Source organism: Clostridium sp. C8-1-8 (genome assembly GCF_009928445.1).
GTDB lineage: Bacteria > Bacillota > Clostridia > Clostridiales > Clostridiaceae > Clostridium_AR.
The window spans coordinates 115,344-173,014 of sequence record NZ_JAABNO010000009.1; the positions used below are offsets into that span (position 1 = coordinate 115,344).

Genomic DNA, 57,671 nt, shown 5'->3' on the forward strand with positions numbered 1-57,671 from the left:
GTTACTGGGAGAAGCAGTACTAAAAGGACAGGATTACTTGATAAGGCTTTAGAACTTCTAAAAGTAGAAGGTGTTGAAGGAATTGTATTTGATAAAGTTGACCAAAACCCATTAACAACTACAGCACAAGCTGGAGCGGATATGGCAGTAGAAGCAGGATGCGATGTTGTAGTTGGAATTGGTGGTGGAAGCATAATGGATGCAGCAAAGGCCATTGCTTTCAGTGTAAAAAATCCTTGGGATATTTCTGAATATATTTTTGGAAGGAAGGTTGGTGTAGAGGCATTCCCTATAATACTTGTCCCTACAACTGCTGGTACAGGAAGTGAGGGAAATAATTTTGCGGTGTTAACCAATCCGGAAAATGGAGATAAGAAATCCTTAAGGACTAATGCAATTTATGCAAAGGCTTCTATTATAGATCCACAGCTTATGGTTACTATGCCTAAGCAGACTATAGCTGCAGTAGGCTTTGATGCACTTACTCATAGTATGGAAGCTTATGTATCAAAGGCTAGTCAGCCAATAACAGATATGCAAGCTATTTATGCTATGAAGCTTATAACAGAAAACTTAAAAAAGGTGTATGATGAGCCAGCAGATTTGGAGGCCTTTGAAAAGGTCACTTTTGCATCAACCTTAGGAGGAATGGTAATAGGAGCAGCTGGAGTTGCAGGAGCTCATGCCTTAGAGCACCCTGTCAGTGGACTTAAAGATGTGGTGCATGGAAAGGGGTTAGCGGCTCTAATGCCAGAGATAATAGAAAGGTCATATGCATATTTACCTATGAAATACGCTGATATATCGAGGATTTTAGGTGGAACTGATGAGAAGGATTGCTCAAAGGTTATTCGTAAATTTCTTGGAGATATAAACTTAAATGTAACTCTTGGACAAATGGGAGTAACTCATGAAGATGTAGATTGGATGGCGGAAAACTGTATGAAGGTATCTTTGGTATCCGTTAAAAATAATCCTAAGGAATTTACTATTGATGAGATTAAAGAGATTTATCATGCTTGCATATAGAAATAGATGATAGATATATGTATAACTTAACTCTTTAAAATTACGTGTTATTAAAGCATGTTATTGAAATTAAGTTACTAATAATTCGATTTTTAAATACTAACTGCTTGAAGCTATTAATTAACTAAATAATTAAGTTCAAATTTATGTAATAAGGAGATTTTTTGTATGAGATTAAAAGAATCAGACCTAACTGCAGAGGAAGTAAAGGAATTAGTTAAAAAGTACATGATTGATACTTATGAGAGGTATGATTTTATTTGTGAATACTCGAAAGGTATGTATATTTACAATGAAAAAGGTGAAAGATACCTTGATTTTTATGGAGGAATAGCTGTAAATAGTGCTGGAAACTGTAATGAAAAAGTTGTTGCTGCCATAAAAGAACAGGTGGAGGATGTAATTCATACTTTTAACTATCCTTACACTATTCCTCAAGCTCTTTTGGCTAAAAAGATATGTGATACCATAGGGATGGATAAGATATTTTACCAAAGCACAGGCACTGAGGCTAACGAAGCCATGATTAAAATGGCTAGAAAATATGGAGTAGAGAAGTATGGAGAAAATAAATATCATATTATAACAGCCAAGAACAGCTTCCATGGAAGAACTTATGGATCCTTAACTGCTACAGGACAACCGGACAATGCCTGTCAAGTTGGCCTTAAGCCAATGCTTCCAGGATTTTCGTATGCTGATTTTAATGATTTAGAATCTTTTAAGGAATTGGTTACAGAAGATACCATAGCAATTATGATAGAACCAGTACAAGGAGAAGGAGGAGTAGTACCAGCTACTCAGGAGTTTATGGATGGAATAAGAGCTCTTTGTGATGAAAAGGGACTTCTGATGCTTTTAGATGAAGTACAGACTGGATGGTGTAGAACAGGAAGCGTGATGGCTTATATGGACTATAATATAAAGCCTGATATTGTTTCTATGGCTAAAGCAATGGGGGGAGGAATGCCTATTGCTGCAATTTGTTCAAACTCAGAAGTGTCTAAGGCCTTTACAGTAGGTTCCCATGGTACAACCTATGGAGGAAATCCAGTATGCTGTGCAGCATCTCTTGCTCAAATAAATGAGCTTTTAGACAATGACTTAGCTGGTAATGCTAGGGAAGTAGGTAACTATTTTATGGAGAAGCTTAGAACTCTTCCACATGTGAAAGAAGTACGTGGGAAAGGGCTTCTTGTAGGAGTTGAGTTTGATGCTCCAGTAGGTAAGGATATTAAGCATGGCTGCTTTGACAGAAGGCTTTTGGTTACTTTAATAGGAAGTTCAATAATACGCATGGTGCCACCGCTTATAGCATCTAAAGAAGACTGTGATAAGGCATACGAAATCTTAAGGGAAGCTGCAGAAGAAGCGTATATATAAACATCTTCCTAGCTTGTTATATATAAAATAAAGAGTGTATAGCTAAGAAATATTTTATATTAGAACATACAATAATATCTTTTGATATTATTGTGTGTTCTTTGTTGTATAGATGTACTAATGGTTAAAGTATAGTTATTAAAAATATAATATAGAACAATTAAATACAAAGTCAAGATTAGAATATAAAATATAGGCTATGTTCAACACAGTACTTTAACAGAGATAACTTATTAAATAAAATTTATTACTTTGATTTAATTAATGTTTAACAATTGTAACAAGTAAGACATATTATGTTTTATGATTGGCTATAGTGTAACTTATTTCTTTAGTTTCATTAATTTTACTCGATAATATTATAGACATAATATTTTGGAGGGAAAACATAAATGAAATTCAACACTATTAAGAAAAAACTCATCTTTGCTTTTATACTTATAATATTACTACCTATGTGTACTACCGGTATCATTTCAAATGTAATAATGTACAATAATCTGAAAACTTCTTATACAAATTCCATAGAGAAATCCTTGACTGGTGTAAATAATGTTATAGATGAAACCTATACTGGATATGAAGCAACATTATCTCAAATAACTGAGAATTCAATAGCAAAATTATCGTTATCAAATCCTAACGGAGCGATAGTAAAAAAAGAACTAAATGGAATTATCAAAAGTAACCCGAGAATATTAAATGCATATATTGCTACTGAAGATAAGAGCATGTATATATTTCCCGAAACCGAACTTCCTAAAGGCTATGATCCTACAGCAAAGTCTTGGTATAAGGACACTATTTCAAAGGATGATATACTTTGGCAAGATGCATATAAAGATATAGCAACAGGTAAAATGGTGGTTACGGCAACAAAAAAGATATTTGACGGCTCAGGTAAAGCAATAGGAGTTGCTGGGGTAGATATTGATATAACGAATATTGCAGAATTATTTAATAATACTCAAATTGAAAAGACCGGTGAGATCTTATTAATGGATAAGACTGGTGTAGTAATAGCCACAAAGAATAAAAATCTATTAGAGAAGAACTTAAATCCTGATAGAGTAAACACTAATGCGGATACCAAGGATCAAAAAATGGAGAATGCTTTCAAGAATAAATCAGAAGTATCTTGGATGAAGGATGTCATGACTGGAAATAATAAGCTTGAACAAACTAAGTTTCTAGGAAGTGATAAATTTATATATTCTATGACTAATAAGAAGTCTGGATGGAAGCTTACTGGAATGATTGACACAAGCGAAGTATATTCTAAAATTCGATCTACTGTTTTAATATTAACAGGTGTATTCCTCATATTTATAGCAGCAGCTTTATTTATAGGCCTAAGGATTTCTAGAGGTTTGACAAATCCTATCAATCAACTAAAAGAAGCTATGAAAAAAGGAGAAGCTGGAGATTTGACCATAGTAACCAGCATAAATACATCTGATGAACTTGGAGAGCTTGGAAGAAGATTCTCTAATATGGTTGATAGTGTTAAGGATTTAGTACTTTCAGTTAAAGGCTCTGCAATTAATGTATTGAACTTCTCTGAAAATCTTACTAAAAGAGCAGAAGAGGTAACTACTTCCAGCGAAGAAATAGCAAGAGTTATAGATGAAATCGCTAAAGGTGGACAAGAGCAGTCATATGAGGTGGAGAAGGCATCACAGGTCACAGTGGAGTTTAATAATAGTCTATCTCAAATTAAAGAATATAATAATAATATAAATATTGAAAGTAAAGAGATGGAAGCTAGCAGCATAAAAACAATGGCTGCCTTTAAAGAACTTAAAACCAAGAATGAAAGTACTATAAACGGAGTATCTCAAATTTCTGAAAGTATTGTTGTTTTAGCAAAAGAGACAGAAGATATTGGACAAATTCTGAGTACAATATTGAGTATATCTTCTCAAACTAATCTTTTAGCATTGAATGCAGCCATAGAAGCAGCTAGAGCAGGAGAATCAGGAAGAGGCTTTGCGGTAGTAGCTGAAGAAGTTAGATTACTTGCGGAACAATCAGGGGCTTCTGCAGAAAATATAAGAAATATAGTAACTAGAGTTATAGAAACGACTAAAGCAGCTGAAGTAAACATGGGCAATATTAAAAAGGATGTAGAGAATCAAAACTATGCAGTTGAGACTACTGAACAAAGTTTTGTTAGTCTTAATAATTCTATAGAAAATATTATAGAAAAAATTACAGCAATGAATGAAAGTATAGAGGGAATGCTAGCTAATAGTAGTATACTTACATCCAATATACACAATATTTCTTTTGTTTCAGAGCAGTCAGCTGCCGCAACAGAAGAAGTAAATGCGAGTGTAGCTAATCAACTAAATGATATACAGAATGTAAAAGCACAAGCTGATGAACTTTATATATTGGCTCAGACTTTAGAAAAGTTAATAGAAAAGTTCAAGGTTTAATACTATAATATGAAATTAGTCATGATTTAACAATAAAACCATGCAAAACTGAGAAATATAATTTATATAAGCTCAGCTTGTGCATGGTTTTATTATTTTTAAAATACAAATCCTTATTAAACTCTAAAAAATTCAACTACAGCTTTGATGCAATAATTGATTTAACCATAGATGGCAATTCGTCCTGAGCCTCTTTTGACAGGTTAGATGTATCTATAGCAGGGTGTATGAAAACTTCTACATCTGCAGGTTTTATCTTGTTACCATTAGCCTCCATAAGCTTATAGGAGCCGCTTATTGTAACTGGGACTATTGGAACCTTGGCTTTAGTAGCAAGTTTAAAGCTTCCAGCTTTAAATTCACCTAATGGGCCGCCCTTGCTTCTAGTACCTTCAGGGAATATCACTAGTGAGTGCCCTTTCTTAAGTATCTTTACACCTTCAACTATAGATTGAGCTGATTTTCTTAGGTTGTGTCTATCTATAAATACACAATCCATATACTCCATCCAGGTTCTAAGAAGCGGTACCTTCTTTATTTCAACTTTAGAAATATATCCTTTTGGTTTATTTATATAACTCATAAAAAGTGCTATATCAAAATTACTTTGATGATTGCTTATAAATACTACAGGAACATCTTTTGGAATGTTATCTTCACCATGAATTTTTACCCTAGCACCACTCATTCTCACATGGGAAGCAGCCCATTTTGAAGTTATTTTATGTACTTCTTCTTCAAAGGCTTTTTCATCTAATTTACTTTTTAGTTTCTTAACTTTATACATCTGAGGTACTTTTACCACAAGGCTGGCAGCAAAATTTGTATACCAAGCAATTGTTCTAAGCATATATAAATCCTCCAATTATCAATGTGTTATATAATAAAATATCTCTAAAAACTTGTTCAATTAAGTAAATTTAAGCTTTCTGAAGGAACTTCTAAGCTATTAATATAAGTATTAAGCTTCAGTAACAGATATTTTATACATAAGTATTATACTACACAGTCGGATGGGATTAAATGTATTATTATAAAATTGTGTGATTTGCTATAATTAAGCATGTGGTAAGTATTACTTTTTAATATATAAACAATTGATGAATTAAATGAAGTAGAAGGAGTTTTAATAGAACCTTGAATATAAATAATTTATTTTTTTATATCAATTATTGCAGTATGAGGCAAGCTAATGAACCTTGGAAGTATAAAGCTAAGCTTACAAGAACTCTTGATCATCATGAGCTAATACTTGTAACTGGTGGAAAGGGAAGCATAGTTATAGCCAATAAACGATTTAACGGAAAGGTAGGAAATGTATTTTATATTCCAGCACATACAATGCAGTCAATAGAGTCGGATTTTAATAACCCACTATATTTTATCTCAGTACATTTTTGCTATGCTAATGTATTTTTTTGTGAAAATAATTGGTCTGTTAAGGATGAAGATAGAGAACTACCGCTTAGTATAATGCAAGGTGCTGAAAATATTTATAATATAAATCACTTGTTTTGGCAATTGGTAAATGGGTGGTATGATAAACTGCCAGGTTATGAATTTTCTTCGAAAGCTTTGCTGCAGCAGTTGATTTTTGAACTTTATACAAGAGAAAAAAGAGAAAATCGCAACTATTCCATTGAGCTTAAGGTAGAGACCTTAATTAGATACATGCATGAAAATATAACTAAAAAACTAACCTTACCACAATTGTCAGATATGGTTAGCTTATCACCAACTTATTTATCAAGAGCATTTAAAGAAAGGACAGGTTATTCGGTGATTCATTTCTTTAATAAGTTAAAGATTGATAAATCTAAGGAGCTTATTATAGATGGAGATAGAAAGATAAAAGAGGTTGCAAAGGAACTGGGATTTGGAGATGAGTTTTATTTTAGTAGATTGTTTAAGAAAATAGAAGGGGTTAGTCCATTAGATTTTTATAGCAATAATGTCCATGGATTTTAGTATAGTACATGGAGTAAAGCCTGTTTGTGAGTTATTATATAAGACGGAATTGTTAAAGATGCACCACTTCAATCTTAAAGCTATGTTCAAAAATCCTCTGGTTCCTTATAGGAGAATTTGAATATATAAAGCTTAATATGGAGTGGTGCATCCATAAGTTAACTTAATGTACAAAAGAAAGAAGGCTTTATTTATGAAATTGTGGAAAAGAAATCTAATAGTCTGCTGGTTTGGGGTTTTTGTGACCAATATAGGCACCAGTCAGATTGCTCCAGTGCTACCTCTATTCATAAGGCACCTGGGAGTACATAACACTGAAATGATTGAGCAGTTCTCAGGATTTGCTTTTGGTGTTAATTATATGATTTTAGCAATTTTCTCTCCAATATGGGGGCACTTTGCAGATAAAGTTGGGAGAAAACCTATGCTGCTTAGATCAAGTTTTGGTATGGCCATTGTCATATTCAGTATGGGGTTTGCACAAAATGTGTATCAGCTTATAGGGCTTAGAATGTTGCAAGGAGTTATTGCTGGATACACTACGGCTTGTACAACTTTAATTGCTACTCAAACGGAGAAAGAGCATGCAGGCTGGGCCTTGGGATCACTTGCTACAGCATCCATTGGAGGTTCCCTTCTTGGACCAATGATAGGTGGTTTTATTGAAGAGAACTTTGGCATGCAGAATGTATTCTTTATAACAGGAACCTTAATGCTGATTGCCTTTATTACTACACTATTATTTGTAAGAGAGAGTTTTAATAAAGAGGAAAAGGTGATTTTAAGTGCTAAGCAGGTTTTGAGACGTGTTCCCGATACTTCTTTACTTGGAATACTTTTTCTAACATCTTTTATAATAACTTTAGCACTATATTCTATAGAACCTATCATAACAGTTTATGTAACTCATCTTTCATCTGATAGCAAGCATGTAGCCCTTATTTCTGGAATGGCGTTTTCAGCATCTGGTTTGGCAAGTATAATTGCTGCTCCAAGACTTGGTAGATTGTCTGACAGAATAGGGCCACAAAAAGTTATGCTAGGAGCTTTATTGATAGCTGGAATAGTATTTATCCCTCAAGCTTTTGTAAAAAGTTCTTGGCAGCTTATGGGGTTAAGATTTGTTCTAGGATTAGCAACTGCAGGACTTACTCCTTCAGTTAATATACTGATAAAAAGGATTTCTCCAGATGAACTTACGGGAAGGATATTTGGATTTAGTATGTCTGCTCAGTATATAGGAGTTTTTCTTGGATCTATTTTAGGTGGACAGGTATCAGCTTTTTGTGGAATAAGATATGTATTCTTTATTACCAGCGCTTTATTGTTTATGAATGCAATTTTAGTTTATTCCTCAGTTTATAAGAAGCTAAGTAAAGTTAGAATTTAGTTTTATTAGTTCAAATGACACATAAAATAAACAAACTGCTATATGTATATCTTTTTTAAAAACATACATATAACAGTAAGTGTTCTAAGCTTCTATATTTTTAGAAGCTTTTTTCTTATTCATGAACATAGAGAATAGTACGCTAAGTCCTAATATACCAACTATGATTAGTATTGAAGCTAATATAGGAATATGTATCTTGAAGGATAGGGCAAGTTTTAAGCCTGTGAATAATAGAACAAAACCTACGCCGTATTTTACATATTCAAAAGTACTTTGAAGCTTCTCAAGTAAGAAGTAAAGATTTCTAAGACCTAATATAGCAAGAATGTTTGAAGTATAAACTATAAATGGGTCTGTAGTTATAGCAAATATAGCTGGTATTGAGTCAATAGCAAATAATATATCAGAACCTTCAATTAAAAACAGTATTGCGAATAATGGAGTTGCATGCATTACTTTACCTATCTTTACAAAGAACTTTTCTCCGTGGAGTTCTTCTGTAACTGGAATGAACTTCTTTAAAAGTTTTATTAGTTTACTATCTTCAACAGATTCTTCTTTTTCTTTATTAGCTATTATTTTATAGCCGCTTAAAATTAAAAGAAGTCCAAACACATATAATATCCATTGGAATTTACTTACCACAGCAACTCCTAATAATATAAATATAAGTCTTAGTATTATTGCACCAATGATTCCGTAGTTAAGTATTCTTTTTTGATATTCTCTCTTAATACCGAAGCTAGAGAAAACTAAAAGGAATAAGAATAGGTTGTCCACACTAAGGCTAAGTTCAATTACGTAGCCACCTAGGAATTCCAGTGCCTTTGCTGAACCTAAATCCACCCATATAAAGGCATTAAATATTAGAGCTACGATAGTGATTAGTAAAAAGTTTCTAAGTGCTTTTTTTGTACTCATGTTAATCCTCCTAAAAGTTAAATATTATGCTTTTACATTGAAAAAGTCGATAAAACATTGATATTACTAGGTTTAGTTAAGGGGGATACATTTTCTTTTACAGTAAAAAAGACTCTGAAACAATATGTATATACTAGTGATATACACATTGTTTCAGAGTCTCACAATTTAAAGCAAAACCGGGATTTTCTCCGTAATGACGATTTTTGCTACTAAAATCTTAGTTTGTTACTCCCTCAGAACCATATTAAATAATATTGTATACTATATTTCGTGTATAAGCAAGCGTAAATTGTACCATTTTTTATTCGTTAGAATCCATATGAAGGCTACGTCTTCAGAAAGTATAGTGAAAAACGCCTTATTCTTCGTAGAAAATTATATTTTAGATAAAGCTGTTGAAAGTTACGGGGAAGATTTAAATGCATATAAAATATTCCTTTATAATCACTTAATTAAAATAAGAGCTACAAGCATATAATGAAGTTCTAATATGAAGATATTGGTATAAATATCTAAAATAAAAGTATAGACAAGATGTGGTTTTATGTGTATAAAGTAATTATACACATAAAATTTTAATATATAACTTATAATCTTGTTAAAGGATCACTTTATTATAGCTATATTACGAAGGCTTAAAGGTTGAAGTTGGTCTGTAATTAAGGATGATTACTAACTCAATTATTAAGTTATACGTGCCCGATAATCCACAGAAGCGGGGATTATGGAATAAGTATAAATTAAGCTTCGATATAGGAAGCATTTAGCGATTATATATAAATAAAGCTATAACTCAGGAAAAAATAATATCAAATTTAAATTTAATGGGTGATATAATATGACAAAGTCGGAAGAAATGATATTTAACTATCTAAAAGATAGATGCAATGAGCAAAGGACAAAAGACAAGGATAAGCAAGTAGGGTGTACTACTAAGGAGATTGCGGAAGATCTGTCTTTGCAGAGAACAAATGTAAGTGCAGTTTTAAATAAGCTTTGTGATTTAGGAAAGGTTTATAAGATTAAAGGAAAGCCAACAATCTATGCCATAGCTTTATCTGAAGAAGGGGAGCAGTCTATAAAGGCTGAGGGTAGCTTTGACACACTTATTGGCAAGCAAGGAAGCCTTAAGAAGTGTATACAGCAGGCAAAGGCAGCTATGCTTTATCCACCAAATGGACTTCACACTCTTTTACTTGGTCCTACTGGAGTTGGAAAGACTATGTTTGCAGAACTTATGTATAAATTTACTATAGAGCAGTCAATCATGCCTCACAACGCACCGTTTGTAGCTTTTAACTGTGCGGACTATGCCAATAATCCTCAGCTTCTTTTATCACATCTTTTTGGTTCTAAGAAAGGATCTTTTACTGGGGCAGATAAAGATAGGCAGGGGCTTGTGGATAAGGCAAATGGAGGGATTTTGTTTTTAGATGAAATTCATAGACTGCCACCTGAAGGACAAGAAATGCTTTTTATGCTCATAGATAAAGGTGTGTATACTCCATTAGGAGATATAGATAACAAGAAAAGTAGCAAGGTCCTTATAATTTGTGCAACTACTGAAGATGTTGATAGTACATTACTAGCTACCTTTACTAGAAGAATTCCAATTACAATAAATGTTCCAGCATTAAAGGAAAGAACCTTGGAAGAGCGTTTCGAGCTTATTTGTGAGTTCTTTAAGACTGAGTCCATAAGGATAGGAAAAGAGATAACCGTATCTACTGACACCATAAGAGCGTTATTACTTTACAATTGCAGCGGTAATATAGGACAGTTAAAGAGTGATATCCAGCTAGGCTGTGCTAATGCCTTCTTAAAATTCGTGTCCAAAGGACGTAAAAGTATAGAAGTACATAGTACAGATTTTTCAAGCAATGTAAGACAAGGCTTGGTTATGTATAAGCAGTATTCACAAAGAGTAGATGAGATCATAAAGGATGATACAAAGCTTAGCTTCAACTCTAAAGGTACTAAACTGCATGTGGATGCTAGCAATGGAGTGTTGCCTGATAACTTCTATGACAGCATTGAAAAGAGAATTCAAGAGCTAAAGGATCGTGGTGTTGAGGAAGCGGATATTAATTTTATAATGTCTTTTGACATAAAAAATTACTTTAATAAGTACATAGGAAAGTTTGAGCAAGAGGTTAATAAGGAAGAGCTTTCTAAAATAGTTGATAAAAATATTATTACTATAGTAGAGAATTTCTTGAAGACTGCATCGGAACAATTAAAGAGAATATTCCCTACAAAAGTATTTTATGGCTTATGTCTTCATATAAGCTCTAGTATTGAAAGAATAATGCATCACAAAAATATAGTAAATCACAATTTAACTGAAATAATACAAAAACATGGTGAAGAATATGGATTGGCTTTAATAATAGCTAATAGATTAGAAGAGGAATTCGATATAAAGATACCTGCAGATGAAGTTGGGTTTATAGCTATGTTTTTGTGCATAGATGATCTAGATGAAGAGTCAGAAGGCAGTAAGCCAATAATTGTTGTAGCAATGCATGGGAGAAGTACAGCATCTTCAATGGTAGAGGTTGCAAACAAGCTGGTTGGAGGGAATAATGTCTATGCGTATGATATGAATCTTGATAAAAAGCCTAAGGTAGCTTATCAAGAGCTAAAGGAGCTTATTATAGAAAATCATCAGGGAGCAGGAGTTATTCTTCTTGTGGATATGGGATCTTTAGGAATGTTTGGAGAGTTAATAACTGAGGAAACAGGTATAGAGATAAGAGTAATAGATATGGTATCTACACTATTAGTTATTGAATGTTCAAGAAAAGCACAAACCAACAATAATATTCATCAGATATGGGAAGAGGTACAACATTCAATAAGTTTTTTAAGCAACTACAGCACTAGTTTAACTCAAAATTACATACCAAGTAAAGATAATATAATAATAACCAACTGTATTACAGGTGAAGGTAGTGCAGTTAAGTTGAAGAATATGATTGAAGAGAGAGTAAATCTAAGTGATAAGGATATACAAGTTATTGCAATCTCAGCCAATGATAAAAAGGAGATGTACAATACCATAAATGTGTTATCTAAAGGAAAGAAGATAATTGCCATAGTGGGAACAGTGAATCCTAATATATATGATATACCGTTTATTCCTACTTCAGAATTATTCTTTGATAGCAATTATACTAGAATAAAAGACATAGTTAAAAGGATAAAGACACCAGATGATGTTTATAAGGAAATCTTCGAAAGCTTAGAAAAAGAGATAACAGAAATAAATATAATGGAATTTAAGCCTTTATGTATAGAATTAATAGATGATATAAGAAGAAATATAACTACAGACATGGATATTTATAAGGTTTCAGGGTTTATATTACATCTAGCTTGTGCAGTTTTGAGGTTGATAAATAATGAAAAAACATCTGTATGCAATAGAAGAGAAGAAATAAAGAATACCTATGGTAAAGAATATGATAATCTTAAAAAGTCGCTGCTGCCTATAGAAAAGTATTATAACATAGAGTTTTCTCAAGATGAGTTATGTTATATTATTATGATTATTTTTAGTATATAAATTATGAAAAGAAAAGCTGTGTATAATAAGGAAGTTAATATCCTTATTATGCACAGTTTTTTTACTCTAAAGGAATTACCAATAAATTTAAACCTTCATAATATTATGATGAAAAAAGCTTATCTCTTTCACAAGAAAGTATAAAGTAAATCTAGTAAGTTCAAAACAGTAAGAGTACTCTGGATGATGGGACATGTATAAATTAAATATGCAAAATGAAAATGTGTATAAAAATAGCCGCGTTTAATTATAGCTTATATGTATATGTGTATAGAAAAGTATTATACAGATAAATATTTAATGAAATGTGTATAGGAAAAGTGTTAAGTGTATAAAAAAACTTGTTTTTATAGCATAAATGATAACAATTAGTTCAGATTCTTTTCTTATGAGTATAAAAAAATCCCTATTTAATAAAAATAACTAGAATGGCTTAAATAAAGACTTATAAAGCAATACTTATGTAAAGGATTTAAATAAATCATTGTAAACTATAGAAAAATATAATAATTAATAAGTGTTCATAAAAAGTTGGCACAGGTATTGCTATATAAATAAGCGTAAGAAATAAAAAAATAAAAAATTAAAATAAATTAATTTTTAGGAGGCATTATTATGAATATTTTATTAGCATGTGCATCAGGAATGTCAACAAGCTTAGTAGTAAAGAAAATGGAAGAAGCAGCAAGTCAACAAGGTATAGAATGTAAGATCTGGGCAGTTTCTCAAGATATAGTTGAAGAAGAAATGAAAAAAGCAGATGTTTTATTAATAGGACCTCAAATGAGATTCTTAAAAGCAAAGTTAGAACCAAAGGCTAATGAAGTTGGTATAAAGGTAGATGTTATAAAGCCTATGGATTATGGCAGATGTGATGGTAAAGCAATTCTAGCAACAGCAATTTCAATGATTTCAAAATAATAAAAATATAAAAAAGAAAGATGAGGTATTTTATTTATGGATAAAATAATGAGTTTCCTTGAAAAATACTTAATGCCTATAGCTGATAAACTTAACAATAATAAATACTTAGCGGCTTTAAGAGAAGGTTTCATGCTAAGTTTACCACTAATCATATTTGGATCAATCTTCGTTGTTATTTCAAACCTGCCATATTTAGATAGATTACTAGGTGCAGCTGGACTAAATGAATTAAAGAATTTATTAGGTGCAGCATCCAATTCCACTATGTCAATAATGACACTGTTCGTTGTATTTGGTATTGGATATAGTTTAAGTAAACAGTATAAAGTAGAAGCGATATATGGTGCTGCAGTAGCGGTAGCAGCCTTCATTATACTAACTCCTACAGCTGTCCAATATGGAAAGACATCAAAAGATGTATTAGATGGAGTTATAGCATTAGATAGACTTGGTGCTAAGGGAATGTTCGTTGGAATAATAGGAACATTCATAGCAGTTGAAATCTACAGACTAGTAATACAAAAAAATTGGACAATCAAGATGCCAGCTGGTGTTCCAGATGCGGTTTCAAGATCATTTAGCTCACTTATCCCTGCATTTATAACATTAACTTTCTTCTTATTACTAAGAATAGCATTTACATTTACTCCTTGGGGTAATATACATGACTTTGTATATAAGATAATACAAGCACCACTTATGACTTTAGGATCAGGATTAGCAGCTACATTAATTGCAATATTCTTTATACAATTATTCTGGTTCTTCGGATTACATGGGCAAATAATAGTTAACTCAGTTTTAGACCCAATTTGGAGAACATTATCACTTGAAAACTATCAAGCATTCCAAGCAGGATCAAAGCTTCCTCACATTGTAAATAAACAATTCATGGACACTTTTACAGTTGGTATGGGTGGTACAGGTATGACTCTAGCAGTAATATTAGGTATAATCATATTCGCTAAGAGTAAACAGTTAAAAGAATTAAGTAAATTAGCAGGACCAGCAGGTATATTTAACGTAAATGAACCAGTAATATTTGGTTTACCTATAGTTCTAAACCCAATGATATTAATACCTTGGATTATAGCACCAATGGTTGTAACAGCATTTACTTATATAGTTATGTCAATAGGAATAGTACCAGCACCAATAGGAGTAGACGTACCATGGACAGTTCCGATATTCTTCAGTGGAACACTTGCAACAGGATCTATCAAAGGTGGAATATTACAACTTGTTAACTTAGCTATAGTATTCATAATATGGACACCATTCATACTAATGATGGACAAAAAGTACCACAAGGACGAATTAGAAGCTGAAGGTATTAGTGCATAGTAAAAACATTAGTAGAATAATCGCAGAAATATACGCAATACATAAATTTATTAATATATGATAACGGAGGCAATCAATTATGGAAGATATAAATAGCATAGCATTTGAATTAATATTATATGCAGGAAATGGAAGATCTTGTGCCATGGAAGCTATACAAGAAGCTAAAAAAGGAGACCTTGAAAGAGCTGAAGAACTTCTAAAGGAAGCTACTGCAGAACTAGGTAAAGCTCATGGATTCCAAACTAAGCTAATCCAAGGTGAAGCAAATGGAGAGTCAAACCCTGTAAACATACTACTAATTCATGCTCAGGATCACTTAATGACAGCAATGACTGTTAGAGATCTAGCAACAGAAATAGTTGAACTTTACAGAGTAAGATAAGACCTTAGGAGGACTAAAGATGACAGTTAAATATAAGTTTCCAGAAGGTTTTTGGTGGGGAAGTGCAGCTTCAGCTACTCAAATGGAAGGTGCTGCAAAAGAGGACGGAAAAGGATTAAACATATGGGACTACTGGTATGAGAAAGAGCCGAATAGATTCTTCGATGGAGTAGGTCCAGCGGTGACTTCAGACTTTTATCATCAATATAAGGAAGATATAAGGTTAATGAAAGAAATAGGACATAACTCCTTCAGGTTCTCTATTTCCTGGGCAAGACTTATTCCAGGTGGAGTAGGACAAGTAAATCAAAAGGCTGCAGAATTCTATAATAATGTAATAAATGAATTGTTAGCAAATGATATAGAGCCATTTATAAATCTATTCCACTTTGATATGCCTTTGGAGCTTCAACAAAAGGGCGGCTGGGAAAGCAGAGAAGTAGTCGATGCTTATGCAGAATACTCAAAGATATGTTTCGAGCTATTTGGAGATAGAGTAAAAAGATGGTTTACCTTTAATGAACCAGTTGTTCCTGTAGAAGGTGGATACCTGTATGATTTCCACTATCCTAACGTGGTGGACTTTAATAGAGCTGTACAAGTTGCTTATGGAACTATGATTGCAAATGCTAAAGCTATTAAAGAATTCAAAGCTTTACAGCTTGATGAAGCAAAAATAGGTATAGTGCTAAACTTGACTCCTTCTTATCCAAGAAGCAGTAACCCTGATGACTTAAAGGCTGCTAATATAGTAGATTTATTCTTCAATAGAAGCTTCCTAGATCCAGCTGTAAGGGGAGAATACCCATTAGAGCTAGTTGAGATAATAAAAAGAGAAGGATTAGTGCCTAAAATACTAGAGGGAGATAAGGAATTACTAAAAGAAAACACTATAGATTTCTTAGGCGTAAATTATTATCAACCTAGAAGGGTAAAGGCTAAGGAGTGTATGCCAAACCCTGAAGCACCACTTATGCCTGATAATTTCTTTGATTATTATGAAATGCCAGGAAGAAAGATGAATGTCTACAGAGGCTGGGAGATTTATGAGAAGGGAATATATGATATAGCCATAAATCTAAAAGAGAATTATGGAAATATAGAATGGTATATTTCAGAAAACGGCATGGGTGTACAAGACGAAGAACGATTTATAGTTGATGGAAAAGTAGAAGATAACTATAGAATAGACTTCGTTAGGGGTCACTTAACTTGGCTTCATAAGTCTATAGAAGAAGGCTGTAACGTAAAAGGTTATCATATGTGGACATTTATAGATAATTGGTCATGGAGCAATGCCTATAAAAATAGATACGGATTTATCCAATTAGATCTAAAAACTCAAAATAGAATTATTAAAAAGAGTGGATATTGGATAAAGGAAGTAGCAAAAAATAACGGATTCTAAATTGTATGTAAGACTTTCGCTAGTTCAATAGCGAAAGTCTTATATTCCTATTAAGGGAAGTATAAATTATTTTGCTAGCTAAAACTAATGATATGAAGGATTTAGAATAGTTATTTAGAATAGACAGTAAAAGCTTGAGCCGACTGCTAGAATTTCTTAACATAGTTTCAGAAAAGGCAGATGCTCAAAAAAGCTTGAAACCAGCATAATAACTATATATTTATATAATTGTATAAATATATAATCATATAATTTTGCAAATATTATTATAAGGAGTATTGATATAGTGGAGAAGAATTATATAGTAGCCATAGATTTAGGTGGGACTAAGATTGCCTGTGCTATCACAGATTTAGAAGGAAATATAATAAAGGAAAATACTGTTCCTACTGATGCTCATGAAGGAGAAGCAAAGGTATTGGAAAGAATAATATCAATAATAGAAAGAACCTTGCAAGATAGTGAAAAAAGTGCTTCTGAGGTTAGGGCAATAGGCATTGGATCTCCAGGGCCGTTAGATGCCAATAAAGGTATTATATTAGATACACCTAATTTACCTTTTAAGCATGTAGAAATTGTTAAATATATTGAAAATAAGTTTAATATAAAAACTTATCTAGAAAATGATGCAAATGCAGCAACTATTGGAGAATACTTATTTGGTTCCGGTAAAGGTACAAAAAATATGGTATATATAACTGTAAGCACAGGAATCGGAGCTGGGGCTATAATCGATGGTAAGATTTATAGAGGGACTACTTGCAATGCTTTAGAACTTGGACATACTTCTATTTTACCAGATGGACCTAAGTGTAACTGTGGCAATTATGGATGTTTAGAAGTACTAGCTTCTGGTACAGCAATAGCAAGAGAAGCTAATAAAGCTTTACAGGAAGTTAAAGAAAGCTCTCTAAGAAATTATGAGAAAGTTACTTCTTATGAAGTCTTTAAGGAAGCTGAAGCAGGGGATAAATTAGCTTGTGAGGTTGTAGATAACGCATTAAAATACCTAGGGGTAGGTGTAGCAAATGCAATAACTGCCTTTGACCCTGAAAAGGTTGTAATTGGTGGTGGAGTTTCTATGGTTGGAGATGTGTTGTTTGATAAAGTTAGGCAAGTAGTAAAAGATAGATGTTTTAAGGTTTTGAGTGAGAACTGTGAAGTTGTTCCAGCGTCTTTGAAGACTAAAGCAGGAATAATAGGAGCTGCAGCCGTTGCTATTATTGAGAGCAAATAGAAATCATAGATGTAGAAAAAAGTCACTGAAGAAAGGTTATCCTCAGTGGCTTTTTAAGTCTGCATGAAATTATAAGTAGCTGTTTGAATCTACAATATAACTATCTTGAAACAAGTTTGCTCAAATCATATAGTTGTGGTTGGTTTTCAGTTGATAGGTTAAAACCTTTGTCATCAGGTATTTTACTTGAAACAGATGAATTATTCCATTGATTATCTGGTACAAGTTTTCCGTTATTTTTTATCCAGTTCATGATGTCATTATTAGTACTTCTCATACGTCCATTATTGGATACAATAGCATATTTTAAATTACCTGAAGATACAATATCCTTAAATTGATCAAGAGAAATTATCTTGTCACCTCCACTGTAACCGCCTATAGTCATTATTGGTTCTCCTGTCTTTAATATCAAATCTGAAGCATAAGTATTTGCAGAAGGCACTGCCACTAGGTATTGTTCCTTTCCTTTGTTAGCTTCTAAGAACTGAACTAACTTTTTTATATTATTAAAGTCTGTACTTCTACTACGGTTTTTAGATACTATTTCAAGTCCAGCATATGGGCTTGAGCCATTTAGTGGATAAAATAGTGTAGTAAATGACCATATTAATGGAGCGGTAAGAGTACCTACAAAAGCGATGATTATGACTAATTTATTTAATGGTGCATATTCATTTGAAGTAGAGGCAACTTTTCCAGCAGCTAAAACAGCAAGTACTATTGAGCATCCTATGCATAGTATACCTGTTTCTAGACCAGTGAATTTATAGCCATCTGATTTGGATAAGTTGGGGTATAAGATGATTACTTCAATAATTCCATTTACCATAAAGGCTAAAGGAAGAAACCATCTTTTCCAACTATTTTCTTTGAACAGCTTCAGCATAGCTTCAAGACCTATGCCTGTTAATGCAGCAATTGGAGGAGCCATAGTAGTCAAATAGTATGTGTGAGTAACATTTCTAGAAAAACTAAAATACATAAACTCTGTAAGGAGCCAAACAAACCAGAATATAAGAGATAGTTTTCTAGGAGTATCAAATGGGTATCGTAGTTTTTCTCTTACTGATGCAGCTATAAATCCTATTATTGCAAAGGGAAGTAGCCAAGATATCTGATCCGATAAGTTATCGTAATGAAACAGCCTTGTTATACCAGTTTTTGAATTATTATTCATTGGATTTATGTTTGGTGTGGTTTCAGCTTTTTCATTATTTGCGTATAGCGTTAAGTTCTTTTCTGATTTTTTATTATTCCTAGACATAATTTTTTTGTCTTTAGGAGCTTCCTGCCTCTGTGGCGCCTTATTAAGTAAACTGTTAAGTCCTACTCTTTCTAATCCGTTATGGCCTACGATAAGCTGAGTAACGGTATTATTAGTACTGCTTCCTACGAAGGGTCTATCTTTAGAAGGTATCAAATCAACTATTACGGCCCAGGATAATGATACAAATAATAAAATCATTGAACCTAAAAAAAGATGTTTTAGCTTTTTCTTATAAGTAAGTTTAGACGAAAGAAAATATGTTATATAAATAGCTGGAGCTATTAAATAAGCTTCGACCATTTTTATATTGAAGCCTATTCCTAGAATTACTAGGCATAAGATAAGATATTTAAATTTCCCTTCTTCAGCTGCCTTAAAAAGAGGATAGCAGCATAGAACCAATGCTAACACAAGTAAGTTGTCTATGGTATTGTTTCTACTAGCAGCTACGAAAACCGGCGTAACAGAAAGACATAATCCTGAAATAAGAGCTGGCAAAGCACCGAAATTTTTCTTAACTAAGCGGTATACAATAAAAACTGACAGAACACCAGCTATTGCTTGTGGAAGAATAACGCTAAAACCACTAAAGCCAAATATTTTAGCAGATAAAGCCTGCAGCCAAAAACCCACAGGTGGTTTATCAATACTTACAAAGCCAGATGGGTCAAAAGATACAAAGAAGAAGTTTTTAAAGCTTTGCAGCATACTTTTAACGCCAGCGGAGTAATAAGTATTAGCATATCCTTCGATGCTTAAATTGGCAAAGCTTAGTATTGCTGAAAGGACTAATAGTACTGTTAAGCAGATAGTTTCCCAATTCAGTTTGAATTTTTTATTCAAGATAAAAACCTCCTTATGTTTGTAAATGTAAAATTATTGATTCTAAAGATTTTAGTTTTGTTCTTTTCAATATTTCTTTGAATTATTTTCAATTAAATATAATTTTAAAATCAATTATTAATCATTAGATACTTCAACGAGCTTATGTAAAGAATTATTCTTTATAATTTTAATACAACAGAATTAACATATATTATATTGAAACTATATAAATATTAAAACTGGAAAGTGGCAATTATGTGTTTAATTTGTAAAAAATATGTGAATGCAATGTTAAAGTAAGGGAATTATAGGCATGTACTTTAGAGATTAGTGCTGTCACGGTGCCTTGACTAAATGGATAGCTAAAAGCGTTCAGGCTGGTACAATAACATTTTAGAGATTTTAATAATATTAAAGTGTAGTATAATTTAGAGAGTAGTTTTTATTCAAAATAATAAGGTTATAAGATTTAAGGAGAAAATGTTATATGCTCAAGAAATATTATGGACTTTTAAAAAATATAGCATTGATTTTGCTAGGAAATACTATATATGCTTTGGCAGTTACTATGTTTATACTTCCCAACAGTTTAATTACAGGTGGAACTACTGGATTAGCTTTGCTTTTTTATCATCAGCTAGGAGTTCCTATTACAATATTTGTATCTATTTTTAATATAAGTATGTTTATATTAGGAGCGTTGGTATTGGGGAAAAAGTTTGCACTTACCACTCTTATAAGTACCTTTTATTATCCCTTTATTTTAGGAGTGTTTCAAAAGATTCCTTATCTACAGGGAATGACTTCAGATCATTTACTTTCAACTATATATGCAGGTATAATGATAGGTTTTAGTATTGGAATAGTAATAAAAGCTGGAGCTTCTACAGGAGGTATGGACATCCCGCCGCTGGTTTTAAATAAGAAGTTTGGCTTTCCTGTTTCTGTAGTTATGTATGGTTTAGACTTTACTATATTATTGTCACAAATGCTATTTGCTAATAAAGAGCAAGTACTTTATGGTATACTTCTGGTTCTTATTTACACTGTAGTATTAGACAAAATACTTTTGCTTGGTCAGTCTAGGACTCAGGTGAAGGTTGTTAGTGATAAATATGAGGAGATTAATCAAATGATTATTAAACATTTGGACAGAGGATCCACTCTAATTCATGCTGAAACAGGGTATTGCCATAATAATAACTTAGTTGTACTAACTGTTATATCTAATAGAGAACTTCCAAAGCTTAACGAAATGGTATTATCAATTGACCCCAAAGCCTTTATGATAATAAATAGGGTTAATGAAGTAAAGGGAAGAGGCTTTACTATGGATAAAATTTACAAATAGAACTGCTACAAACAGCTTACTCAGTAAAATGAGGTAGGCTGTTTTTATTTTTGATCTGTTAAAGTTAGGGGGTCAGTTATCAAATGCTTTAATGAGCTTGCGCAAAGATTTACATTTTTTGGGTTAGTGCGCAAAAGTAGTTTGTTTTTAGAATACCAGGAATAAGAAATATGTATATTTTATTTACATAATATGGAATTAGATGTATAATGATGGTAAAATTGTGAAGTTATTTATATTCTACTATGGATGGAGGGGATTTGATGACAGAATTAACATGGGGAAAATTAGGCAGAAAGTTGTATGATTCTGCTAAGTTAAGCCGTGTACCAATTTCAGGTCAGTTTGAATTGACTGCAAGATGTAATCTCCATTGTAAGATGTGCTACGTATGTAAATACGCTAGTGATAAGGAAGCTATGAGTAAAGAGCGGACAGCAGAAGAGTGGCTTGCTATTGCTAGAGAGGCTAAAGAAGCAGGTATGCTGTACCTTCTGATTACTGGTGGAGAAGTGTTTTTGCGTAAAGATTTTATGTATATATATTCTGAACTTGTAAAGATGGGTTTTCATATAGAGATATATACAAATGCAACAATGATAACACCTGATATTGCAAAAGCTTTAGGCCGGATACCTCCTTCCAAGATAGGAATAACTATTTACGGAGCATCCTATGAAACCTATGAAAGGGTATGTGGAAACGGTAATGCTTTTAATTTAGCTATTAGGGGAATCGATCTTTTACTGGCAGAAGGGATAACAGTTTGGCTAAAGACCACAATAGTGAAAGGAAATGTAAAGGACTTTTATAATATAGCGAAAATAGCAGAAGAACGTGGGATAGAACTAGGGATGATTAGTTATATTTCTCCACGTAGAGAAGGATGTGGTACATTTCCAGAAGCAGAGAGACTATCTCCATTTGAATTAGTTAAGTTTAGAGAAGATGCAGGTAGATATTTTGAAAGCAAGAGTGGACAAGCCTATAACATAGATTATGAAGATGGTATAGAGGAGAAGGAAATACAAGAGGCTGATGAAGAGATAAAAGAGAAAGAGGCAGCATCAAATAAAGATGCATTTAACTGTATTGCAGGAAAATGTGCTTTCTGGATAACTTGGGATGGTAGAATGACTCCTTGTGCTCTTATGGATGAGCCATATAGCCATCCTTTTGAAGAAGGATTTAAAAATGCGTGGGTTGATGTACAAAAAGGCTGTGCCTTAATACCTAGTTGTTATGAATGTAAGCAATGTGAACATAAGGATATATGCATGCCTTGTCCAGCAAGACTTAAGATTGAAACGGGATTTTATGATAAAGCGGCTCCTTATCTTTGTGAGGTTATGAGAGAAAGTTATGCTGGAAAGGAGGTGATTACAAGTGAAGAAGTATGTGAAACCAACCTTTGAAGCAGTTGAGTTGAGATTAGAAGAAAGAATAGCTAGATGCTACAACCAACCTAAGCCAAAAAAATCTCATGGAGGTCCAAATTGTGGAGACCATCCTGGAAGAAGAGAACATTGTCCTTCTGGAAGCTAGGTTAAAATAAACTATAAGTCTGTCTTTAGTAAGGAAAGACTTATAGTTTTCTTAAGAAACAAGGAGAAGTTATCATGCAGAAAATAAGTATAGCTGACTTAAAGATTGAAATTACTAGCAACAAAACTTTAGACTTAGAGAAGTTTAAACCCTTTGAATGTTTAGATAATAAAGAGCAAGAAATTATTCTTAAGGTTTCAGCTTCAGAATATATTCCTAAGCCAAGAGGAAAAGTGGTTTTAGACGAAAAGATAGTTTGGGCAAAAAGTGAAGGCGGAGAACAAGATACATCTGTATATATATGTAGGAATGAGCCTGACGATATTGCTTACTTATTAAGTACAAATAACCAGTGGAATGAAGCTGATATATTTTACAAGCAGCCACAATTTGATGGTGAATCTGCTGCCACAGGGCCATTAGCTGAGATTTTATTTCGCAACAGACTTTTATTTAACCAGGGGTTAGTAGTTCATGCATCAGCAGTAGAATATAAAGGGAAAGGTATTCTTTTTTCAGCTCCTTCAGAGACTGGGAAAACTACTCAAGCTAAACTTTGGTGTGAAAAGATGGGAGCGAAGCTAATAAATAACGATAGGCCTGCTATTAGGATTATAGATAATAAACCATACATATATGGTACACCATGGAGTGGTGAACCATCGGAGTGTAATAATAATAGTGCATCACTTTCTGGAATTATTATGCTTGAGCAAGCCTCTAACAATTCTATAATTCCGCTCAATACGGAAGAGGCTGTATCAAGGCTTATGCCAAGGTGCTTTTTGCCTTACTACGACAGAGAGCTTATGAATATTGCCATAAACAATTTAGAAAGTTTGTTGAGGCTTGTACCGGTATATCTACTTAAATGTAAGCCAGACTTAGAAGCTGTTGATTTAGTATATAAGACTATATGGAAGGATAGATAATAAATGAAGATTAAAGAGGGATTCATGTTAAGAGAAATTGTTGATACTTGGGTAGTGGTACCACTGGGAGAGAGAGTGGTTGAATTTAATGGCATAATGACTTTAAGTGAAAGCGGAGCACTACTTTGGAAGGAAATAGAGAAAGGAAAGGATATAGAATCTTTAGTAGCTGCAATAACTTCTGAATATGAAATAGATGAAGCAACTGCCTTAAAAGACACCTTAGAATTTATATCAAAGGTAAAAAGGCATGGCTTACTAGTTCAGTAGGTAGAAGTTGCTGATCCCAAGTTAAAGATATGGAGTGTAGTACCTATGCAAAAGCTTAAAACTATAAAGTCAGAAGTTTTACTTCCAGTTATAAAGGGTATATTGAATGAGGGAAGAAGCGCTAGGATTACAGTAACTGGTATGAGCATGTATCCTTTCCTACGGGAGAATATTGATAGTGTTGAGCTGTCAAATATTAATCCTAAAACCATAAAAAAAGGTGATATAGTCATGGTGCTTAGAGACACAAATGAGTATGTTATGCATAGAGTTATAAAGGTTGAAGAAGGTAGTTTCTATATGATAGGGGATGCTCAGGAAGATATAGAAGGACCGCTTAGGTTCAATCAGATTTTTGCAAAAGTCAATGCCATATGGAGGCAGAATAAAAGGATAGAGGTAGAAAATTTACTTTTGAAATTTATGGCTAGAATATGGCTTGTTTTACGACCTTTCAGAATTAATATCATTAAAGTTTATAGAGCTTTGCGCAGATAAGTGAGGAAGATACGTTGAAAGAAATTCTAATAAAGGTAAATTGGCTAAAAGAACACTCAAAAGGATTTGTTTTAGTGCTAACATTGCCATTGATACTTGAGGTTATATTGTCGATTTCCAGTGTAGCCATGGCAATTATATCTAAGAATTTAATTGATGCTGCGGAGAATAGGGATAAAGCCTTGCTTATTACCTATGTTGGACTTTTTATTGGTAGCATAATTATTCAATTAGTATTAGATGGAATCTTGTTATACATTAAAACTCATAATACGGAGTTTATTTCCAATAAGTTGAGAGAAAATCTTCTTACAAGAGTTAATGAAAAACAATGGGGTGAATTATCAAGATATCATAGTGGAGATATATCAACAAGGATGACAAGTGATATAGGAAACATTACAAGTATTTTGGTGAATACAGTTCCAGATATAGTATCTTTAGCGGCATCTCTTATTGCTTCCTTTTTTGCATTGTTATTGCTAAAACCTTCTCTTGCAATGATAGCCTTTATATTAGGTCCTATTTCGCTAATTCTTAGTAGACTATATGCTAGAAAACTAAAGCAGTTTAATGTAAAGATACAAAATTCTGAAAGTAGTTGCAGATCTTTTTTGCAGGAAGCTGTACAAAATATAACTATAATTAAAACTTTTTGTCTTGAAGAATTTATTGATGGGAAGTTGGAAAAGCTCCAGGATAAGAAATATAGATTTGTAATGGGACGAGGTAGAATGACTATAGTATCAAATTCTGCTCTTTCTATAAGTTATTGGGTAGGATATGCTATAGCCTTTGGATGGGGAGCTGTTGGGATATTCAATGGATCAGAGACCTTTGGAGCTCTTACTGCATTTATACAACTTATAAATAGGGTACAAGGGCCATTTACAGGACTAGCTTATTCTCTACCTCAACTAATATCTGCTAGTACATCAATTGAAAGAATAATGGAGCTTGAGAATCTAGAAAAGGAAATAAAACTAAATGAGTTCACTGATTTTACCAGTGCGGGTATTAGACTTGAAAATGTAAGCTTTTTTTACGAAGAAAACAAACATATAATAAATAATGTTTCATTTAAGGTAGAAGAGGGAGAGACTGTTGCTCTTATAGGACCTTCTGGTAAAGGAAAAACTACTCTTATACGGCTAGTTATGGGACTTTTGAAACCTAATAGTGGAAATATTTATATAAGTAATAAGGACAAAAAATTTCAAATATGCGCATCAACCCGTAAGTTGATTTCATATGTCCCTCAAGGAAATACATTATTTTCAGGAACGATTATAGATAATATTAGGATGGGATGTGAAACAGCCTCTAAGGAGAAGATTATTGAAGCTTTGAGATCAGCTTGCGCTTGGGACTTTATTAGAGAACTTAAGAATGACATGTACACCATAATCGGTGAAAGAGGAATAGGTCTTTCTGAAGGACAAGCGCAAAGAATAGCTATTGCCAGGGCTATTATTCATAGGACTCCCATATTATTATTAGATGAGGCTACTTCAGCCCTAGATTCTCAGACAGAAATGCAGGTGCTTAATAATATTCAGAGCCTTGATTATAAACCAACCTGTATAATAATTACCCATAGAAATACAGCACTTAAGATATGCCATAGAGTAATAAGATTGGAGGCGGATGGTATTGTTGAGATAGGTAACATTAACTACCAAGCTTCTAATGAGGAGACTGGTTAAAGTTGATATACTACAAAGTATACTAACTTTAACCAGTCAAATTTTTGCTGTATAGTTATTACTAATTAAGTAGAACTTTGATGAGAAAAACTAGTTGTTCATTTAAAACTATTTAATCTAGTCATTAGGCAAGACTTCTAAAACTTCAACAGTGTAGTTGTCACCAGGAGCATTTACTTCAACAACAGCTCCAGCCTTTTTACCAGATAGAGCTTTTCCTAAGTCTGATTCAATACTTATCATCATATTGTCTGGATCTAAATCCATTGTTGTAACCAAGGTTATAACTGTCTCAAAGTCATCCTCTACAAATCTTACCTTTGCTTTACTGTTAATACCTAATACTGATTTATCTAACGCTTCATCGTCTATTACTGTTGCTGTTGAAAGCATGGTCATTAAGTATTGGATTCTATTATCATTCTCTCTATAGTTAGCGCAGGCTTCTTTATATTCCGCATTTTCTGATCTATCTCCATGAGCAGCTGCTTCCAACTTTTCTCGTGCTATCTCAGCTCTTTTTACAGTCATTCTATATTCTAATTCATCTCTTAATTTTTTTATGTTTTCTGCAGTAAGTGTATTGTGCATAAAAAAATAACCTCCTAAGAAAAAACTTATATAAGTATTATATAACAGATATATTTTTTACGCATCTGCCTTTTCTAAACCAGTATGAGTAAATTAATTACAGTTAATTGATTGAAAAATAAATAATAATTTTTTTCTGTTAATAATGATTTGCAAAATATTAACTAAAGTTAGAAATGCAATTTACGAAAATTAACTACAAGTAATATATTTAAGAATTTAATTAGTGAAAGATATTTATGATTAACAAAGGAGGATTATGTATTGAAATGGCTTAATAACTTAAAGGTAGGTAAAAAACTATTATTGCTTATAGTGGTTTCTTTAGTGGCATTATTGACGGTGGCTTCAACTGGGTATTATTATTTACTAGATTCTAAAAGGGCTCTAGATATTATGTATAATGAAAGATTGATGTCTAGTGAGTGGTTGAATGAGGCTAGGATTGATGCTGGTTATGTTTCAACAGATATTTTTAAGCTTATGATAAACACCGATGAAAGTGTTAACAAAACGCTACTTGAGGATATAACTACTAATGCAACTAGATTTAATGAGTACATAAAGAAATATCAAGGTATAAGACTAGATTCCTTTGAAACTAGTAAGATGAAAGAAGTAGAGGAAAATTTAGCGAAATACAGAGAAGGTAGAAAAGTTGTATTAGATTTAGCTGCTCAAAATAAGAACGAGGAAGCTTATGAATACTATGAAAAAAATGTCGATACCTATGCAAAAGCTTTCTTAAGCGAGCTAGTGGAGCTTGGAAATCATAGTTCTGAGTTTGCAAAACAAATTAATAGTGACAATGCAGCAAATTTTAAAACTGCGCAGATGATTTTCATTAGCATGATTATTATATCAACAGCATTAATATTAGTCTTAGGATGGCTTATATCAAAGCGTATCACTAAGAGACTGTATGACTTCGTAAACTTTATGGGAATATTAGCAAAAGGAGACTTTTCAACTGCTGTAAGTGATGTAAGTCTTCAGGATAAGAGCGAATTTGGTCTTGTATCAAATTCTGTAGAACAAATGAGGATTAGTATTAATGATTTAATTAAAGAATTAAATGGAACCATAGAACATTTGGTTTCTTCCTCAGAAGAATTAACTGCAAGTGCTGAACAATCAGCAGAGGCATCAAATTCAGTTGCCAATGCAGTAACAACAATGGCTGGTGGATCAGAGGACCAGCTATCCTTTGCAAATAATACCACTAAAGTAGTAGAAAACATAGCAGAAAAAGTAGGAGAAGTGTCTAAAAACAGTAAATTGGTTTTAAATCTCACTGATAATGCTAAAAACTCAGCAAATTCTGGTGAAATAGCTGTTGAAAAGGCTGTTAACCAAATGGATATTATTGAGAAGAAGACTAAGCAAGCCTCAGAAATTATAAGTGAATTAGAGGAAAAATCAATAGAAATAGGCAAGATTATAGATACTATTAACAGTATATCTGAACAGACTAATTTATTGGCATTAAATGCTGCAATAGAATCAGCAAGAGCAGGGGAAGCTGGAAGAGGCTTTAGTGTAGTAGCTGACGAAATCAGAAAGCTAGCTGAGCAGTCTCAGAGCTCTACTAAAGAGATTTCAGATATAATCAGTAGTGTTCAAAGCAAAACTAATAGTGCGGTTTCTGTTATGAATGAGAATTCTGAAGAAGTAAATACTGGAGCTAAGGTTGTTACTATTGCTGGTGAGAGCTTTAGGGAAATACTTAAGATGATAAGGGACATATCAGAGCAAATAAACAATATATCAAAAGCTATTAGTGACATAGATGGTGGAACAAAGGCATCAGTAGATTCGGTTAATAATATTCAAAATATAAGTGTGAAGATTGCTGATGAAGCTCAAACAATATCTGCAGCAACAGAAGAACAATTAGCTTCAGTTGAAGAAATTGCTTCATCTAGTAAGGTTCTAGCTCAGATGTCTGAAGATTTGAAAGTTATTATGAACAAATTTAAAGTTTAGTTTAAATTAAAAGAACATAAATAGATCACATCAATCTATTTATGTTCTTTTTTTGCGTGTACAAAATTAGAAAAAAGTTTTATAGCTAAAACGAGTAATTACAAGTGTTAAAAAAGAAATCTTATTCGACTGTCAGATTTTCTATGTATATATTTTCAAAGTCAGATGGGTGAAAATCTCTAAAGAAGGCAGCTTTAGAATTTTTATTAAAATGTTTTCATAAAGGTATTGACTATTATAAATGAAGTGGATATAATAAAAACATGAATTAAACGCTTACATACATTGTGAGGATTGTTACTGATACGATCAGGCGAGACCTTAATTAATGAGAAGAGAATAATATCTCTTTTGATTAATTGAGGTTTTTTCATATTTATATATAAATAAAGCAAGGTGGTGAGGGGATAAGAATGATAATAAAAAAGATATTTAACAATAACGCTATTTTAGCTAGAGATTTGGACAATAATGAAGTTGTTGTTATGGGAAGTGGAATTGGATTCAAGAAAAGTGTTGGAGAAACAATAGAAGAGAAACTAGTTGAAAAAACCTTTATATTAAAACAAAAGGATGCTTCTGAAAAGTTCAAATTATTATTAGAGCATATTCCTTCAGAGCATATAACACTTTGTGGTGACATAATAGATTATGCTAAAAATACGCTTGAGGTTGAGTTGAATGATTACATATATGTTACTTTGACAGATCACATAAGCAATGTACTTAAATTATTTGATGAAGGCTTCACTAATCCTAATCCACTAATTTGGGAGATTAAAAAGTTCTATCCTAAGGAATATAAGGTGGCACTAAAGGCTTTAGATTCGATTGAAGAAGCAACAGGAAAAAGGTTGCCTGAGGATGAAGCTGCTAATATAACTCTTCATTTAATAAATGCACAGTTTAAAAGTGCTTCAAATAAGGTAGAAGATGTTGCTAAGCAAACTAAAATGGTTCAGGATATATTAAATATAGTTAAATACACTTTTAATATAGCGTTAGATGAAAAGTCCATAAGCTATGAGAGGTTCGTTACTCACTTAAGATTCTTCTTTCAGCGTTTAAACAAGAAACAAGAATTAGAAGATCCCAAAGAAGATGACTTTTTGTTAAAACAGGTGAAGGTAAAATATAAAGAAGCCTATGAATGTATGTTAAAGGTTGAGAAATACTTAGAAGTAGCTCTATCTGATGAAGAACAGTTATACTTAACTATCCATATTCAGAGGGTAACTCAAAGATAATTTTATATGGAACAACTTTGGATTGTTACTGGTAATGCAGGCGAGACCAAATAGATAGTATGAAAGATTATACTATTTATATGGTTTCGCCTTTTTCACTGTATATGAAATTATAAAACTTTTTTAAAACTAAACCTAGTAATATCAAGGAATTAGAAAAGCTATTTATGGTAAACAGTAAAAAAGTAAAATTATGTCGCCTGCCAGATTTTCCTCATATGCATTCGGAAAGGCAGATGCGCAAAAAAAGCTCAACGAAGAAGGTCGCTTCAGCGCCTTTTTTATATAAAAATATGTATGTAAAAGAAATAGTTTAAAGGTAGAGCCTGGCGCTTTATTATGATTTTTTTCTAACAGAGTTATTTAAGATAATCAAAATTAAAAGGAGAGGTAAGATATGAAGTACGAAAGTTTAGCAAAAGACATTATTAAAAATGTTGGTGGTAAAGAAAATGTAAATAGTTTAACTCATTGCGTAACCCGTTTACGTTTTAAGTTAAAAGATGAGAAGAAAGCAAATACAGAAGTTCTAAAAAATATGGATGGAGTTGTAACTGTTGTTCAAAGTGGTGGTCAGTATCAAATAGTTATTGGTAACCATGTACCAGAGGTATATGCAGATGTAGTGTCTGTTGGCGGATTTAGTACAGCTTCTGAAGACAGCAGTTCTGAAGAGAAACTTAGTCCTTTCAATAAGTTTATAGATATAATATCTGGAGTATTTGCTCCAACGCTTGGAGTACTTGCAGCTACTGGTATGATAAAAGGCTTTAATTCACTATTTGTTGCATTAGGACTATATGGAGATAAGTCAGGAACCTATGCTATATTGAATGCCATAGGCGATAGTTTATTCTACTTCTTCCCTATATTCTTAGGATATACAGCATCAAAGAAGTTTAAGGGAAATAACTTTATAGGAATGGCAATAGGTGCTGCACTTGTTTATCCTAAGATATTAGCATTAACCACAGCTCAGCCATTATATACTCTATTTAATGGAACAATGATTCAGTCTAATGTTAATATAACTTTCTTAGGTATTCCAGTAATACTTATGGATTATTCGTCAAGTGTTATTCCTATAGTTTTGGCAGCTTATGTAGGAGCTAAGATAGAAAGTGGATTTAAAAAGATAATACCAGATGTTGTAAAGACTTTCTTGGTTCCGTTCTGTACACTTTTAGTTACAGTACCACTAACTTTTATCGTTATAGGACCAGTTGCAACTTGGGCTGGTAAGTTAATTGGAACAGCTACACTAGCAATAATCAGTTTAAGCCCTGTTTTAGCTGGTTTATTCATAGGTGGTTTCTGGCAAGTATTTGTTATGTTTGGTCTACATTGGGGACTAATCCCAATAGCAATAAACAATATGGTAACTATGCATTATGATACAGTTTTATCAGCAGCTATAGGAGCTTCCTTCGCTCAAACAGGTGTGGTGCTAGCAATATTATTAAAGACAAAGAATAAAAAGTTAAAATCACTTTCAATACCAGCATTTATTTCAGGTATATTTGGTGTTACAGAACCAGCAATCTACGGAATAACATTACCACGTAAAAAGCCATTTATCTTAAGTTGTATAGCAGCAGCAGTAGGTGGAGCAATAGCTGAGTTTATGGGAACAAAAGGGTTCATTATGGGAGGCTTAGGAGTATTTGCACTTCCTAGTTATATTAATCCTCAAGGAATGGATAAAGGTTTTTATGGTGCTTTAATAGCAGTAATCGTTAGCTTTGTTCTTGGATTTCTATTAATGATGGTAGCTGGTTTTAAGGATGAAGAAAACAAAACTGAAGAAGTAAAGAAAGAAAGCAATGACCTTATAAGACAAGAAGTAGTAGTAAGCCCATTAAAGGGAGAAGTAAAGCCTTTATCTGAAGTAAAGGATGAAGCTTTTTCAAAAGGAGCATTAGGTAAAGGAATAGCTATTGAACCTAAGGAAGGTAAAGTGGTATCACCAGTTGAAGGAACAGTAACAATGCTATTTCCAACAAAGCATGCAATAGGTATCACAAGCAAGAATGGTGCAGAGATTTTAATTCATGTAGGAATGGATACCGTTCAATTAGAAGGGAAATACTTCAGCTCAAAGGTACAGCAAGGAGACAGTATAAAGATAGGTCAGGAATTACTGGAGTTTGATGTAGAATCAATAAAGAAAGAAGGTTTTTCTTTAATAACACCAGTTATAATAACTAATTCTGATAGATATTTAGATATTATTGAGACTGATAAAAAGTCTATTAATTATAAAGAAGAACTGTTGACTGTTATGATCTAATAATTATGAAATTCTAATTTTAGTAAAATAAATTAGAAACATAAAATTTAATTTTCTAATTTAGAAAAAATATTGTTTGTTAAGGTTATTAAAAATATAATTGGCATAAGAAGAGTGTCTGTATAATTTTTGAAGTATCATGGATTAATATATAGGCGCATCACTTAGTAATGAAATTTATACTTTCAAATTAAGCTCTTAGAATATAGAAAAGCATTGGAAATATATTTCGGTTGAAGTGGTACATCTTTAAATAGTAGGAGGTAAATATTATGGGTTTAAATAAACTACCAGAAGGTTTTTTATGGGGAGGAGCTACTGCTGCTAACCAATGCGAAGGTGGATACTTAGAAGGAAATAAAGGTTTGTCTACAGTAGACGTAATTCCATCAGGAAAGGATCGTTTTCCTGTTATGCTTGGAAAGATGAAGATGTTTGAATGTGACGACAATCACTTCTACCCAAGCCATGAAGCTATTGATTTTTATCATCATTATAAGGAAGATATAGCGCTATTTGCTGAAATGGGCTTTAAGTGTTTTAGAATGTCTCTAGCTTGGTCTAGAATATTCCCTAATGGAGACGAATCTGAACCTAATGAAGAAGGCTTAAAGTTTTATGACCAGGTTTTTGATGAGTGCTTGAAGTATGGAATAGAGCCACTTGTAACAATAACTCACTTTGATGTTCCTATGAATCTAGTTAAAACTATTGGTTCCTGGAGAAGTCGTAAAATGGTTGATTACTACGAAAGATTGTGTGAGGTAATCTTCAATAGATATAAAAATAAGGTTAAATACTGGCTTACTTTTAATGAAATAAATATGCTTTTACATCTGCCATTTATAGGAGCTGGATTAACTTTTGAACCAGGTGAAAATGAAGAGGCTGTTAAGTATCAAGCTGCTCATCACCAATTAGTGGCTAGTGCAAAAGCTACAAAGATAGCTCACGATATTAATCCTGACTTTAAGATAGGTTGTATGCTAGCAGCAGGAAATACTTATGCAAATACTTGTTCTCCAGAAGATGTATGGAAGTCAATGGAGAAGGATAGAGAAAACTATTTCTTCATAGATGTTCAGTCAAGAGGAGAATATCCAAACTATGCTAAGAAGATGTTCGAAAGAAATAACATCGCCTTAAAGATGGAAGAAGGAGATGAAGAGATACTAAAGAATAACACAGTAGACTTTATTTCCTTTAGTTATTACTCCTCAAGACTTACTAGTGCTGACCCTAAGGTAAGTGCAGAAACAGAAGGGAATGTATTTGCTACCTTAAAGAATCCTTATCTAAAAGCAAGTGAATGGGGATGGCAAATAGATCCGTTAGGACTTAGAATCACTATGAACTCTATATATGATAGATATCAAAAACCGCTGTTTATAGTTGAAAATGGATTAGGAGCAGTAGATAATCCAGATGAAAATGGTTATGTAGAAGATGACTACCGTATAGAATACCTAAGGGAACATGTTAAAGCTATGAAGGCTGCTGTAAATGAAGATGGAGTAGAGCTTATGGGATATACACCTTGGGGCTGTATAGATTTAGTAAGTGCATCTACTGGAGAAATGAAGAAGAGATATGGTTTTATATACGTTGATAAGGACAATGAAGGTAATGGTACTTTAAAACGTTCTAAGAAGAAGAGTTTTAATTGGTATAAGCAAGTAATTGAAAGTAATGGATCACAATTATAAAATAAAAAACAGGATTGAGTGCATTAAGTTGCGCTTGATCCTGTTTTTCTATACAGGAAAACCATACTCTAAATTATTAAGATTATTTAAAATATCATAACATCAAAGGATTTATATATAGAATGTCGAATAGATAGTGATTAATTTGGCATATTATGTATTTACTAAGTAGCTTCGTATCCTTTAAAATTAGGTTAGATATAATCATATGAAGAAAATTATTAATTTTATAGGTGCAGGCGTGAAATAAAATTTCTTGGAAAGGATAAGTTAAATAATTATGAATAATACCAATGTTTTAATAGAATCCATTGAGATAAAAGATGTAATTGATATAGCGTTACTTCAAACTTTTCAGGATAATTTTGCTGAAAGCATGGATATAGCAAGTGTGACCGTTGACAGAAATGGCAATCCAGTGACTAAACCTAGCTGTTATACAAGGTTTTGCACTAATTTTATTCATTCAACTACTATAGGAGACAGCAGATGTGCAGAGTCTCACAAAAAGGGCGGGGAGATGGCAGCTATTACTGGCAAACCTTATATTTATACCTGCCATGCTGGTTTAATTGATTTTGCAGCGCCAATTATGATTGATGGTAATCTTATTGGAACAATATTAGGTGGACAAGTTTTAACAGAAAAACCTGATGAGATATTATATAAAAAAGTAGCAGAAGAAATACAAGTAAATGAAGAAAAACTTATTGATTCAGTTAAGGAAGTTAAGATTACAACAGAAAAGAATGTGAAGGCTGCGGCGGAAATATTATACATATTTTCTAATTCTATGTCAAAAATAGGATATGAAGAGCTGAAGCTTAAGAGTAACTCAAAGTTGCTGCAAAGTGAGGTTGAAAGGACAAACTTGCTGCTTGAGGAATCAAAAAAACTAAATGAATTAATGACTCAAAGATTTTCTATATTATCTCATGAGCTAAAGACACCATTAAACATTATTTTTAGCTCTATCCAGCTTCTCGAAAGTTACTATAATCATGGCACTATTACTGCTGAGAATAATATTTTTACAAAATACGCTGATATAATGAAGCAAAATTGTTACAGGCTTACTAGATTAATTAATAATATAATAGACATCAATAAGATAGAGTTGGGATTCTTTACTCTAGAGCTAGAAAATAAGAATATAGTAAAAGTCATCGAAGATATAACTATGTCAGTAATAGAATGTGCAAGTATTAAAAAGATTAATGTTATTTTTGATACTGAAGTTGAGGAGAAAATAGTTTGTTGCGATTCGGAGAAAATAGAAAGAATTGTACTTAATCTCTTATCTAATGCTATTAAGTATACAGAAGTAGGTGGGAACGTTCAGGTTAATTTATATGTTAGAGATGAAGATTTAATAATTTCTGTAAAGGATGATGGTATTGGGATTCCAGAGGATATGATAGAAAAGATATTTGATACATTCACTCAAGTAGACAGTTCGTTGAGAAGATATGCTGAAGGCAGTGGTATTGGATTGGCAATAGTTAGGTCTCTTGTAAAAATTCATGGGGGAGACATTAAGGTAATAAGTAAATTAGGAGAAGGTAGTGAGTTCATAATTAAACTTCCAATATATATAAAAGAAGACTCAATTAGCTTAGAGAGTTATGAAGACTTGAACTCTAAAAATTATGAGGAGAGGGTTAAAATTGAGTTCTCAGATGTTTATCTATAGTGTTTGTAAATAATAATACTTATCATGTTTTTATATAAAATAAATTAATAGGCATATAAAAGAAAATATAGGAGAATAGTGTTTCATAAAAATCTTTGAACATATTTTCTATCTTAAACTTTATACTTTTTTGTGAATTAAATATAAAATAAGTGATTAGTATTTTTACAATAAACATATTAGCTTTGTATTAGATAAATATTTAGTTGAGGTTTAGATAAGAAATGTCTTAGGAAAACCTACGGAGGTAAAGCATGAAAGAGGATTTTATTATTGTACTTGCACCAGATTCTTTTAAGGAAAGTATGACGGCTAAAGAGGCCTGCAACGCAATGGAAAGGGGAATAAAAAAAGCAAATAGTAATATTAGATGTATTCATGTACCTATGGCTGATGGGGGAGAAGGGACCATGCAGTCTCTAATAGATGCTACAAAAGGGAAAGTATATTCTCTAAAAGTAGTAGGACCTTTAGGCGAGGAAGTTGAAGCTAATTATGGTATCCTAGGAAAAGGTCAAGTAGGAGTAATTGAAATGGCTAGTGCTAGTGGGCTTGAGCTGGTTCCCGTTGGGAAAAGAAATCCTTTAATAACTACAACCTTTGGTACCGGTCAGCTTATAAAGGCTTGCTTAGACCATGGTGTAAAGAAACTACTAATAGCTATTGGTGGAAGTGCTACTAATGACGGAGGAGTAGGAGCGATTCAAGCTCTTGGAGGAAGGTTTCTAGATAAAGAAGGAATGGAATTAGGTTTTGGTGGTGGAGAACTAGGAAAGCTAAGTTATATCGACTTAAGCGGTTTGGATCCAAGATTAAAGGATATTGAAGTTCAAGTAGCTTGTGATGTTACTAATCCGCTTTGTGGAGATTATGGAGCTTCTAATATGTTTGGTAAGCAAAAGGGAGCTACTAAAGATATGATAATAACCTTAGATGATAATCTGAAACAATATGCCAAAATAATTAAGCAACAATTGGAAAAGGATGTTTTAGATATACCTGGTGCTGGAGCAGCAGGAGGATTAGGAGCAGGACTTATGGCTTTCTTAGGTGGAACCCTAAGAAGAGGAATCGATATTGTAGTAGAATATACTGGACTTGAAGAAAAAATTAAGAATGCTGATATGGTTTGGACTGGTGAGGGAAGTATAGACTTTCAAACTGAATTTGGCAAAACCCCTATCGGTGTGGCAATAGTTGCTAAAAAGTATAATAAACCAGTAATTGCACTAGCAGGAAGAATTGGTGAAGGTGTAGAAGTATTATACGACAAAGGAATAGATGCAATATTTGGAATTATGCAAGGTGTAACGTCTCTTGAGGAAGCTCTTTCTAGAGGGCAAGAAAATGTTGAAAGAACTTCTGAAAATATAACTAGAATCATAAATATACATTTCTAAAACATAGTATATAATAACTAATATATTATAATTTATTAAAATGGAGATAGTATTATGTTAGATTTACAGATTAATATAGATGAAATAAAAGCAAACGGATACAAGTTTAAATGCAGAACTGCAGGACTTGAAAATAGAGGAGAGCCAATTATATTTCTTCATGGATTTCCTGAAAGTTCTGTTATTTGGGAAAAAATAATGCTTAGTTTTTCTAAAAAGGGATATAGATGTATAGCGCCAGACCTAAGAGGTTATAGCAAAGAAGCTAGACCTAAGGGCGTAAAAAGCTATACGGTTGAAAAGCTTGCATCAGATGTTATAGCGATTGCTGATGCTGTAGGCTTTGAGAAGTTTCATTTAGTGGGTCATGATTGGGGCGCAGCTTGCGGATGGACTGTTTTGACTATCTATCCAGAAAGGGTAAATGATTGGTCAGCTTTATCGGTACCTCATATGGCCGCATATATGAATGCAAAGGCTAGTGATAAAGAACAAATAGAAAAGAGCAGATATATAAGATTGTTTCAAGTACCAGTGTTGCCGGAAGTTTTTCTTGGAGCTAAGAATTTAGACTATTTAAAGTCCATTTGGAGTGAACATTCAGAAAAGGAAATAGAAGACTACTTAGATATATTTAAAGATTATGAAGGCCGCAATAGAGTGATAAATTGGTATCGTGCAAATAATAAAATTGAAGTTAAATATGAAGAGGTAACTATACCAACACTTTTCATCTGGGGCAATAAAGATTTGGCCATAGCCAGAGAGGGAGTTGAAGAGGCTAAGAAGTACATGAAGGGTGAGTACAACTTTGTTGAAGTTGATGCAGGACATTGGTTAGTTCAAGAAAAATATAACTTAGTGCTGGAAGAAATATCTAAGCATATAAGCAATCATCCTATAAATTATATATAAAATTATTAATAAAAAGCGTTAGTCTGATTTAAAATGTCCTTGACATAGGGGCTATTTTAAATTAGATTAGTGCTTTTTATTATAAAGAAAAGCATAAATATGTTTATAGATAAAACTATCAATATTAGCCAATTAGAACAATTAGTTAGGTTGTTAAGATGATCTTTTTTTGAAAAATATGGATATGGTCCTAGGAAAGCATAGCTAATAAAAACTTAGGAATAATAGAATTATAAACTTGGTTCATACTAATACTTTGAGTAAGTTCATTAAAGTATGGCGTAAATATCTAGTTAATTTCAACACAGTACTTCAATAGCGCTGAAGAATAGAAAACTAACCTTTAATAATACTCATTTAGGGGGCATAACATATGATGAAAAAATTTTCGGATGTTGTTCTAGGAGAACCTTTATCTAGTGAACAGGGAAAGCATGAAAAATATAATATTCCTTTTGGTTTAGCTATAATGGCCAGTGATGCAGTATCATCAGTAGCTTATGCTGCCCAAGAAATTCTATTTGTTTTAATAGTTTTAGGAGCGGCGGCTTATCAGTGGTTAACTTGGACTGCATTTATGATTATAGGCCTTCTTATTATACTTACTATTTCTTATATTCAGATTATAAGAGCTTATCCTCAAGGAGGCGGAGCCTACAAGGTAGCAAAAGAAAATATAAGTGATAAAGCTGGATTGGTTGCAGGCGCTGGCTTAATAATAGATTATTTACTTACTGTAGCTGTTAGTGCTAGTGCAGGAGTCGATGCCATTGCATCTGCATTCCCCAATATACAAAGACACAAAGTTTTATTTGTTGTAGTTGTTATAGTGATTTTGACTATATTGAATTTAAGAGGAATAAGTGAATCTTCTAAAATTTTTGCTATACCTACATACATTTTTATTTTTAGTATGATTTTTATGATAATATATGGCTTGTTTAAGTATTTTGTATTAGGTATTCACCCACTACCGGCCATACATAACCCTCATCTAAGAGCAACTGAGGGGCTATCTGTATTTCTTATTTTAAGAGCATTTTCTTCAGGATGTTCTGCGTTGACTGGGCTGGAATCAGTAAGTAACTCAGTTCCTAACTTTCAGGAGCCGAGTCAGAGAAATGCTAAGATTGTAATGGTACTATTAGCAATCTTGATTTTTTTTATTTTTGGTGGAAGCTCGATACTTGCTATTTATTATACAGCAGTACCATTAGAAAATGGTCCTACAGTTATTGCTCAGATAGCTACCGGTATATTTCATCATGGCTTTATGTTTTACGTTATACAATTTAGTACGGCTATTATACTGCTTATGGCATGTAACACAGCATATACTGGTTTTCCTATGCTTATGTATATAGTTGCGAAGGATGGCTATGCTCCTAGACAGTTTACTACTAGAGGAAAAAGGTTAAGTTTTTCTTTTGGTATAGGATCATTATCTTTTATAGCTTGTTTGCTAGTTATTATTTTTAGAGCAGATACTCATAGATTGATTCCTTTATATGCAATTGGAGTTTTTACATCTTTCACCTTAGGACAGTTTGGAATGGTAAAGCATTGGGTGAAAGATAAGGAGAAAGATTGGAAAAAAAGTGCGCTTATCAATGGATTGGGAGCGGCGGTGTCACTATTAACTACCATAATAATTTTGATAGAAAAATTTAGCCAAGGAGCCTTTATTGTAGTCATCTTAATCCCAATTATAATTCTAACTCAGCTTAGAATTAGAGCACACTATGATAAAGTCGCCAAAGGTCTTAGTATAAGTGATATAAATCTAAAAAGCTTAGATTTGAAAACAAAATATACCCATATAATAGTGGTTCCAATTGCTAGCTTAAATAAAGCTGCCATAAGTACTCTTCAGTATGCCTACAGCATAAGCGATAACGTTATAGCTCTTAATATATCAACTGATGCCGAAGCATTAGAAAAATTAAAGCGTAGGTGGAAGGAGTTGGATACTGATATTATATTGGTAGCAAAATATTCTCCATATAGAACCATAGTAACCCCTTTGCTTAATAATATAGAGCTAATTGCAAAAGCGGCAGGTCCAGAGGAAAAGATAATGGTAATATTACCAGAGTTTATGAGTCATGAGTACTGGGGAGAAGTTTTACACAATCACACTAGTTTGATAATTAGAGAGGCGTTGCTAAGACATCAGAACATAGTGGTATCTACTTTCCCATATCACCTAGAGAATCAGGAAGATTCAAAATAAAAATAAAGTAGTTGCTTTATTTTGTATATTGTGTTATTGTTATCTAGTACTTAAATTAATAGTAAGTAATATAACACAAATATATTTCAATTAGTACTTAATAAATATAGTATGATGATATCGAGATTTTATTAGTGAGTTATTATAAAAAAATTTAAGCATAATAAAATTTCGGAGGTAATATTATATGAACGGTAAAGTTAAATGGTTTAATGGAGAAAAAGGATTTGGATTTATTACAGGAGAAGATGGAAAAGACGTATTCGTACATTTTTCTCAAATAAAGACAGATGGATATAAAACATTAGAAGAAAACCAAGAAGTTTCATTTGACGTAGCTAAGGGACCAAAAGGACCTCAAGCTGAAAATGTTACAATTCTTTAATTAGTAAATATTAACCCCTTAAATAGTTATACTATTTAAGGGGTTTTTTGCTGTATATAAATTATAAAATAATTTAGGCTAATATAATGATTTGAAATTTTTTAATATGCATATAAAAAAGAAAACTTATAATCATAACTTATTTTTTTTCACATTCATTATAAGCATCAGATAGGTAAATAATTAAAATGAACTTTTTTTATTTTTGTACGTTTAATTAATGAAGCCGGTGTAAAAAGGGGTATACCTATGAATTTATATAGTTTGAAAGAAGAAGATTTAATAGAGAGAGCCAGAAGTGGGGATAAAGCCGCCTTTGAAATTTTAATTAATGATAGTTTACCTATTTTGAAGGGGTATATGATAAAGCTTACTTGCAACAGGGAATTATCAGAAGATATTATTCAAGAGGCTTTATTAGCTGCAGTTATTAATATAGATACCTTTGTCCCTAAAGCTAAATTTTCTACTTGGCTTATAAAGATAGCCTCTAATAAATATAAGGATTATCTAAGAAAAGTGAAAGAAACTGATATATTGCTTGATATAATTCCAGAAGATTACTCTTTGGAAGATAAAGTGATTGAAAAGAGTGAAATTGAGGAAGTCTTTAAAATTTTAAAGAATATGCCTGAGGACAAAAGAAATGTTTTTATATTGAAGCATTACTATGGATATAGTTATGAAGAAATAAGTTATATAGTGAATTGTCCTGTAGGCACTGTAAGATCCAGATTGCACTATGGAATAAAAGAGATTATATCAAAATTTAAGGGAGGCAGATAGCTATGAAGCCTTTTAATAATAATGACAACATAGATAAGTATTATGATAAAACCCTGGATGCAAAAGATGATGAAGCAGTTGAGCTAAAGCAAGCTTTGGATAGGATGACAATCATAGAAAAATTGGATCAACAATCTTTAACCAGAGTAGAGGTAAGTAAAGCTGTTGGAGAAGGATTAAAGCTCAGAGATAAAAAGAAGCTCAGAAGAGAAACCTTCAAGTTCTTACTAGTAGCCTTTATAATAGCTTCTTTTATAGGCTTTATTTATACTAAACTTAAAATAGAGGCGGTTTTCATAAGTCAGATAGGTCTCTTGATTATACTGCTAGCATTAAATTATATCCTTATTAAAAGAAAAGTAAGGAGGGGAGCATAATGCTTACAATTGCACAAACTATCTTTCTTATTATACTTGTAGTTATTCAAGGAACCTTGATATTTAGAGATGCCATTAAAAACAATGTTCCTAATCCATGGCTTTGGGGAATTATAGGGTTATTAAATGTACCATCATCAGCAATTGTATATCTAATATATAAAAGAATTTTCTTTAAAAGAAAAAGTAATAGATGATATTATTAAAATATATCTATATGTTATCACATAAATTCAGTTATAAATTACCTTTACATTTGATTACTCAAAATGTATAATTGATTTGTATTTTGTAAATAAATAACCATAAAATAATAAAGTGCGTTGATAAAGAAGAGTAAATAGAATTTTAAATCAAAGAGATCTGGGGAAGGTGAAAGCCTGGAATTTAAAACTATTGAAGGAAGCTTTGGAGCAATAAATAGAACTTCTTTGAGAGTAGTATATTTATGGGGTTATTCCCTTAAAGATAATTAAGTGGATTAAGAAATTAATCAATTTAGGTGGTAACGCGGAAGTAAGTCTTTCGTCCTAATATTATAGGATGAGGGACTTTTTTTACTGTTAAATAAAGCGTAATATTTTTGTTTCTAAAGCTATCAATAATAAAAGCAGGATAAACAGTAAAATAAAATTATGTAGTCTGACAGATTCAAATGTACATTTGATAATGACATTGTACAAAAAAGCCACTGAAGAAGGCCGCTTTAGCGACTTTTCTATAAACATAGATTAAAAAGGAGATGAAGTTAATGAGTTTTGAAAAATTAGCAGAGATAATATTCCCAGAGGTTAAGCACTCAACAGAATATTATATTGAAAAATACCCAAAGAGGAATCTTAAAGAAGGTGCTAAGGTTACTAGATATGCACCAAGTCCTACTGGGTTCCAACATATAGGTGGAGTTTTTGCTGCCTTAATTGATGAAAGAATAGCAAGTCAAAGTGAAGGGATTTTCTATTTAAGAATAGAGGATACTGATCAAAAGAGAGAAGTGGAAGGTGCTATAGAGGATACAATAGATACCATGCATCATTTTGGCCTAGACTTCAATGAAGGAATGACTAGTGAAGATACTTCTAAAGGTGAGTACGGTCCTTATAGACAAAGTCAAAGAGCTGAAATATATAATACTTTTGCGAAAGACTTATTAATAAAAGGATTAGCTTATCCAGATTTTTGTACTCCAGAAGAATTAGCAGAATTAAGAGAGAGACAAATAGCTCAAAAAATAACTCCAGGTTATTATGGAGAGTATGCAAAGTTTAGAAATATAACTGAAGAAGAGGCTCTAGAGAGAATAGAAAGAGGAGAAAAATATATCCTAAGATTAAAGTCTCCAGGAAATCCAGACAACAGAGTTGAGTTCCATGACTTGATAAAAGGAGATATATCTTTCCCAGAAAATAATCAAGATGTGGTACTTATAAAGGGAGATGGCCTTCCAACTTACCACTTTGCTCATGCAATAGATGATTATCTAATGAGAACTACAGATGTAATAAGAGGAGAAGAGTGGCTATCATCACTTCCTATACATGTTCAATTATTCGAAGTTTTAGGTTTTGAGCTTCCTAGATATGCTCATATTCCTACTATAATGAAGCAAGACGGTGGTTCTAAGAGAAAGCTTTCAAAGAGAAAAGATGCGGAAGCTGCTGTTTCTTACTACAAAGAAGTTGGATTCCCAACAGTAACTGTAATAGAGTACTTACTTAATATTGTTAATTCAACTTTTGAAGAGTGGAGAGCTGAAAACCCTGCTGTTGACTACCATGAGTTTGATGTTCAGCTAGATAAGATGAGTAAGAGTGGTGCATTGTTTGACCTTGTTAAGCTAAATGATGTATCTAAGGATCGTATAGCTGCTATGAAGGCTACTGATGTTTATGATAACTATATAGCTTGGGCTAAGGAATTTGATGAAGACATGTACAAATTAGTTACAGCAAATGAGGCTATGGCTAAAGAGATATTTAATATAGACAAGGAAGGTCCAAAACCAAGAAAAGATTTTGCTAAGTGGGATGAAGTTAAGGATAAGATCTTCTACTTCTTTGATGAATTATTTGATAAAGAAGCAGTAGAGCAAGTAGAACTTCCTAAGGGTGTTACTTTAGAAGCGGCAAAAGAGATAATTGCAACTTATAAAAATGAATTTAACTTCAATGCTGGAAGTCAAGAGGCTTGGTTTGAAGACTTGAAGGAAATAGGAACTAAGCTTGGATACTGTGCTAACAGAAAGGAATTTAAGGCAAACCCTGATCAATTCAAGGGAATGATTTCTGACGTTGCTGGCGCAGTTAGAAGTGCAATAGCTCATAGAAATAACACTCCAGATCTTTATACTATAATGCAAATTATGGGTGAAGAAAAGACTAGAAGCAGATTTGACAAGTTTTTAGCTCTATAATAAATAAAATCCACTGAAGAGTATTACTTCAGTGGATTTTGCTTTGTTGCAAAAGAAATCATAAAGTTTTTTATTATCTAAATAAATTATCCCTTAGGTAGCTTTTTAAACAGATTATTGATTCAATTTAAAAGATGATTTTAATGAAACTATTCTGTTAAATACTAGCTTATCAGCTGTAGTATATTTAGAATCTACATTGAAGAAACCGTTTCTAACCATCTGGAATTTATCCTGAGGTTTAGCATCCTTGAAGGCAGTTGGTTCAACAAAGCCTTGAAGTACTTCCATAGAATTTGGATTTATTTGCTCTAAGAAGTGCTTACCTTCATTTTCTTCTTCGTCATCTAATATTAAAGGTTCATATAATCTGAACTCTGCTGGAACACAAGTTTTAGCGTCTACCCAATGGATAGTTCCTTTAACTTTTCTTCCAGTAAAACCAGAACCGCTCTTTGTTTCTGGATCGTAAGTACAGTGGATTTCTATTACTTCACCATTCTCATCTTTGATTATATCGTTACACTTAACGAAATATGCACCCTTTAATCTAACTTCATTTCCAGGGAATAATCTAAAGTACTTCTTAGGAGGGATCTCCATAAAGTCTTCTCTTTCTATATATAATTCTCTAGAGAATGGAACTAGTCTCTTGCCTTGGGATTCATCCTTAGCATTATTTTCTATTTCAAGCATTTCTGTTTGATCCTCTGGATAGTTAGTTATTACAAGTTTAAGAGGTCTTAGCACGGCCATAGCTAGTGGTGCTTTCTGTTGAAGGTCTTCTCTTATGAAGTAATCTAACATTTGAGAGTCAACTAATGAGTTAGCTTTAGATACTCCTATAGCAGTACAGAAATTTCTTAAGGCTTCAGGAGTACATCCTTTTCTTCTTAGACCTGAGATAGTTGGCATTCTAGGATCATCCCATCCATCAACTATCTTCTCATCAACTAACTGCTTAAGTTTTCTTTTACTCATAACAGTGTTGGTCATATTTAATCTTGCAAATTCTATTTGCCTTGGAGCTATTTCCATCTCACATTCTCTTACAACCCAATCGTAAAGAGGCCTATGATCTTCAAATTCTAAGGTACATATAGAATGAGTAACATGCTCTATTGCATCTTCCAATGGGTGAGCAAAGTCATACATAGGATATATACACCACTTGTCTCCAGTGTTGTGATGAGTAGAGTGAGAAATTCTGTATATAATAGGATCTCTCATATTTATGTTTGGAGAAGTCATATCTATCTTAGCTCTAAGAACCTTTTCACCATCAGCAAACTCACCATTTTTCATTCTTTCGAATAAAGCTAAGTTCTCTTCAATGGATCTATTTCTGTAAGGACTTTCCTTACCTGGTTCTGTTAAAGTTCCTCTATACTCTTTAGCTTGTTCAGGTGAAAGGTCACAAACATAAGCCTTTCCTTTTTTTATAAGAAGTATGGCTCTATTATACATTTCTTCAAAGTAATCAGAGGCAAAGAAAAGAGAATCCCAGTTGCCGCCAAGCCATTTAACATCTTCTTTAATAGATTCAACATACTCAGTATCTTCTTTAACTGGGTTTGTATCATCAAATCTTAAGTGAGTTTTTCCTTTGAACTCATTTGCTAGACCAAAGTTTAAAAGGATTGATTTAGCATGTCCTATATGTAGATACCCATTAGGTTCTGGTGGAAAACGAGTTATTATCTCATCATGTTTGCCACTATCAAGATCTTCTACTATTATGTTTCTTATAAAATTAGAAGAATTAATTTCATTTGACATAGTCTCACATCTCCTATTGCATATTTAAATTAAGTTAAGAGTAAATAATAAGAGGTTACTCTTATAGAGGTACACCTTCATAATAAATTTATATTTTCGGATTGAAGATGTACATCCTTACTTAAAATATAACATATTTTTGATAATCATTATAATTTTAATCTAATGCAAAGGAAAAATAAAGATAAAATTATTTGCCTTGGATAATAGTTGGTGATTTGGGGATTAACTACAAGGGTAAGTGAAAAAATACTACTTCACTCTTAAAGTAGTATCAAGAGTGAAGTAGTATTTAAACTAGTCTTTATCAAGAAGTTTAATTTGATTTAAGTTGTTAAGTATATGCATATAGAAATCTGCTTTTCTCTGTATACTATAGATAATTGTTTCTAATTCTTGATTTTCTGCTTTTGATTTGTCAACTATATTACTGAGATTATTAGATATTTCTCTAATTCCAGCCAAATTTGTGCCTTGAGATTCTTGTACACCTTGTACATGTTTATACACGTTTGACTCTGCATCAATTATCTTATTAAGTAATGTTGATGAACCATTTATTAGGGTAGTAGTATTATTTATAACTACAGAACCTTCATTGGATTTATCTATTAGCAAATTCATTGATGTTGTAAGATTATTTAAGGATGACATAATATCCTTTGCATTTTTTTGAGTGTCAACAGAAAGCTTTTTTATTTCGCTTGCCACTACTGAGAATCCTTTTCCAGCATCGCCAACTCTAGCAGCCTCTATTGAAGCATTTAGAGATAACAGATTAGTTTGCTGTGCTATACCAGTTATGATACTAGCAAAATTTTGAATGCTGTTATAGTGGCTTTGTATATCAGAAATAAATTTTAAAAACTCATCAAATACTCCAGCTACACTACTAACTTGAGATATTAGATTTTTAAAGTCATTCTTAGCATTTTCTATTTCTTTTTGAGAATTAGCTAAACTGTTAAAAACATCTTCAACAAGGGTTTGAGTTTTTGCACTATTTTCTGATAATATCTGAAGATACTCATTAACCTGTTCAGTTTGATTTGTTGTATATTCTGTCCCTTTCAAAAGGCTATCCAAACCATAAGTCATAGTACCTTCTTCTTTTACTAACTTGTTTACATTGTCTTGAATCTGGGTTGTAAGTTCTATAACTTCTTTTATATGTAAAAAACATTTCTCTTCTCTAATTAATTCCGTAGGAAATTCTACTTTTTCTAAATCTTTATTCTTAGGTATATCTTTAAAAAAAAGTTTTAACATTCTCCTAATCTCCTTAGTTATTCAATTGCTAATATTACCATAGTTTGATTTGCATGAGCCTTATAAAATTGTTCGCCATAGCTTATGAAACCAGCGGTGTTAGAACAAAAGGATAGCAGTTCTTTATCAACGTTTTTCCAAAGTGACTCTTGTTGGAACTTTAAACTTCTTAATATACAATTTATTGCTAACATAAAGCTAGGAGTAAAAGGTATACTTTTTAGAGTGCTTCTGATTTGAGTTATTGGTTCAATAGGTTGCAATATTTCAACAAATGTGTTTGCCATTAACTGACAGTAAAAAGTTATAGATTTGTCAGCATTTACTTTCATAGGAGAAGCAATGATAATCTCATCTTTATAAAGTTTTCCTAGAGGATTATTCATAAAGTAATTTGGCAAATCACTTTCTCTAATATTCAATGCTTTAGCATATTCAGTACTTGCGGGGGACCTATTAAAGGATTTTACAGTACGTGTCATAGCATCGGATTCAGTTACCAAAAGCCTATTGCCAGTTGGAACGTATATATTTTCTTTCAATATATGAACTTTACTTTTTAAATTGAAAAATATCATTACGCTATGTACACGTTTAGAACCGATAAATACAAAAGTCTCATTGAATTTTAGGTCATCGCCAGCACTTCCTCCTATGATCTTAAAATGATCGTCTATAAAATATAAAGTAGTGAGTATTGTTTCTTCCATTCCAGTCAACCCATCGCATAATAACAGGCCAAAAGCATTTTTATTGTTTCTTACCTTATTGTAAGAGTTTTTTATATTTTCAACTGATTTAATAGGAGGATACATTATTTCAGTTACTTCCGCATCTGAACGATCATACTCAAATCCTGTAATACATCCGTTTTTATACCCATCTTTACCATATTCTCCAGAGGTGGAGCAAAGAACAACATTTGACGAAACCCTTTTAGATAGTTCTACTATGAGATTGATATTACAGAAAAGTACATAGCCATTGTCTGAACGGCTTTTTGTATAGCTTATTGCATCATTTATACTTGAAAATAGTAATGATTTCATGCTATATCTCCTTAGTTATTAGTAATTTGTCGAACAATCAGAAAATTCTTAATCTTATTGTTAGTATAAATGAAAATGTACACTAAAACAATCTACATTGAAAAGGAGGGGATATAAATATAGAACCATTATAGGAATATAATTCATTAGTCTTTAAAGTTGTTTTAACTAACTTTAAAAATAGGATAATTTTAAGAACAGGGGGATAATGTAGGATAGGTATAGATAAATTATTTTGAATTTAGATTATAAACATAGAATTTTATACATGTACCTATATTATAATATTATCATTGGGTGATATAATAAATATGGAAAATAATAAAGATGTTGTAAATTGTAATTTATGTAAGAATGATATATAATAGAGCCACAATATTTTGATTATTACATATTCTTATAATAAATAAGTAAATTTGAGTTGGAGGCATGGGAAGATGAGTAGAAGAGATTTTTCAGACCTGGAAGATGAAATTAGATCCACTGTAAAAAATGCATTCAATTATATAGATATTGATCTTGAGAATCTAAAGAAAGATATAGAAGATAAAGCTGAAAATACAATAAATGATGTAAAAGAAAACCTTCTAAATAAGACTCAAAGACTTAACGAAAAGATGAGGGATAAAATAGAAGAAAAAAATAAGTTTTATAGAAGAATGGAAAGAGCTGAAAGAAGAGTAGAAAGAGCAGAGCGAAGGATAGAAAAAAGGTTTGAAAGACGAGCTGTAAGAAATTATGTTGATAGAAAACCTTCTGGAAGTGTAGCAGGAGTTTTATATATAGTCTTTGGTGCTATTGGAAGTGTTACATTAGGAACTCAAGCTATAGCTTATACAGTATTTATGTCCTTATATAATAAGTTTTTAATGGCAAACTTAGTTAGTATGGGGTTCCTACTAGCTATTTTAATGTTAAGCCTTGGAATGATGTTTAGAGGTATAAGCTTAAGAAAGAGAGTAGGAAGATTTAAAAAGTATGTAGCTTCTCTTGATGGCAACACTTACTGCTCAATTGAAAAGATATCTAGATCTGTTGGACAAAATTATAAGTTTGTAGTTAAAGATTTAAAGAAAATGATTGCCATAGGTATGTTTCCAGAAGCTCATATAGATGATGAAAATAAGTTCTTTATGTTAAGCGATGAGGTTTATGAAAATTATTTAGCTACTCAGGAAGCCTTTAAGAAGCGCAAAGAAGAGGAATTAAAGCAAAAAGAAAAGGTGGAACAAGAGGTAAATGATCCAGAAAAGAAAGAGCTAAGATATGTTGTTGAAACTGGAAACAACTACATCAAGCAAATAAAGGAAGCTAAGGAATCTATACATGAAGTTGAAATAGGCTTAAAGCTTGATAGGCTTTACAGTATAGTAGGTCAAATACTTAGCTTTATAGAGAAAAATCCTAAAAAGTTGTCTTCTGTAAATAAGTTTATTAAGCATTATCTTCCGATTACTTTAAAGCTTGTTAATGCATATAAGGAATTAAATGAGCAACCAGTAGAGGGAGAGAATATTAGAAACGCTAAAAAAGAGATAAATAATACAATAGATACTATAAACATTGCTTTTGAGAAGCTTCTAGATGATTTGTTTGAGGATGTAGCAATGGATATTTCTACGGATATATCTGTACTTGAGACACTATTTAGCCAAGAAGGACTAACTAAGAAAGATTTTGAAAAGTAGATAAAGGGTTCCATTACGAAAACTTAAGTTAAGCATGTCCGAAAATCGTGGTTTCTGAGGACCTTTTAGGCATGTATAACTTAATAGTTGAAGTTAGGACCCTATAAAGATGTACCACTTCAATGCGAAAATCTAAGTTTTACTATGAAGTGGAGCGTCTACATATAGCTAATAGGAGGAACCTAGAATGAAAGATGGAATAAACGAAAATCTTGATATTACACCAAGCTTGACCTTTGATCCTTTTGAGGAAGAAGTTAATAATTCAGTTAAGGTTCAAGAAGAGAAAAAGAAAGCAGATGTATTTGATGATAGTTTTTTAACTGAAGAAGAAAAAAAGATGGTCAATGACTTTGTAGATAAAATAGACATTAATAACTCTAATTCCATTCTTAAATACGGAGTTGGTGCTCAGAAGAAAATAGCTGATTTTTCTGAAAGTGCCTTAAATAATATCAAAACTAAGGAATTAGGCGAAATTGGGGATATGCTTACCAATGTGGTATCGGAACTAAAAGGCTTTGAGAATGAAGAAGAGAAAAAGGGATTTTTAGGGTTATTTAAAAAGACTTCAGAAAAGATAACCCGTATGAAAGCAAAATACGAGAAGGTTGAAGGTAATATTAATAAGATTAGTAATGAACTTGAGAATCATCAAGTACAGCTTTTAAAAGACATAGCTATGCTTGACAAAATGTATGAAATAAATAAGGTTTATTTTAAAGAGTTATCAATGTATATCTTTGCAGGTAAAAAGAAGCTGGAAAAGCTTCAAAATGAGGATCTTCCTAGATTGGCTGAGAGAGCAACTGCATCAGGACTTCCAGAAGATGCTCAAGCGACTAATGACTTTATGGCACTTTGCAATCGCTTTGAAAAGAAAATACATGATTTAGAATTGACTAGAATGATTTCTCTTCAGATGGCACCTCAGATAAGATTAGTTCAAAACAATGATTCCTTGATGTCTGAAAAGATACAATCAACTCTTGTCAATACTATTCCGCTGTGGAAAAGTCAGATTGTTTTAGCTCTAGGGGTTGCGCACTCTACTAATGCCGCTAGAGTTCAGAATGAAGTCACAAATATGACTAATGAGCTTTTAAGAAAGAATGCAGAGATGCTTAAAATGTCAACTATTGAGACCGCTAAAGAATCAGAAAGAGGTATTGTTGATATTGATACGCTTAAAGCAACAAATGAGTCCTTGATATCTACTCTTGATGAAGTGCTTAGAATTCAAACTGAAGGACGTCAGAAGCGTAGAGAAGCTGAAGTAGAGTTGCAGCATATCGAAGAACAGCTTAAGAATAAGCTTTTAAGTCTTAGAGGATAGGTTTGATTAAAATTATCTAATTAAATAATGTAAAAAGAGTTTATTAATCTAATTTAGATTATAGATAAGTTAATATAGTCAAAAAAGTCGCTGGAGTTGAGAACTTCAGCGACTTTTTTCTTTATAGAACAAGATAAGTTTTTTAGCTAAACCTAGTTGTTTCAAGTAGCCCACCGAATAAGCTTGTTTGAACAACTTTTTACTATAAATAAAAGTTTTTATTAAAGTTAAGTATGTTATACAAACTACCTAACATGGGAAAAATAATAAATAGTTTTAAAATTACTATGAATTTTTACTAGCAGGAGAATTTATATGAATGTATTTAACACTAAGCCTTTAGATAGAATAATAAAATTTATAGAAAGGTTGTATTATCTTCTCATAATCTTAATATTAATAGTAGCTTGCTTCAATATATTTTATAGATTGGGAGTATGTCCTATACGTAGCTGGGATGAAGCGAGACATGGCGTAAGTGCATATGAGATGATAAAATCAAATAATTACATAGTTAATACATATGGATACAGTAATGATTACTGGAACCTAAAGCCACCAATAAGCTTCTGGTCTATAGTAATAGGGTATAAGCTCGCTGGATACACTACTTTGGGTTTAAGGCTACTATCAGCTATTGCAGGTTTAGCAACAATATTTATAGTAGCATGGTTTAGTTTTACTTTATATGGTCGAATTGAATCATTGGTTTCAACTGTTGTCATGACTACAACCATGCCTTATATTATAGACCACTGTGCAAGATCAGGGGATCCAGACTCAATATATGTTCTTTTTTTTACTATAGCTATATTATCACTAATTCTATTTGAAAGAAATAAAAAGTGGTTATATGTTTTTGGGGTAGCCTTTGCCTTTGCATTTCTCACGAAGAGCTGGCATGCAGGAAATATTATAGTTATAGGCATAATATATTTTTTGCTTAGGAAGAAGCTATTCAAGATAAAAATTAAATATATAATTGGCGCCATAATAAGCGCTGTAATCCCTGTTTTAGTATGGATAGTACTAAGATATCAAAGAGATGGATTAAACTTTATAAACACCATGGTAGGTTATGATTTGATAGCTAGAAGTTCAAGTTGCTTGGAAGGGCATACGGGGGGGCTAACTTATTATGTTGATTACCTTCAAGGAAACTATTTCTACTGTATAGTCGTATTTGTAAGTGGAATACTATCATTTTTCACCTCACTTAAAAAATACATTTCCAATAAGATATATGTAGATGGGATTACTCTTATGTGTACGTGGGTTCTTGTTCCTTTTATTCTATACAGCATTGTAAAAACTAAAATTAATTGGTATATACTTCCTATATATCCTGCTATGGCTATAGCAATTGGCATAACTGTGAGTATTATACTAAAGGAACAAGAGAGAAATATATTATCTCAGTTATTTATAATTGCTATGGTAACTTTTTCTGTATATAAATACGAAGTTATAATATCTCGAAACATTTCAATCATAACGATGGATAGTAATCAGGAACTAATGAAGGTTATAGGAAATAACTTAGAGTATAAAGGTAAGCCGTTATATATGTACAACTGCGAAAGAGAACAAAACGTTTTTTTAAGTGCAGAGCTTTATGCTGATTTAAAGCCAAGTAATGAAGGTCTTGAAGGATTTTTAAAGGATAGTACAAAAAATGCTATGTTATTTGTAACAAAAGATCAGTTCAATAAACTTGGTAATGAAAGGTATAAGTTAAAGCTACTTCTAGAAGGTGATGGAGCTTATATATTTACTAAATAGTGATATTGATAAAAGGTCTTTATGATAAAAAGTATGAGGATTGATACTATATTAAGTATTTTAGTATAGTATCAATTATTTTATATATACTTAAATTGATTATTGATATATAATTTTTCGCATGATATATTAAAAATAGGGCATTAAGCTTTCAAAAGCTTTGAATGATGTTATATATATAAGAAACCTTAATAGATAACATAGCTTAAGAGCGTATAAAAGGGGAGAGAGGATGGAAGATAATATGGTATATACTTTAAAAAATATTAAAACATTAATACCAAACTTCATCGGTGCTAATACTATAAAAGCAACTAATGAATATAGGATTTATGAAACCGTTTATACTGATGAGGATACTTCTAGTAGTATAAATCTATTTACAGCTAAAAGTTTGGAAGAAGAATTTGTATCACGTTTACCTGTTATAAGTTCAAATGTGAATGACAGAGTTTCTGCAGAAAATCCTCATCCTGTTTTAGAGATTGAGACAGGAGAACATTATCTGTTTTATGGAGATGGAAGAGATGGTATATATGCATTGCATTTAAATCCGAGAAATGGGCTAGCACATATAGAAGGTTTTGGTACTTGCGTTGCTAAAAGGCCTAAATGGGTTGGAGAAGCTATAAGCGAACCTTATGTTGTATACAATGAAAAGACAAGCTATTATTATTTATTCGTAGTTTATGGTGATAAGAACATAGATGCCAATATAAGAGTAGGAAGAAGTAAAAAGATAACTGGTCCTTATTTAGATGTAAACAATAGAGATCTTACAGATCCGTATGACTATAAATCTGAGATCGGTTATATGATTTCCTGTGGCTATAGGTTTGACGATTCTTTTGGAAGGAGTGCAGTAAGCAGGCCTTTGGTGTTTAAAAGAGAGGATAGTAAGTGGTTTTTCTTACAAGAAGGATTAGCTAATATCAAAGAAAAGGAAAAAATCTTTGAAGTTAGAGAGTTATTATGGACTCCAGATGGATGGCCGGTTATAAGTCCTGAGCTCTACAGAGAAATTCAAGAAGAAACACTAACACTGGAGGACTTAATTGGTCATTATGAGTTTATTAAACTTACCCCTACTTTGCCTCAGGGAGTTTTCAATTCTGTATCCTTAGATATATTAGCTAAAGAAATGCAAGGTGCAAGCAGTACTAGAAATTCTTGGGCAGTAAAGATGCCTGAATATGCTGAGGGAAGAATAGAGCTAGGGGGAAGTATAAGGGGAGCTTGGAAGCTTATAGACTTTCAAACAATAGAGTTTACCTATGTAAACTATAAAGAAACTTATATAATAAAGCAAGCTTATGATAATGAATTAGGTAAGCCTACTATTATTCTGACTGGAAAAGATACCAATGGAGTAGCTTGCTTTGCAAAAAAATGTGACTTACCTAAGTTTGAGTTTTAAGGAGGATAATCATGGCTAAATTTGATAATTGTAATATAGAATTTCCAAGTAAGCCACCAGTTCCAGTGGCTAAACCAATCTTTGTACCAGGTGAAAAACCAGAAGAGCCAGATAAATTAAGTTTATGGGGATCACACGATCCTGCTATATACCATGACCCTGTGTCAGGCAATTATTACACTTATTGTACTGGAGCAATAGCTAGAAGGTCCAAGGATATGATTACTTGGGAAAATATAGGCAAGGTTGTTGAGAATCCACCAAAGGAATCCATTGATTGGGTTGGAGATAATGGTATATGGGCTCCAGATATAATTAAGGTAGGTAATGAATACAGATTATATTGTTCTAACTCTACTTGGGGAGTGCGTCAATCCTGCATATTCCTTGCTGTGGCTGACAATGCAGAAGGGCCATTTATTCCTAGAGGCTGTGTTTTAAAAACCAGTGAAGATATGCCTGTTAATGCTATAGATGCAAATCTTATAGTAGATGAAAAAACAGGAGAGCAGTATATGGCCTACGGATCTTTTTGGGGCGGATGTCATATAATAAAGCTTGATGAAAACACAGGTTTAGCTGCAGAAGAAGGAATAGGTAAATGTATAGCTCGTAGACCAAAGTGGGCTGATTGTGCTATAGAAGGACCTTATATAAGATATAATCCAGACACAGAATACTACTATCTATTCGTTTCTTATGGATCACTAAAAAGTGATTACAATATAAGAGTTGGAAGAAGTAAGAATGTCACAGGACCATACTATGACGTTAATGGAAGAGATATGAATGATCTAGAGGATTACAGAAATGAAGTTGGATATATGGTTGCCTGCGGGTATCATTTCAAAGATGGTCAAGGATATATGGGACCAGGGCACAATTCAGTTTTAAGAGACTTTGATAACCAATGGTATCTGGTATGCCATATAAGAGAGCATGACTTTAAGGTGCCTCAAATATCCACTATGCATATATACAAGATGTTCTGGACACCTGATGGATGGCCAGTGATTAATCCAGAATGTTATGCAGGTGAAAAAACTCAAAATATAAGCAAAGAGTTTATTGCAGGAGAATATGAGAGAATAAAACTAGTACCATCTATACCTCAAGGAGTTTTCAATTCAGTTCCTATGACCTTAGCAGAGGACGGAAAGTTTACATGCTGCTCAATTAATGGACACTGGGAATATGTTGATGGTACTACAATTGTAATTTCTTATGGTAATATTGTTGAGACATATAAGGTAACTCCAGCTTGGGACTGGCAATTAGATGAACCAACTCTTTCAATTACTGGAAAAGATCAATATGGAGTTGCAGTATGGGGAAAGAAATTATAGATATGTAGAGCAGGAGAAATCCTGCTCTTTTACTTTTTTATCTATGAATTATCTAATATGGAAGGACTTTTGCAAAGTATGATAAAAGAAATTTAACTTTGTAGAAGATTATATAGCAGGTGAATTTTATGATAAGTATGGACAAATGGTTCAAATACTTATGATTGTGAAAAGATAAAACCAAAAAAATTGTAGCTGTAAATATTTATTCATATGCTGTATAATTGTGTATGTTTTGTTATTAAATTGGAGGTGCTCATGGAAACTTCAACAAAGAATAAACAATCGGATAATATAATAAATGATATGGTTCATAATGCTTTTTGTGACGTAAAAATGATAGAAGCAGTAGAATTGACAGAAGGATTTTTTAATGTAGCTTATAGAGTAAAACTATCAGATGGTAGGTATACAATACTTAAAATTGCCCCATCTAAAGATACTATTATCATGACCCACGAGAAAAATATAATGAAAACAGAAGTTGAGGTTATGAAGCTAATTGAAAAAAATACTAATATACCAGTTCCTAAGGTTCTTTATTACGATAATAGTAATGAATTATGTGATTCAGATTATTTTTTTATGTCCAAGCTCCCCGGAGAGAGTCTAAGTTCCATAGGAGAAAAGCTTAATGATACTGAAAAAAATAATATTAATTATAAAGTTGGAGAGTATAACCAAGTTATAAACAGCTTTAAAGGAAAAAAGTTTGGATACTACGGACAGCCAGATAAGCAAGGTGTTGAATGGTTTGAGGTCTTTTATAGTATGATTAATGATGCTATTTATGATGCCAAGGTACTTAATATTGATATAGGTGTTGAGCCTGAAACTATAAGACGGCTGCTAGTAAAAGATAAAGAAATATTTAAGGAAGTTAAAGAACCCAAATTAGTACATTGGGATTTGTGGGCTGGTAATGTTTTTGTTAAGGATGGTAATATAACTGGATTAATAGACTTTGAGAGATACCTATGGGCAGATGTGCTTATGGAGGTAGGATTTAGGTCTTATGGATACGATGAGGATTTTTATAAGGGCTATGGAGTAGATGTATTGACTGATAACCAGAAAAAGCGTGTTAGGTGGTATGATCTATATTTATTCTTAATCTCAGTTTTAGAGTGTGATTATAGACAATATGCAGATAGAGGAGCATATAACTGGGCAAGGCAGATGATAGAAGAAACTACTGGCATACTTAAAAATAGGTGATTACATTATTTTTAAAAAAGTTATTAAGATTTAGCAATATTACAGTACAGTGTTTAATATGGCTTAAATTATAATTGGAGGATTGAGAATGTTTGATTTTTTAAAGAAGAGGCCTAAAAAGAAAGAAGACAGGGAAGAGAATAGACAAGATACCACTGTAAATAAGATGGTGACTGAGAATACTAGTAATGAAGAAGTAATAAAGAACAATGAGCCAAGCTTTGCATTATATATGTTATTTTACGATTCCTTTGCTTTAAAAAATGAAGAAGTTGAAGAGAGAATAAAGCAAATTGATAATGACAAGGTTTGGATAAAGCCTTTGTTTGATTTAGACGGAAAAGAAGGCTTATACTGCTATGTT

Annotated in this window: 45 protein-coding genes and 1 other annotated feature (2 of these 46 cut by a window edge); of the genes, 38 read left to right on the top strand and 7 right to left on the bottom strand. The window is 32.4% G+C overall.

Annotation, left to right across the window (positions count from 1 at the left end):
* From GXK57_RS11485 to GXK57_RS11495, 3 genes are all read left to right on the top strand, one after another.
* Window positions 1-1,029: the 3' portion of an iron-containing alcohol dehydrogenase gene (locus tag GXK57_RS11485; RefSeq protein ID WP_160676236.1), read on the top strand. The gene continues 102 nt to the left of window position 1, outside the view; 1,029 of the gene's 1,131 nt are visible here — the last part of the coding sequence; the start codon falls outside the window, past its left edge; it ends in the stop codon at window positions 1,027-1,029.
* A 168-nt stretch (window positions 1,030-1,197) separates the two neighbouring features.
* Window positions 1,198-2,412, top strand: a complete 1,215-nt coding sequence (locus tag GXK57_RS11490) for an acetylornithine/succinylornithine family transaminase (protein WP_160676034.1) — start codon at window positions 1,198-1,200, stop codon at window positions 2,410-2,412.
* Between the two features lie 392 nt (window positions 2,413-2,804).
* Entirely contained in the window at window positions 2,805-4,853 is a 2,049-nt protein-coding gene (locus GXK57_RS11495) for a methyl-accepting chemotaxis protein (RefSeq protein WP_160676036.1), read from the top strand.
* Window positions 4,854-4,989: 136 nt separating this feature from the next.
* On the opposite strand, the gene GXK57_RS11500 is transcribed toward GXK57_RS11495, so the two are convergent.
* Window positions 4,990-5,703, bottom strand: coding sequence for a lysophospholipid acyltransferase family protein (locus GXK57_RS11500; protein WP_160676038.1), 714 nt, complete (start codon window positions 5,701-5,703; stop codon window positions 4,990-4,992).
* Between the two features lie 287 nt (window positions 5,704-5,990).
* Between GXK57_RS11500 and GXK57_RS11505 the strand changes: the two genes are divergently transcribed.
* Window positions 5,991-6,821, top strand: coding sequence for an AraC family transcriptional regulator (locus GXK57_RS11505; RefSeq protein ID WP_160676040.1), 831 nt, complete (start codon window positions 5,991-5,993; stop codon window positions 6,819-6,821).
* Window positions 6,822-7,014: 193 nt separating this feature from the next.
* Entirely contained in the window at window positions 7,015-8,211 is a 1,197-nt protein-coding gene (locus GXK57_RS11510; protein WP_160676042.1) for a multidrug efflux MFS transporter, read from the top strand.
* Between the two features lie 84 nt (window positions 8,212-8,295).
* Here GXK57_RS11510 and GXK57_RS11515 read toward each other — a convergent pair whose 3' ends face one another.
* On the bottom strand, window positions 8,296-9,135 hold the full coding sequence (locus GXK57_RS11515) for a TerC/Alx family metal homeostasis membrane protein (RefSeq protein WP_160676044.1): 840 nt from the start codon (window positions 9,133-9,135) through the stop codon (window positions 8,296-8,298).
* Between the two features lie 841 nt (window positions 9,136-9,976).
* Between GXK57_RS11515 and GXK57_RS11520 the strand changes: the two genes are divergently transcribed.
* From GXK57_RS11520 to GXK57_RS11545, 6 genes are all read left to right on the top strand, one after another.
* A complete protein-coding gene (locus GXK57_RS11520) occupies window positions 9,977-12,706 on the top strand; it encodes a sigma-54-dependent transcriptional regulator (protein WP_160676046.1) in 2,730 nt (909 codons plus the stop codon).
* Window positions 12,707-13,321: 615 nt separating this feature from the next.
* Window positions 13,322-13,627: a PTS sugar transporter subunit IIB gene (locus tag GXK57_RS11525; RefSeq protein WP_160676048.1), complete on the top strand. Its 306-nt coding sequence runs from the start codon at window positions 13,322-13,324 to the stop codon at window positions 13,625-13,627.
* A gap of 36 nt (window positions 13,628-13,663) precedes the next feature.
* Window positions 13,664-14,974 carry a PTS cellobiose transporter subunit IIC gene (gene celB / locus GXK57_RS11530; RefSeq protein WP_202127713.1) on the top strand — a complete coding sequence of 437 codons (1,311 nt, stop codon included), beginning with the start codon at window positions 13,664-13,666 and terminating at the stop codon, window positions 14,972-14,974.
* Window positions 14,975-15,053: 79 nt separating this feature from the next.
* Window positions 15,054-15,359, top strand: a complete 306-nt coding sequence (locus GXK57_RS11535) for a PTS lactose/cellobiose transporter subunit IIA (RefSeq protein ID WP_160676050.1) — start codon at window positions 15,054-15,056, stop codon at window positions 15,357-15,359.
* Window positions 15,360-15,378: 19 nt separating this feature from the next.
* A complete protein-coding gene (locus tag GXK57_RS11540; protein ID WP_160676052.1) occupies window positions 15,379-16,767 on the top strand; it encodes a glycoside hydrolase family 1 protein in 1,389 nt (462 codons plus the stop codon).
* A 286-nt stretch (window positions 16,768-17,053) separates the two neighbouring features.
* The gene (locus GXK57_RS11545; RefSeq protein ID WP_160676054.1) at window positions 17,054-18,004 is read left to right on the top strand and encodes an ROK family protein; all 951 of its coding nucleotides are present in this window, start codon (window positions 17,054-17,056) and stop codon (window positions 18,002-18,004) included.
* Between the two features lie 100 nt (window positions 18,005-18,104).
* On the opposite strand, the gene GXK57_RS11550 is transcribed toward GXK57_RS11545, so the two are convergent.
* The gene (locus tag GXK57_RS11550; RefSeq protein WP_160676056.1) at window positions 18,105-20,117 is read right to left on the bottom strand and encodes a glycosyltransferase family 39 protein; all 2,013 of its coding nucleotides are present in this window, start codon (window positions 20,115-20,117) and stop codon (window positions 18,105-18,107) included.
* Window positions 20,118-20,586: 469 nt separating this feature from the next.
* Between GXK57_RS11550 and GXK57_RS11555 the strand changes: the two genes are divergently transcribed.
* The 7 genes from GXK57_RS11555 to GXK57_RS11585 all read left to right on the top strand — a co-directional run bounded on the left by GXK57_RS11555 (window position 20,587) and on the right by GXK57_RS11585 (window position 26,401).
* The gene (locus tag GXK57_RS11555; RefSeq protein WP_160676058.1) at window positions 20,587-21,450 is read left to right on the top strand and encodes a YitT family protein; all 864 of its coding nucleotides are present in this window, start codon (window positions 20,587-20,589) and stop codon (window positions 21,448-21,450) included.
* A 263-nt stretch (window positions 21,451-21,713) separates the two neighbouring features.
* Window positions 21,714-22,865, top strand: a complete 1,152-nt coding sequence (locus tag GXK57_RS11560; RefSeq protein WP_160676060.1) for a radical SAM protein — start codon at window positions 21,714-21,716, stop codon at window positions 22,863-22,865.
* A complete protein-coding gene (locus tag GXK57_RS11565) occupies window positions 22,837-22,995 on the top strand; it encodes a hypothetical protein (RefSeq protein ID WP_160676062.1) in 159 nt (52 codons plus the stop codon). Before GXK57_RS11560 ends, GXK57_RS11565 begins: the two co-directional genes overlap by 29 nt.
* A gap of 74 nt (window positions 22,996-23,069) precedes the next feature.
* Window positions 23,070-23,927, top strand: a complete 858-nt coding sequence (locus tag GXK57_RS11570) for a hypothetical protein (protein WP_160676064.1) — start codon at window positions 23,070-23,072, stop codon at window positions 23,925-23,927.
* Window positions 23,928-23,930: 3 nt separating this feature from the next.
* Window positions 23,931-24,197 carry a PqqD family protein gene (locus GXK57_RS11575; protein ID WP_160676067.1) on the top strand — a complete coding sequence of 89 codons (267 nt, stop codon included), beginning with the start codon at window positions 23,931-23,933 and terminating at the stop codon, window positions 24,195-24,197.
* A gap of 45 nt (window positions 24,198-24,242) precedes the next feature.
* The gene (locus tag GXK57_RS11580) at window positions 24,243-24,695 is read left to right on the top strand and encodes a S24/S26 family peptidase (protein ID WP_160676069.1); all 453 of its coding nucleotides are present in this window, start codon (window positions 24,243-24,245) and stop codon (window positions 24,693-24,695) included.
* Between the two features lie 14 nt (window positions 24,696-24,709).
* Window positions 24,710-26,401, top strand: coding sequence for an ABC transporter ATP-binding protein (locus GXK57_RS11585; protein ID WP_160676072.1), 1,692 nt, complete (start codon window positions 24,710-24,712; stop codon window positions 26,399-26,401).
* Between the two features lie 117 nt (window positions 26,402-26,518).
* Here GXK57_RS11585 and greA read toward each other — a convergent pair whose 3' ends face one another.
* A complete protein-coding gene (gene greA, locus GXK57_RS11590) occupies window positions 26,519-26,992 on the bottom strand; it encodes a transcription elongation factor GreA (protein WP_160676074.1) in 474 nt (157 codons plus the stop codon).
* Window positions 26,993-27,256: 264 nt separating this feature from the next.
* On the opposite strand from greA, the gene GXK57_RS11595 reads away from it, so the two are divergent.
* From GXK57_RS11595 to gltX, 13 genes are all read left to right on the top strand, one after another.
* Window positions 27,257-28,978, top strand: a complete 1,722-nt coding sequence (locus GXK57_RS11595) for a methyl-accepting chemotaxis protein (RefSeq protein ID WP_160676077.1) — start codon at window positions 27,257-27,259, stop codon at window positions 28,976-28,978.
* A 413-nt stretch (window positions 28,979-29,391) separates the two neighbouring features.
* Complete coding sequence (locus GXK57_RS11600; protein ID WP_160676080.1) at window positions 29,392-30,225, top strand: PRD domain-containing protein; 834 nt, start codon at window positions 29,392-29,394, stop codon at window positions 30,223-30,225.
* A gap of 397 nt (window positions 30,226-30,622) precedes the next feature.
* Complete coding sequence (locus tag GXK57_RS11605) at window positions 30,623-32,515, top strand: beta-glucoside-specific PTS transporter subunit IIABC (RefSeq protein WP_160676083.1); 1,893 nt, start codon at window positions 30,623-30,625, stop codon at window positions 32,513-32,515.
* Between the two features lie 272 nt (window positions 32,516-32,787).
* Window positions 32,788-34,221, top strand: coding sequence for a 6-phospho-beta-glucosidase (locus GXK57_RS11610; protein WP_160676087.1), 1,434 nt, complete (start codon window positions 32,788-32,790; stop codon window positions 34,219-34,221).
* A gap of 280 nt (window positions 34,222-34,501) precedes the next feature.
* Window positions 34,502-35,914 carry a PocR ligand-binding domain-containing protein gene (locus GXK57_RS11615; RefSeq protein ID WP_160676090.1) on the top strand — a complete coding sequence of 471 codons (1,413 nt, stop codon included), beginning with the start codon at window positions 34,502-34,504 and terminating at the stop codon, window positions 35,912-35,914.
* A gap of 254 nt (window positions 35,915-36,168) precedes the next feature.
* Window positions 36,169-37,314, top strand: a complete 1,146-nt coding sequence (locus GXK57_RS11620; protein WP_160676093.1) for a glycerate kinase — start codon at window positions 36,169-36,171, stop codon at window positions 37,312-37,314.
* A 54-nt stretch (window positions 37,315-37,368) separates the two neighbouring features.
* Window positions 37,369-38,229, top strand: coding sequence for an alpha/beta hydrolase (locus GXK57_RS11625; protein WP_160676096.1), 861 nt, complete (start codon window positions 37,369-37,371; stop codon window positions 38,227-38,229).
* Window positions 38,230-38,602: 373 nt separating this feature from the next.
* Window positions 38,603-40,462 (top strand): APC family permease, encoded by a 1,860-nt coding sequence (locus GXK57_RS11630; RefSeq protein WP_160676099.1) that lies wholly within the window; start codon window positions 38,603-38,605, stop codon window positions 40,460-40,462.
* A gap of 187 nt (window positions 40,463-40,649) precedes the next feature.
* Window positions 40,650-40,847 carry a cold-shock protein gene (locus GXK57_RS11635; protein WP_128215213.1) on the top strand — a complete coding sequence of 66 codons (198 nt, stop codon included), beginning with the start codon at window positions 40,650-40,652 and terminating at the stop codon, window positions 40,845-40,847.
* 249 nt (window positions 40,848-41,096) lie between these two features.
* Window positions 41,097-41,633 carry an RNA polymerase sigma factor SigY gene (sigY, locus tag GXK57_RS11640; RefSeq protein ID WP_243156408.1) on the top strand — a complete coding sequence of 179 codons (537 nt, stop codon included), beginning with the start codon at window positions 41,097-41,099 and terminating at the stop codon, window positions 41,631-41,633.
* 2 nt (window positions 41,634-41,635) lie between these two features.
* Window positions 41,636-42,010: a hypothetical protein gene (locus GXK57_RS11645; protein WP_160676102.1), complete on the top strand. Its 375-nt coding sequence runs from the start codon at window positions 41,636-41,638 to the stop codon at window positions 42,008-42,010.
* On the top strand, window positions 42,010-42,207 hold the full coding sequence (locus tag GXK57_RS11650) for a hypothetical protein (RefSeq protein WP_160676105.1): 198 nt from the start codon (window positions 42,010-42,012) through the stop codon (window positions 42,205-42,207). Before GXK57_RS11645 ends, GXK57_RS11650 begins: the two co-directional genes overlap by 1 nt.
* 117 nt (window positions 42,208-42,324) lie before the next feature.
* Window positions 42,325-42,546: a binding site (T-box leader), on the top strand.
* A 215-nt stretch (window positions 42,547-42,761) separates the two neighbouring features.
* A complete protein-coding gene (gene gltX / locus GXK57_RS11655) occupies window positions 42,762-44,423 on the top strand; it encodes a glutamate--tRNA ligase (protein WP_160676108.1) in 1,662 nt (553 codons plus the stop codon).
* Window positions 44,424-44,537: 114 nt separating this feature from the next.
* Here the strand turns inward: gltX and GXK57_RS11660 are convergent, their stop codons facing one another.
* The 3 genes from GXK57_RS11660 to GXK57_RS11670 all read right to left on the bottom strand — a co-directional run bounded on the left by GXK57_RS11660 (window position 44,538) and on the right by GXK57_RS11670 (window position 48,520).
* Window positions 44,538-46,202 carry a glutamine--tRNA ligase/YqeY domain fusion protein gene (locus tag GXK57_RS11660; RefSeq protein ID WP_160676111.1) on the bottom strand — a complete coding sequence of 555 codons (1,665 nt, stop codon included), beginning with the start codon at window positions 46,200-46,202 and terminating at the stop codon, window positions 44,538-44,540.
* A 297-nt stretch (window positions 46,203-46,499) separates the two neighbouring features.
* Entirely contained in the window at window positions 46,500-47,471 is a 972-nt protein-coding gene (locus GXK57_RS11665; RefSeq protein ID WP_160676114.1) for a methyl-accepting chemotaxis protein, read from the bottom strand.
* A 17-nt stretch (window positions 47,472-47,488) separates the two neighbouring features.
* The gene (locus tag GXK57_RS11670; protein WP_160676117.1) at window positions 47,489-48,520 is read right to left on the bottom strand and encodes an FIST N-terminal domain-containing protein; all 1,032 of its coding nucleotides are present in this window, start codon (window positions 48,518-48,520) and stop codon (window positions 47,489-47,491) included.
* Window positions 48,521-48,957: 437 nt separating this feature from the next.
* Between GXK57_RS11670 and GXK57_RS11675 the strand changes: the two genes are divergently transcribed.
* The 7 genes from GXK57_RS11675 to GXK57_RS11705 form a co-directional block, all read left to right on the top strand.
* Window positions 48,958-50,208, top strand: a complete 1,251-nt coding sequence (locus tag GXK57_RS11675; protein WP_160676120.1) for a 5-bromo-4-chloroindolyl phosphate hydrolysis family protein — start codon at window positions 48,958-48,960, stop codon at window positions 50,206-50,208.
* Window positions 50,209-50,395: 187 nt separating this feature from the next.
* Window positions 50,396-51,544: a toxic anion resistance protein gene (locus GXK57_RS11680; RefSeq protein WP_160676123.1), complete on the top strand. Its 1,149-nt coding sequence runs from the start codon at window positions 50,396-50,398 to the stop codon at window positions 51,542-51,544.
* A gap of 315 nt (window positions 51,545-51,859) precedes the next feature.
* Complete coding sequence (locus GXK57_RS11685) at window positions 51,860-53,326, top strand: glycosyltransferase family 39 protein (protein ID WP_160676126.1); 1,467 nt, start codon at window positions 51,860-51,862, stop codon at window positions 53,324-53,326.
* A 232-nt stretch (window positions 53,327-53,558) separates the two neighbouring features.
* Window positions 53,559-54,743, top strand: a complete 1,185-nt coding sequence (locus GXK57_RS11690; protein WP_160676129.1) for a glycoside hydrolase family 43 C-terminal domain-containing protein — start codon at window positions 53,559-53,561, stop codon at window positions 54,741-54,743.
* A gap of 11 nt (window positions 54,744-54,754) precedes the next feature.
* A complete protein-coding gene (locus tag GXK57_RS11695; protein ID WP_160676132.1) occupies window positions 54,755-56,089 on the top strand; it encodes an arabinan endo-1,5-alpha-L-arabinosidase in 1,335 nt (444 codons plus the stop codon).
* A 258-nt stretch (window positions 56,090-56,347) separates the two neighbouring features.
* Window positions 56,348-57,307: an aminoglycoside phosphotransferase family protein gene (locus tag GXK57_RS11700; RefSeq protein WP_160676135.1), complete on the top strand. Its 960-nt coding sequence runs from the start codon at window positions 56,348-56,350 to the stop codon at window positions 57,305-57,307.
* Between the two features lie 88 nt (window positions 57,308-57,395).
* Window positions 57,396-57,671, top strand: partial view of a hypothetical protein gene (locus GXK57_RS11705; protein WP_243156409.1) — the 5' end (the start) only. Its footprint extends 651 nt past the window's final position; only the first 276 of its 927 coding nucleotides appear in the window; its start codon is at window positions 57,396-57,398; the stop codon falls past the right edge of the window.

Coding starts and splice junctions, on each gene's coding strand:
- GXK57_RS11490 (WP_160676034.1), top strand. CDS start 1,198: ATGAGATTAAAAGAATCAGACCTAACTGCAGAGGAAGTAAAGGAATTA.
- GXK57_RS11495 (WP_160676036.1), top strand. CDS start 2,805: ATGAAATTCAACACTATTAAGAAAAAACTCATCTTTGCTTTTATACTT.
- GXK57_RS11500 (WP_160676038.1), bottom strand. CDS start 5,703: ATGCTTAGAACAATTGCTTGGTATACAAATTTTGCTGCCAGCCTTGTG.
- GXK57_RS11510 (WP_160676042.1), top strand. CDS start 7,015: ATGAAATTGTGGAAAAGAAATCTAATAGTCTGCTGGTTTGGGGTTTTT.
- GXK57_RS11515 (WP_160676044.1), bottom strand. CDS start 9,135: ATGAGTACAAAAAAAGCACTTAGAAACTTTTTACTAATCACTATCGTA.
- GXK57_RS11520 (WP_160676046.1), top strand. CDS start 9,977: ATGACAAAGTCGGAAGAAATGATATTTAACTATCTAAAAGATAGATGC.
- GXK57_RS11525 (WP_160676048.1), top strand. CDS start 13,322: ATGAATATTTTATTAGCATGTGCATCAGGAATGTCAACAAGCTTAGTA.
- celB (WP_202127713.1), top strand. CDS start 13,664: ATGGATAAAATAATGAGTTTCCTTGAAAAATACTTAATGCCTATAGCT.
- GXK57_RS11535 (WP_160676050.1), top strand. CDS start 15,054: ATGGAAGATATAAATAGCATAGCATTTGAATTAATATTATATGCAGGA.
- GXK57_RS11540 (WP_160676052.1), top strand. CDS start 15,379: ATGACAGTTAAATATAAGTTTCCAGAAGGTTTTTGGTGGGGAAGTGCA.
- GXK57_RS11555 (WP_160676058.1), top strand. CDS start 20,587: ATGCTCAAGAAATATTATGGACTTTTAAAAAATATAGCATTGATTTTG.
- GXK57_RS11560 (WP_160676060.1), top strand. CDS start 21,714: ATGACAGAATTAACATGGGGAAAATTAGGCAGAAAGTTGTATGATTCT.
- GXK57_RS11570 (WP_160676064.1), top strand. CDS start 23,070: ATGCAGAAAATAAGTATAGCTGACTTAAAGATTGAAATTACTAGCAAC.
- GXK57_RS11575 (WP_160676067.1), top strand. CDS start 23,931: ATGAAGATTAAAGAGGGATTCATGTTAAGAGAAATTGTTGATACTTGG.
- GXK57_RS11580 (WP_160676069.1), top strand. CDS start 24,243: ATGCAAAAGCTTAAAACTATAAAGTCAGAAGTTTTACTTCCAGTTATA.
- greA (WP_160676074.1), bottom strand. CDS start 26,992: ATGCACAATACACTTACTGCAGAAAACATAAAAAAATTAAGAGATGAA.
- GXK57_RS11600 (WP_160676080.1), top strand. CDS start 29,392: ATGATAATAAAAAAGATATTTAACAATAACGCTATTTTAGCTAGAGAT.
- GXK57_RS11605 (WP_160676083.1), top strand. CDS start 30,623: ATGAAGTACGAAAGTTTAGCAAAAGACATTATTAAAAATGTTGGTGGT.
- GXK57_RS11610 (WP_160676087.1), top strand. CDS start 32,788: ATGGGTTTAAATAAACTACCAGAAGGTTTTTTATGGGGAGGAGCTACT.
- GXK57_RS11615 (WP_160676090.1), top strand. CDS start 34,502: ATGAATAATACCAATGTTTTAATAGAATCCATTGAGATAAAAGATGTA.
- GXK57_RS11620 (WP_160676093.1), top strand. CDS start 36,169: ATGAAAGAGGATTTTATTATTGTACTTGCACCAGATTCTTTTAAGGAA.
- GXK57_RS11625 (WP_160676096.1), top strand. CDS start 37,369: ATGTTAGATTTACAGATTAATATAGATGAAATAAAAGCAAACGGATAC.
- GXK57_RS11630 (WP_160676099.1), top strand. CDS start 38,603: ATGATGAAAAAATTTTCGGATGTTGTTCTAGGAGAACCTTTATCTAGT.
- GXK57_RS11635 (WP_128215213.1), top strand. CDS start 40,650: ATGAACGGTAAAGTTAAATGGTTTAATGGAGAAAAAGGATTTGGATTT.
- sigY (WP_243156408.1), top strand. CDS start 41,097: ATGAATTTATATAGTTTGAAAGAAGAAGATTTAATAGAGAGAGCCAGA.
- GXK57_RS11645 (WP_160676102.1), top strand. CDS start 41,636: ATGAAGCCTTTTAATAATAATGACAACATAGATAAGTATTATGATAAA.
- GXK57_RS11650 (WP_160676105.1), top strand. CDS start 42,010: ATGCTTACAATTGCACAAACTATCTTTCTTATTATACTTGTAGTTATT.
- gltX (WP_160676108.1), top strand. CDS start 42,762: ATGAGTTTTGAAAAATTAGCAGAGATAATATTCCCAGAGGTTAAGCAC.
- GXK57_RS11660 (WP_160676111.1), bottom strand. CDS start 46,202: ATGTCAAATGAAATTAATTCTTCTAATTTTATAAGAAACATAATAGTA.
- GXK57_RS11665 (WP_160676114.1), bottom strand. CDS start 47,471: ATGTTAAAACTTTTTTTTAAAGATATACCTAAGAATAAAGATTTAGAA.
- GXK57_RS11670 (WP_160676117.1), bottom strand. CDS start 48,520: ATGAAATCATTACTATTTTCAAGTATAAATGATGCAATAAGCTATACA.
- GXK57_RS11675 (WP_160676120.1), top strand. CDS start 48,958: ATGAGTAGAAGAGATTTTTCAGACCTGGAAGATGAAATTAGATCCACT.
- GXK57_RS11680 (WP_160676123.1), top strand. CDS start 50,396: ATGAAAGATGGAATAAACGAAAATCTTGATATTACACCAAGCTTGACC.
- GXK57_RS11685 (WP_160676126.1), top strand. CDS start 51,860: ATGAATGTATTTAACACTAAGCCTTTAGATAGAATAATAAAATTTATA.
- GXK57_RS11690 (WP_160676129.1), top strand. CDS start 53,559: ATGGAAGATAATATGGTATATACTTTAAAAAATATTAAAACATTAATA.
- GXK57_RS11695 (WP_160676132.1), top strand. CDS start 54,755: ATGGCTAAATTTGATAATTGTAATATAGAATTTCCAAGTAAGCCACCA.
- GXK57_RS11700 (WP_160676135.1), top strand. CDS start 56,348: ATGGAAACTTCAACAAAGAATAAACAATCGGATAATATAATAAATGAT.